Consider the following 57,671-nt stretch of genomic DNA (forward strand, 5'->3'; position numbering starts at 1 on the left):
GGGATGATCCTGTACAACCATCAAAAGCAAGCGCTGTTTTGTGGTGTTCCCCACATACGTAGGGATGATCCCCCCTCTTCGTAATCTTTAACTTATTGCATTTGGTGTTCCCCACATACGTAGGGATGATCCTAAAGCAGACTAAGCAAGAGTATCAGGACTTTCAGTGTTCCCCACATACGTAGGGATGATCCATGAAGAAACGATTGAGCTAACCCAGAAAATTGGTATTCCCCACATAATGTAGGGATGATTTTGAGACACTCACAATGTCACTACGACTATGTTCTGTATGTACTATGAATTTCTACTATAGAACAATGATCCTTGTCTTTTGGAGAAGGAAGTCTTGCCAGCAAAAATTAAAAACGCTTTGAACAAATTCTAAAAGTATCTAGAGAGACGTTTTTCTGGTTGAATTACGTAATTATTAAGGTAAAAGGTTTTCATTTTAAGGCTAGTATCAGTTTAAAAATAATCCTAAACAAAGGAGTAACATACAATACGTTTTTCCAGATTTTGATAATGGTTTGCTGAAAGGTTTCAATGAATCTTGAATTTCGAAAGCAAGCATCATACGTTAGGCCGCAAAGCTTATGGAAGGTTAGGTAAAAAAACAATGGCAATAACTTTATCCAAGCAGGCAATGTCTTTATGGGCAAAAAAACGTTCGGAAGATGGTCAGCAATATTGGCTACCACTAATCACCCACTTGATAGATACACAAAATACAATCAACTGGTTATTCAATCAGTGGCTATGTGACGGGCAGAAGCAGATTCTTATGGGGAAGTTATCGGAAGAAGAAACGCAAAAGTTAGTTAAATTTGTCGGTTTCGTCCATGATATTGGGAAGGCTACTCCAGCTTTCCAAGGCAAAGCGTCATATGATAATGATACGGAACTAGATGATCAGCTAAAAACACAACTAACCCGGAATGGATTTGTTAAATTTGATGAAGTGCACTTAGCATCTTCCAGTAAGTCACCACATGCACGTGCTGGTGAGGCAATTATTGAGGACTTAAAAGTGCCAGAGTCAATCGATGCCATTATTGGTGGTCACCATGGTAAACCAGAAAGCGAAAGTCCTGTAAGGCAAATTAAAAATTATACCGCTAATTATTACCAACATGATAAAAATATTGACGAACAAAGGCCGTGGAAACAAGTCCAAAAGGAGTTATTTCAATATGGACTGACTTTGTCTGGTTATCAAGCTGCTAGTGAAATACCTGATATCAATCAGCCCCAAGCGGTCATACTGGAAGGATTACTCATTATGGCTGACTGGTTAGCCTCTAGTGAGTATTTGAGCCAGAAGCAAGCCGTCCCGCTTTTTCCATTAATTAGTATAGAGCAGTCTGGGTGTGATAATACAACCAAGCGGTTTAAACAAGCCATTGGTGCCTGGAATTTAGGCGGGAAATGGAACCCACAAAAGGTGAACTTAGCTAATGCGTATTGGGACCGTTTTAAGCTTGAACCACGTCCAGTTCAAAAAATAATGACGCAAATGATTGGGGAAGCGACTGATCCAGGCATGGTGATTGTGGAAGCTCCCATGGGTTTGGGCAAAACCGAAATTGCCTTAGTTGCAGCAGAGCAACTCGCTTATACGACTGGTCGCGATGGCGTCTTTTTTGGCCTACCTACTCAAGCAACGACTAACGCGATGTTTACTCGGGTTGAGGCTTGGCTAAATGTTCTAGCACAAACGCAAGATGAAAATTTCCCAATCAAATTAATGCATAGTAAAGCGCAGTTTAATCAAGAATATCAATCACTACTGAATGCAATTGACATATCCAATGTTGATGATAAAAGTGATGGGTCCGTTGTCGTTAACGACTGGTTTTCTGGGAAAAAATCGATTCTAACAAAGTTTACGGTGGGAACTATCGATAACCTATTGTTAATGGGATTGAAACAGAAGCACTTGTTTTTACGGCATTTAGGTTTCAGTGGCAAAGTCGTGATTATCGATGAAGTCCATGCCTACGACGCCTACATGGATTCCTATCTTTGCAAAGCAATCGAGTGGTTGGGAGCTTATAAAGTACCAATTGTCATTTTATCGGCGACTTTGCCAAAGGCTACACGGAATATGCTAATGCGAGCTTATTTGAGGGGTAAATACGGGATTAAGTACAAGCGAGAACTACAGGCACCGAGTGATTGGGAAGAGACGCAAGCATATCCGTTACTCAGTATTGTGGATGGTAACCAGATCAAACAAATTACGGATTTTCCTGGTAAAAGTGACCAGCAGCCAATGCAAGTAAAAGTAACGCGTTTAGACGTTTCTGACGATGATCTGATAGCGAAAGTCGTGCAGCAGATTAGTGAGGGTGGTGTTGCAGGTATCATTGTTAACACGGTTAAGCGAGCTCAGAAATTAGCGCAGTTGGTACCCCAGGACATTAAATTAATGGTGCTGCACTCCGCGTTTTTAGCCACTGACCGAACTGCTCAAGAGACTGAATTACAGAAAGCAATTGGAAAAAATCAAAAACGTCCAGATAAGATGATTGTGATAGGAACACAAGTCTTGGAACAGTCGTTAGATATTGATTTTGACGTGTTGTATACGGACATTGCACCGATGGATCTGATCCTACAGAGGGCAGGTCGCTTGCACCGGCATAATATTGAACGACCCAAGGCCCTGCAACAGCCACAGGTGTTTGTGATGGGAATTAAAGGACCCGCTGAATATGAGGGCGGCAGCAAAGCGGTCTATGGACAGTACTTGCTGATGAAGACCGACAACTTCTTGAAGGATACGATTACGTTGCCAGATGATATTTCACCACTTGTTCAACAAGTTTACGATGCTAGAACGAATGAGAAGGTTCCAGGGATAGCCAAATATTGGACTGAGTTTGATGATGACCGCAATGGTGAGCGTCAAAAAGCCTGTGAATTCCAAATTAACCGGCCTAATTTGAAGGTAGGTGAGCCAATCCATGGTTGGTTAGATCATGGTCAAACTAATGTTAGTAACGATGAACAAAAAGCCAGCGCAGCGGTACGTGATATCAAAGAGACTTTGGAAGTTCTTCTTATTCAGCATACCGATGCCGGTAACTTCCTGTTGGATGGTCATAATTTGAATGAAGTCCATCCCCAAAAAATTGCGCAACAGCTTATTCGAATTCCGACAGCCATTACACCTTGTCCTGAAAAAATTGACAAAGCGATTAATGACTTGGAAACGCTAACTAGTCGTTACTTTGCTGGCTGGCAAAACAATGTCTGGCTGAAAGGGGCCCTAGCCTTACCGTTGGATCAGAACTTTTCGACCACTTTTGAAGGGTGGCAATTAACTTATTCTTCTAAGCTAGGTCTTAGTTACATAGAGGAGGAGGATCATGGATAAACAAGAATTTAACTTAGTTACGGATTCGTGGATCAAAGTTATTGAGATACAGTCGGCGCGCGAAAAAGCTGTTTCACTCAGTGAGCTATTTGAACATGCGCAAGATTATCGACAGCTTACTGGCGATATGCGTAGTCAAGATTTAGCCATTTTGCGTTTGTTATTGGCAATCTTAACGACCGTTTATTTACGAGTTGACGCGCAGGGGAAGCAGTATGACTGGCTAGAAGAGCCTACTCAGCCAAATACACCCCTAATTATCGACCAAGAAGATTTTGAAGATGAAGGCCAAGATACGTTATTGGCAACGTGGCAGGAGTTATATCAAGCGGGGCACTTCTCTAAAAGCGTTACGCAATATTTGACTCGCCATATGAACCGGTTTGATTTCTTTGGTGCTCAGCCATTTTATCAAGCTACGGCTGAGGATTACGATGCGCTAGTGCCGGCAAATAAGCGGGTAGAAGCGGGTAAGGGTCAAGTGTCAGTGAAACAAATCAACCGTCAAATTTCTGAAAGTGGAAACACGCCATCAATTTTTTCACCCAAGTCTGGAGCGGATAAGAATAAAGTTCAGATTGATGAATTAGTTCGGTGGATCATCACGTATCAGAATTTCACCGGTGTAACTGACAAGACCAAGGTTGTGACGGAGGAAAAGTTTTCAAATCCCGCTGGTTGGTTGTATCAAATTAATCCCGTTTTTGTGAAAGGTAAAAATCTTTTTGAAACGTTAATGTTGAATCTAGTTTTATTTGACCCTCGCAAAGAGGGTGCGGATTATTCACTACCAAAGCCAGTTTGGGAGTATCGAACGGTCGGTGCTTACGTTGAAAAACGTAAGCAACAAATTTTACCTGACAACTTGGCTGAATTGTATACTGCTTGGTCACGAATCTTACACATTGAGTGGAACGAACAAGGACAACCACTAATCTTTAGTGCGGGGCTCCCGATGTTTGAAAATAATAATGCGTCGATTGAACCCATGACGACTTGGCGATATGACAAAAAAACTAGTAATTATCGACCAGCAGTTAAGGGATTGCGTTCACTGGGAATCGCGATGTGGCGCAATTTTGGGCAGTATGTCAAAATTCGAGAAGCTGATGACGTTCATGAGCCGGGACTGGTTGTGTGGTTACGTGAATTGAAAAAGAAAAAATTGATTGCTTATAACATGCCGATAAACTTGAATTCGACCGCTTTAATCAGTGATGGTAACGCGACGTCGCAAGCACCAGCTATTGAAGTGATTGATGATATGCAAATACAAGCTGACGTCTTATTTGACCCAGAGGATTATTGGCCAACCCAAATTGAAAGGGCAATTGAGTTAACCCAGAAAATTGGAACGGATTACTATCACTTCGCAAGCGATATTGGTCGAATTCGTAATTTAGATGTGCGTCCCTTTGCTGCTTCCATGAGTGCTAAATTCTATGACCGGTTAAACGAGCCGTTCAAGGAGTGGTTAGAAGGGCTAACCGGAGACGATGACCGGGATGAAAAAATCAGTCAGTGGAAAGTGCAACTCAAATCAATTACTAATGAGGCTGTGTCTGACGTGTTGCGGACAAGCTCATCGCGTGATATCAAAGGAATCGTGACGGATAAGGGTCCCTTAAATATTTTTACGGCCAAAAGTCATTTGATGTATAACTTACGGATACATCTTGATCTGGAGAAAGGTGATGATCGTGGATGACATATGAAATTGAAGCGGCAACGGATCGAATTATTAGGACACTGAATCGTAATGGTGGGGACACCCGTGATAAGGCGGTGTTAAGCAGTTTAAATCATGCGTCTTCAATCACTAGTCAGCGTGCGCAAGCAGTGTGGCCGGTTTTGATGGCTAATTTAGACCGATCACAGCTTAGTCATAATGGGGTTCCAACTAGGGGAGAAGTCGCGGTTTACACTGCGGTCCGGCTCTATGCAAACTATCAACAAGGACAAGAAGCGTTTGTTTATGGCCCATCTGGCTCATCTAAGGGTAAGCAACCAGAAGGGGTGCAATTTTTTGTAGCCTTGGCAAAATTACGACAAAAAGAAGGGACCAGTAAATCATTTGGAGGTCGAGTACAAAACGTTTTAGAAACAACTAATGCGGCTAGTGTGATTAATGGTCTCTCACATTTGAATAAGATTTTAAAAGGGCGTAATGGTGCCCAGAAAATTGACTTTGCGAGGTTAGCGCAGGATTTGTACCGGTTGCAGGCGAACTATGAACAGGCGATGCAGGTACAGTTACTTTGGGGTCAGCAGTATTTCAGTGCGCAACCAGAAGCGGATAAAAAAGAAGGAGTGCAAACTAATGACTAAACAAAATTTATATGTTGATTTGAACGTGTTACAGACGGTACCTTCATCTAACATTAACCGGGATGACACGGGCGCTCCAAAAACGGCCTTATATGGTGGCGTAACGCGGTCCCGCGTTTCTTCTCAAAGTTGGAAGAAAGCAATTCGTGATTCGTTTAAGGATAATAATGTTGTGACTGGTCGTCGGACGAAAAAAGCTGCGGAGCTCTTAACAGAACAGTTTAAAGCCTTGGATAGTTCTTTAGATGATGATGCTATTCAAACAAAAGTCGATGAAATCTTTAAATTGGCGGGGATTAAGCTAAACAAGGATAACGAGACGGGGGCCTTGTTGTTTGTCAGTCGTGGCCAGATTGCCAAGTTAGCCCAATATGCTCTTGATAATGAAGAGTTAGATAAAAAGGAAGTCAAGAAGGTTTTAAAGGGTGATCAATCCCTGGATTTAGCTCTATTTGGCCGGATGGTGGCTGATAATCCGGAACTAAATGTCGATGCGTCATCGCAAGTTGCGCACGCGATTTCGACGCATGAAGTCGTTCCCGAATACGATTATTTTACTGCGTTAGATGACGAACAAAAAGAAGACACGACTGGTGCGGCCATGTTAGGGACAATTGACTTTAACTCGGCGACGCTATACCGCTACGCTAACCTAAATATGAACGAACTCATTCAGAACTTAGATGCAAGCGATGCAATTAGTGGTGCGGCAGCCTTTATCAAAGCATTTTTGCTTTCAATGCCTAACGGGAAACAGAATACATTTGCTAACAAGACGTTACCAAGTTACGTGATGATCACGGTTCGGACGGATACACCGGTTAACTTAGTGTCAGCTTTTGAAGATCCTATAAGTTCCAGAACCGGCTACGTTGAGCCTTCAATTAAACGACTTGAGGAAGAGTACCAAAATACATTGCAGTATGTGGATCAGCCGATTTTAAATTTGGTGTTGAGTCATGATAAGTCCAACGTTGGGCAACAAGTTGCCAACGTGACTGAACTGCTAGACCAAGTTACAGCGGCATTATCGAAGGTGGTTAAGGATGAAGACACTAACGATTAAGTTAACGGCACCACTGCAATCCTATGGTAATGAAGCAACTTTTAGCCGGCGGACAAGTAATAATTACCCAACTAAAAGTGCGGTGATTGGGATGGTTGCGGCGGCTTTGGGTTATCGACGGACGGACGAACGGATTTTAGCCTTGAATGACTTAGATTTCGCTGTCCGGATTGACCAAGTCGGTAAGATGCTGACTGACTATCAGACGGTTGAATGGAAAAAGGATACGCGGAAAGTGACGTATCGTGACTACCTACAAGATGCCGTTTTTGTGGTTGCGTTGGGAAGTTCGGATGAGCAATTTATTGATGAGATTAAAGTGGCACTTCGTCATCCCCGTTTTCCATTATTTTTAGGGCGACGGTCAAATGCACCTGCGGGGGTTCTGAAGATCCAAGAATTTTTGGACACCACCCCAGTTGCGGTACTTAGAAACCTAACCTGGCAAGCGGCGGATTGGTATCAACGTCGCTCTCAGTATCAGACCATTGAGATTATTGCCGATGCGGATTTAATCTCAGATGGGCGGAGGGCCATGGTCAAAGATCGCGTCGTTTCGTTTGATCAGCGGCATCGAAGTCACAGTTTTCGTGCTGTGGCCAAAACAAGAGTCGCACTCAGCGACCTTAAAGCGCAAGTTCATGATCCTGAGACACAGCATGATATTATGAACCGACTTTAGAAAGGAGGACACATGTACTATTTATCAAGAGTTCAAGTTGATGTTAATAATCGGTATAAGACAAAGGACTTAACCCACCTTGGTGCTTTCCATAATTGGGTCGAACAGAGTTTTCCAGATGAAATCGCAACGGGTGAACGGCATCGCCATTTATGGCGCCTGGATGTCCTTGCAGGTAAAACCTATTTATTGATACTAAGTGAGTCTAAGCCTGATTCAGATCTGTTAGAACGGTATGGTGTGCCTGGTACGGCTATTACGAAGTCGTATGACAAATTCTTAGACCGGATTCAAGATGGCCAACTGATGCAATTTAGATTGACGGCCAATCCGACGCATACCGTTACTCGTCCGGGTGAAAAGCAGGGACGAGTAATGCCCCATATCACTGTTGAACGGCAGTGTAAGTGGTTAATGGATCGTGCTGACAAGCTAGGATTTCAATTAATCAAGCAAGTGTCGGCGGATGAGCCAGAATTATCAGCAACGCCAGCCTTTGACATTGTGAATCGGGATTGGCCAACGCTGCATCGTAAGGTTGGTCGTGGTGTTCGGCTTAGTCGAGTAACTTTTGAAGGCCTGTTACGCGTGAGTGATGTAGTTGCTTTTCGTCAGACATTGGTCACTGGAATTGGCCGGGAAAAAGCTTTTGGAATGGGATTAATGACGGTTATTCCGGAGGACTGAAGCAATGGATAAGAAGATGGGTGCCAAGAAGCCTGACCGTTACGAGTTGGGGCGTGTAAGTGACCGCATTACATTTTTATACTTAGAACATGCTAAGTTAAATCGTCAGGACAGTGCTATTCAAGTCATGGACGATCGTGGCATCGTTTATGTACCGGCGGCAATCCTCAGCGTTTTGATGCTCGGGCCAGGTGTGGATGTTACTCACCGAGCGATGGAACTAATTGGAGAGTCGGGACTAGGTGTGGTTTGGGTCGGTGAACACGGGGTTCGGCAGTATGCTTATGGCCGACCGCTAAGTCATTCATCGCGGCTATTGGAAGCCCAAGCTAAATTGGTTTCAAACACGCAGTCACGAGTGAAAGTGGCACGGCAGATGTATCAGATGCGTTTCCCAGATGATGATGTGTCGGGATTGACGATGCAGGTCTTAAGAGGAAAAGAAGGGGCCCGGGTACGACAGGTCTATAAAAAACAATCTGAGGAGACCGGAATTCCGTGGAAGCGTCGTGAGTACTCGCCGGATAACTTTGATGCTGGAACGCCAATTAATAAGGCGCTAACTGCCGCTCATCAGGCGTTATATGGTCTTAGTTATAGTGTTATTTCGGCGCTGGGCGCTTCGCCAGGGCTCGGATTTGTGCATACGGGACATGACTTATCATTTGTGTATGATTTTGCTGACTTATACAAGGCGGAATTTTCTATTCCAGTCGCCTTTAAGGTAGTGGCTGAATACGGGGATGACCCGGATATTGGTAGCCGGACGCGGTTAGCAATGCGCGATGCTTTTAAGAATGGAAAGCTTTTAATCCGAATGGTCAAAGATTTAAAAAAATTATTAGGTGTGGCGGAGTCTGATGATGAAGTTGAAACCATTAATTTATGGGATGACCGATTAGGGTTGCAGAAGTTTGGTGTGCAATATCACGAGCTTTCAGAAGCTGACCGACGATGATTGTGATTACTTTGACAAAAGTGCCTAAATCATTGCGCGGTGATCTCACTAAATGGTATCAAGAAATCCAAACGGGAGTTTACGTTGGTAACGTTAGTGCACGTATTAGGGACTCATTGTGGGATCGAATTTTGAAAAATATAGGCCGTGGTGAAGCAACGATGGTCTATAACGCAAATAACGAGCTCGGCTACCAGTTTCGGACGACGCGTCATGACCGGGAAGTTGTTAGTTTTGATGGTATTCCATTAATGGTCCATTTAAAGGAGTCAAATGGTCCCGTTAAGCATGGATTCAGCAATGCGGCGAAGTTTCATAAGGCGAAAGTGATGACACAAAAGGTTGCTAAGCAAGTACCACCGGTTGTCCAGAAGCCAATCGTTGCCATCGATATCGAAACGACTGGGTTAGATTCAGCTAAAGACAAGATTATCTCAATTGGTGCGGTCAAGCAGCTAGAAAATAAGCAGATTGAAGATTTTTATCGGTTAATTCAGACGACCCAGGTAGTTCCTGAAAACATAACGAAATTGACAGGGATTACTGATGAGATACTGGCAATGCAAGGAGTTGAACTAAGTGTTGGGTTGCAGGAACTGAAGCATTTTCTGGGAGATTTGCCGGTTGTTGGGTACAATTTACGATTTGATGAAATGTTTTTGACTAACGGTTTTAAGAACGTTGGACAGGAAGACTTATCTAATCGGATGATCGATGTCATGCCCGTGGTTAAAAGGGTGAATGAGTTCTTGGATAACTATCGATTGAAGACCGTTTTAAGCGACTATGGTATAGCTAATGAGAAACCACATAATGCTTTAGCGGATGCCCGAGCAACTTTAGCTTTGGCTAGTAAGCTGATTGAAGCTCAAAAGTTAAAGATTTAAAAGCGGATGTTTATTTGGTGATGGGATTGGGATTTTAGAAACAAAAACTCATAAAAATTCGAGATTTTGTAAATCTAGAATGCTGTTATGGCGGTATTTGTTTAGTGTGTTCCCCACGTATGTAGGGATGATCCTAAGCGGCGAACATCATCGCCAATGCTACCAATGTGTTCCCCACGTATGTAGGGATGATCCTCATCTTGCTAAGACCATCACCACTATCCCAAGGTGTTCCCCACGTATGTAGGGATGATCCTCGTAAATCTGAAATTCAACACCCTCATAATTTAGTGTTCCCCACGTATGTAGGGATGATCCTTACAAAGCAAGTAAAACAGTGAGAAATCGCTGGTGTTCCCCACGTATGTAGGGATGATCCCGTTTCACAAGACGAGTTCGCTAAAGAATCTGGGTGTTCCCCACGTATGTAGGGATGATCCCATGCCTTTGGGATTAGCTACCCACGGACGTCAGTGTTCCCCACGTATGTAGGGATGATCCTATGACGGCCCACTATACGCAGTCGGCTTTACTGTGTTCCCCACGTATGTAGGGATGATCCCCAGCGCCGAATACCGGCAATGTAGTTTTCAATGTGTTCCCCACGTATGTAGGGATGATCCTATCCGTGGTACTCAGGGAATCAGCGGCAGTGCGTGTTCCCCACGTATGTAGGGATGATCCCGCTGCGCGATTAAACGTTATCAATTTAAACGGGTGTTCCCCACGTATGTAGGGATGATCCTACTATTCGTTCAAATTAATCGACGAAACCGAGGTGTTCCCCACGTATGTAGGGATGATCCTAAAACCGACGTTCTTACCAGTATCATTTGGGCGTGTTCCCCACGTATGTAGGGATGATCCTTGGCTTAAACATGCCTTTCTTAGGGCCGGCCGGGTGTTCCCCACGTATGTAGGGATGATCCCGCGAATAAAAAAAGAGCGTTGATACCGAGGCAGTGTTCCCCACGTATGTAGGGATGATCCTTTTGTCGACGGCTTGCTCCACAGCTTCGAGCCGTGTTCCCCACGTATGTAGGGATGATCCCATTCTGCATTCCTCCTATTCCGTGGTGGCTTCGTGTTCCCCACGTATGTAGGGATGATCCTAAGCGGCGCTGGCCGTCCGCAGATTGGTGGCTAGTGTTCCCCACGTATGTAGGGATGATCCCAACTGAATAAACAAATGATTACACTCGTCGCAAGTGTTCCCCACGTATGTAGGGATGATCCTTTCATTCGTGATATAATCATCGACCGCGCTCGGTGTTCCCCACGTATGTAGGGATGATCCTCGGGGTGAGAGAATTGACGGAACTAACGGATGGTGTTCCCCACGTATGTAGGGATGATCCTTGATAAAAACCGCTTCCAGAAGTCGTTACTAGGTGTTCCCCACGTATGTAGGGATGATCCCGATAGTAAATCTCACAGCGAAAACGACGCGAAGTGTTCCCCACGAATGTAGGGATGATCCCCTCACTTTGTAATTGAGAACTAAGCGTATTATGTGTTCCCCACGAATGTAGGGATGTTTTATCGATATGATTTTAGTTGTATTGCTTACAAAGTTCGTTGATGTGATAGTTTCACGTGAAACATTTTCCGCATCACAGAAATCAATTAAAAAGGCAGCCCACAAAATCCTCAATTACGAGAATTTGGGGCTGCCTTTGGCCGATTAGCCGTTATTTTTTATGATTTCGTTGTGGCCGGACCACCGTTAGAAAATCCTCTAACGGTTGAAGATCCGTTAATTGCCGGTTGCATTGTGAGCTATTCCGGCAAATATAATTTCCCTTTTTTGTGTAGGTTCCTAGTCCAGACGATTCAGTCGTTGATAAGAATAGGGCAACGTTGCCAATGGTCTGGCAAATCGCGCATACGCCCTTGACCGTCTGTGGCGCCAATTCACCCTGAATGCCAATCAAGCGGCCTTCGTAAGGTGCGACTAGGTACTTTTTTTGGTTACCACCATCATTCCAACCCAGATAGGTCATTTCGTGTAACCGCATCTCTGACCAATTAGGCTGTTTCAGTTTCTTCACTTTCCGGAAAAGCTTTTCCAGCTGCTTCGGCGTTAACTGTGGAAATGGCACCACCAACGGGATCAGTGGGTCCAGTAGTTTAGCTGCTTTAGCTCGGGTCAAACGTTCCGTCTGAAGTCCCTTGAGAAAAGTTGTGACTACCGGTTCGTCGGTCGGCAATAGTGGTGTAATACGATCGAGGATCTTAGCTAAGACCGCCGCACGAATTTGCGCGTCGTTAACGGATAGTTCCGCGCTGACGAGGCCGTCAACTTGTTGGGTAATATAACTGTATTGATAGGTGGTAATAGTTGGTTTCATAAATAAAGTTCCTTTCAGATTCAAACCAGACACTTCTCTGAAAGGTGTTCTAGAAAAGTGTCGCTAACAAGCAGCACTTTTCCGTACTAATAACGATGCCATCATCGTCGATCATCTCCTTATTTCGGCACTGGGCCGAATGGTTAGTAGTATACAAGAAATTAAATTAAATGGCAACGGACGGAAAAAAGAGTGGCAAATCTTTCATATGGGACCTGATTTTAGGCTTCTTGGTTTCGACTAAAATAACCCTATTGAGTATTTTGGAATGGCTGTCATACTTATAAGTAAAAGTAAGTTTACCAAAATAAAGCGTAATAAGTTTTTGGGGGGATTTGGGATGGCAAATAAACCAGTATTTGGACCCGCGGCGTTAAGGCCGGGGGAACTGAGTGAGTTGCCTACACAAAAGCAGGAATCTGATAGTTTGTCGGAAGTAAGTGGGCTACGAACACGGACACCAGCCGATGATCCGGCACAAGTGTTACCAACTCATCCAATACCTAAAATCAAAGCTAATAAGACGGAACCTAGTGAAAGTCCGTCGCTAAGTCAAGCTAAGATAGCGACAAAGCCAAAGCGTCATTTTCTACAAAAAATTTATCAACTACAGTCACCGTGGGCGTGGGGACTGTATTACATTATTGCAATCATTGGCTTTTTTATGAGTAAAGACGCCGGAGTCGGGGTCTCAGTGATGGCATCAGTGTTATTCCCGTTTGCCATTCTAATTGTTGAAAAGTTGATGGGACGCTTCCATCACACACCGTACCAATTACTCAAATTTTTATGGCAATCTGTACGAAAGGGGCATAGGTTAATGGCCCTACTACTGCTCCCGTACGGCCTAATCATGTTATTTTATTTTATGGCGATATACACCGTCAGCTGGGGCTTGGGGATTATCGGGATAATTTATGCGATAATTCGAGGGCTTAAAAATTAGGGGGGAAATTTCAATGCAACCATTTATTACTGTAGGACCTGAAGCTGGAAGCTTAGAAAAAGCCCTCCGTGAAAGTAAAAGCGGAACGATGTTGATTTTAAATCCGGGGAAATATCGAGTTTCAAACAGGATAATCAGCAAGCAGTTACTATTACGTGGGACTGGCCAAAATGCAACGGACGTCGTCGTTGAAGGAACTTTTCAAGTTAGCGGAAATTTACAACTTGAAAATTTAATGATTCAGCAGTCAACTATGCATAACAACTTAGTAAGTCTTTCAGAGGGGGCTAAGTTAACGGCCAAAGGTGTCGTCTTTCATAATTTGGGTGGCCCCGCAGCTAGTATTTATTTAAATCACGCCTCCCTGACACTAATTGCTTGTACGGTACGACAAACGGATGGTGAGCGGCGTGGAATTGTTGCCGATAAACATAGTGAAGTTTTGATAGATCGTAGCGAAGTTCAATTTGTTCAGGTATCTGAAACAACAATTACGGCGAAATCTTCCTTATTGCGATTAGCGTTATTTATCCGTGATAACAGTGTGCTTAATGCCGATACGCTGTACTTAGCCGACTATAATTCGAAGTACTATGCGATGAACGGAGAAAACCATGCTGAAATAAAAATCGATGATTTAGAGCTACCTGCTGGAGAAACTCGAACTGTTTTTGGTGAGAGTACGGTACAGATTGGTAACACTAATATTGATTCGACCCATCGTTTAATCGCTCATACGGATGAGGGTGCCACGGTAGGTATTCCGGGTGCGCAAATCAGATCAGTTAACGGCTCGGTGAATGAAACACCAACTACTAAACCAGCAACTGTTGTTAGTGCGACGGTAAACGTAGAACCACAACGTAAGTCGGCGGAGTTGCAGGCTGATGCGCCCAAACGAGCCATTGATCAGCTAAATGAAATGATTGGCTTAGCTAGCGTTAAGAAACAGGTTAACCAGTTTATTGAATTGGCTAAGTTCAATAAACGTCGAGAAGCGCTAGGAATCAGTCAAGTTTCACAATCATTGCATGCGACTTTTTGTGGTAACCCTGGGACTGGGAAAACTACGGTGGCACGATTAGTTGCGAAAGCGATGTATGAAGAGGACGTCATGCCCAACGATACTTATGTCGAGGTCACCCGCCAAGATTTAGTTTCCCAGTATGTCGGTGGTACGGCAGTGAAGACGCAGAAGATTTTGGAAAAGGCCTTGGGTGGCGTCTTATTAGTGGATGAAGCCTACTCACTATACCAGGCCGACGGTTCCTCCAACTGGGGCCAAGAAGCCGTCGATACGATTCTCAAGTTTATGGAAGATCACCGTAATGATTTGATGATTATTTTCGCGGGCTACCCTAAAGAAATGGCAGACTTTATTAGTATGAATCCGGGTTTAGAATCTCGGATTGCGAATCACTTTGAGTTTGCAGATTATACACCGGAAGAGGTTGCGGAAATTGGGGTGCGGGCATTAACCCAGCAAGAATTTAAATTTGATGAAGCGAATTACCGGCAAGCCGTAATTAAAGCTTATCAAGCCGATATTTCACATAGTAATGGACGATGGATACGCAACTTTAATGACAAATTGATCAGAATTATGGCTGAACATGCAATGAATACAAGTAATCGGGATACTGTGACAATTTTAAATAGTGATATTGCAGAATTAGTCGATGGTGGTCAAACGGACAAAGCGCAAGCCGTTAAAATGTTACTGGCACAGCTTGATGACATGGTGGGATTGGAGTCAGTCAAAAAGTTTGTTCATAATTTAGTCAGTCAAGTTGTTGTTAGCCAGCGGTTTGGGGACCAACTTGGTGAGGTTGAGCCGACTTATCACATGACGTTTACGGGTGATCCTGGGACTGGTAAGACGACGGTGGCGCGACTCATTGCACAATTGTTTTTTAATTTAGATATTCTTCCTAAGAATACGGTCAGTGAGGTTTCACGAACGGATCTCGTCGGCGCTTACGTGGGGCAAACTGAAGAAAAGACAAGTAAGGTGATTCGAAACGCACTCGGTGGCGTCTTATTTATCGATGAAGCCTATCAGCTGACGAGTGGTCAGGGGAGCAATGACTTTGGTCAACAGGCCGTTGAGACGATGATTACCGCGTTAGAAAATCAGCGGAATGAATTTGTGGCGATTTTTGCGGGTTATACCAAGGAAATGCAGCAATTTTTAAGCGCAAATCCAGGATTGCGGTCACGGATACCACTGAATATTGAGTTTGATCCTTATTCAGCGACAGAAGTCGGCCAAATTGTTGATCAGATTGTTAGTAAAAACTTTCAAGTTAATCACGACTTACTGATACAAGTTGTGACACAACACTATCAAGCCTTACCGAGTGATGAATGCTCAAATGGCCGGTGGGCACGAAATTTTGCTGATCAACTCATCGCACACCATAAGCTGTGGTTGAGTGACCGGTTAGATCAGGTGAAAAACGTTAAGCAAATTAATGACGACGTTGTGAGTGCTAGTCTCGATTGGAAGATTTAAATTAAAAACGTACCGTCTGCATACATATCACGCGTATGCAGACGGTACGTTTTTAATTATGATTGTAGGTTTAGTAGTAGGGATTGCTTAATGGGTGTAGGTTAGTTTTGACGGTGCTTTTGTGATTTAAAGGCACCAAGCGTGAATGTTCCTAGCAGTAAGCTTAAGAGGGCGATACCCCAAGCTGAGACTGCACCGGTCTGACGTTCACCAGTTTGTGGAAGTGAGTGCCCGTGTCCCGTCACAAGTGAGTCGTGTTTGATGAGGCTAGGTGCTTGTGTATGGTGGCTAGTAGCTGGTAGGGCGACTGCATGAGTGTTACCAGTAGTCCGTGAAGAATCGAATGGCACGTAAGAAGCAGCGGTTAGTCCTGGGACGTAAAACCCGTTGCTTTCAGGATTGTACACTGGTGAAGAAGTTTCGGTTGTCCCAGGGGTTACTTTTGGAGCTACCAAGTCGTATTCTTTTTGTGCTTGGTCTAGGTCTTGTTGGGCGGAATTTACGGATGCTCTTAGATTGCCTAAAGTTGTGTCGGAAACGTGGATACTAGAATATTCGGACTGAGCGGTATTACGTTCAGCATCACGTTGCTTGTAAATTTGATCAGCAGCGTTGAATGCGACTGTAGCCACAGTGAGTTTTTGTTTTGCATCGGCTAAGTCTGCTTTAGCAGTTTCTAACGTTTTATTGGCTTGATCCAACGCAGTCCCGGTAGCTTTTGCTTGTGTTGTAGCCGCATTGAGTTCTTTTAGCGCCTGTTCTACAGCATCGTCAGTTGACGGCGTACTTAATTGAGTGGGCGTTTCGGCTACGGCTTTAGTTGTTTTTTTAACCGTATCTTTAATCGCTTGGGTGTTAGTTTGAGTTTCATTTTTAATTGATGCTGTTGGTTGAACTTTGTTAGCATCTGCTTTTAGTTGATTGTAACGGGTTGTCTTGGCTGTAACATTCGCTTTTGCTGCAGTATCGGCAGTCTGAGCCTTGTCAACTTCTGCTTGAGCTTGATCAGTTTTGAGTTGTTGGGTCCTAACGGCATCAGCTGCTTTGTCAACGTCCTTTTTAGCCGCGGTTCTAGCATCGGCAGCCTTAACATAGTTCTGGTTGGCGGTGTCAAGCTTAGTCTTAGCTTTCTGGAGTTGTTCAGGCGTTGTCTTGTCCTTAATCGCTTGGACCTTGTTAAGGTGAGCTAAAGCATTTTCATGGGCCTTTTTAGCATCTGCTAATTTTTGGGCAGCCGCTGCCACGTCTGGTTTTTCCGTTGGCGTGGTCGTTTGGACGCGCGTACTTTCTGCCTGGGGCTGAGTGACAGCCGCGGCATCAGCATTAGTGTTGGTACTTACTACGGCACCTAAAGTTGCAAGGCTAACTAGGGTCGCTGCGGTTAATGATTGGGACTTGTTCATAATTGAAGGACTCCTTTAAAGGTTTTTTTAAAGCCGATTTGAGCCACAAACTTAGCTTAGAACGGAAAGTTTGTTCAGTGAAGTATCATGGCTCTGTATATAGTTTACGGCAACAAGGATTTAAATCGGTGAAAAGCAACCCGCTATTTTTCATGAAAATAGATGAATTCTTCAAAAGAAAATCTAATTATAAAATAGATTAATTACTGTTAATAAGGTGATTAATTCGAAATCAAAAATTGAAAAACCAATTAAAACAATGAAAGATTAGTAATCAAGATGGAAAGCAGATGGTTAATTTTATATTTTTGATTCTAAGCGGATACAAAAATGATTATGATGATTTTGTTCTAATCAAACTGCCATTTTTGTAGTGGAAAGCAATATCGAGGAAGCGGCTAGAAAATTTTGATCATTCTTTGATAGGTTGTGTACTCACAAGGGTATGGCAACATGTTGCGAAATGTATAGGGGTCTGAGTGTCCAACAATTGGAAAAAACCAGCAAATGTCAAACGACAAAAAATGATCCACCACAGGATGGTGAATCATTTTTATTTATATAAATATCATTATCGTGGAATGTATTTAGTCCAACTAGCACCAGGGTAATTTCCCTTGTATTTAATGATTTTATGGCCCTTGATTTTCTTAAAACTAATAGTCGTTTTAGCGTGTAAATACGTATATTCATAGCCACGTACTTTATATGAACGAGTGCCCGTTTTTTTGTACTTAATATTTTTTAGATGGAACGGTCCAGCTGAATATAAATAAACCCGTTTCTTAGTAACTTTTAAACGGTCAACTTTAGTAGAAACGTGTTTAACACGCCATTTTCCCCGTAAAACTTTCGGTATTCCTTTATGCCAAGCTGCTGCTTGAGCAGTTGTGTTGTTCAGGTTACTGATAGTTACAAAACCTATCATGGCAATAATAATTAACAACGCCGTTTTAAATTTTTTCATCAACAACATCCCCTTTTTCAATACTTAGTATATGCGAATGAAAAGGGATACACAAGATTGTCAAAAAGATTTGTAGATATGAATTGACTCAAATCCTATGGTCTAATCTATCGATAAATAAAATTATTATTTGAATGGGGATGTGCATTGCTTTCGTGATGATATATATTATTTTTAACAAGCCTATTTATGTAAAAAAAGTTTTCCAGCACTGTCCAACTAGTGTAAGCTTTACGAAGATAAGTAATTGCGGGATATTAATCGGAAAAATGAGGAGTGTTAACGCATGCAGAAAATTTACTTTATTTGTACGGGTAACTCGTGTCGGAGCCAAATGGCCGAGGGCTTTGCGAAGCAACTTTTCGGTCCTAATTGGGAAGTCGCCAGTGCGGGTATCGAAACTCACGGGGTCAATCCATTGGCCGTTAAGGTGATGCAAGAAGTCGACGTGGATATTTCCCAACAGACTTCTAAACTGATTGACCAGGACTATTTAAATGCGTGTGCCTTAGTGGTCACCCTCTGTGGTGATGCGCGTGACCGCTGCCCGATGACCCCGCTCAGTGTGCAAAAGATGCATTGGCCACTACCTGATCCTGCCCAAGCGACGGGGACTGAAGCGGAACGGCTCGTCGTTTTTCGGCAAGTGCGTGACCAGATTCAAAAAAACGTTGCCGAATTAGCGCAGACCCTGAATGCAGCTAGTCACTAAAGAAAGACGTGAGCATCGTGACCATTGAAGAAATGACGCAAGCGATTAAGACTGACCCTGAAAATGCGGCCTATACGGCACAAGGGTGGGAGCCACTCTTTCACGTCCCGGCGACGGCGACCATTTTGATTATTAGCCAGGCTCCGGGGCGGATTGCGCAGAATACGAAGACCTACTTTAATGATGCAAGTGGGGACCGGTTGCGTGACTGGATGGGCGTTTCCCGCGAAACCTTTTATGGGAGTGATAAGATTGCAGTGATGCCCCTTGATTTTTACTATCCTGGCAAGGGGAAGAGTGGGGATCTACCGCCCCGGAAAGATTTTGCGGGTAAATGGCACCCACAACTACTTAAAATGATGCCGAATGTCCAATTAACGTTGTTGGTGGGGCAGTACGCCATGCGAGTTTACCTGGGTAAGCAGCGACAAAAGAACTTAACGCTGACGGTACAAAATTACGCCGATTACTTACCGACCTATTTTCCGCTAGTACACCCGTCACCCCTGAACTACGGCTGGCAAAATCGCAATCCGTGGTTTCAAACACAGGTGGTTCCGGAGTTACAAAAACGGGTTGCCCAAACGTTGAAATAGAAGCCGCATAAGCATAGCCAAAAGCAATGTTTCACGTGGAACATTGTAAGATGCAAAATTAAAAGTGCCTCTCAAAAATTTGAGAAGCACTTTTGATTTTATTTAGTGAGCATTTCTTTTGCGAACTGTTTAACCAGATCAATCTGCTCTGGTTTTAGTTTGCCGCCATGGCTGCCTAAGAGTTTCATCCCTTTGCCACCCATGACTTGGTGGAAATGACCGACGATTTCGATGCCCTTCTGATCTGCAATCTTCGTCAGGGCCTTATCGGAAACCATTTCAGGACCGCCAGACGTGGTGAAGAGGGCGATTTTCTTAACTTTACTTGCGTCGAGTCCTTTCATGAACGCCGATGCTGATGAATCTGGCTTCATGAAGTAAGTCCCACCGCCAAAGAAAAGCAAGTCAGCCTCGGTGACGGGTGTCTCAACACTTTCAGCTGGGACGCCAGCTACCGTCGAGATTTGTTCAGCAAAAGCCTTAGTATTTCCATTACGAGTTTGATAACGAATAGCCACTGTCATAATAAATTCCTCCATTTTGAATCAATGGCCGGTGTAAGAACGCGCCGGTGTCGATATTATCTATTAGAACCATTAGTTTAAGTATAGAACAGTTTGAAATCGATTACAAAAATGACCCTTTAACGACGTTAACTGATTTTTGTTGGTTAGTCTAATAGCTGGATTTTAATAAAAACAACGTCCGCCAGTAAATGGAGGACGTTGTTTTTACTTTCGAGAATTAATTAGTTGCTGGTTGTTTAGCTTGCTTCAGAGCGTCATTAACAGCTTCTTTAATGGCCCGACTGGAAGCGGAAGCACCCGAAATCGCGTCAACTTCAGTTGAGTTAGCGGCCACGATTTCTTCTGGAATCTTGGAAACGGCGACTAAACCAACGTCTTCACTTTCATGGTGTTGGACGACTTCAACGTTTTGGATGGCTTGGTCTTTGTAGGTGACCCGAACGACCACCTTGCCACCTAAGCCACTGTTTGAACTCCCAAGGTATTGGTTAGGCGCGAGTGGCACGTTGGCGGCACTTTCACCGTCCGCAAGATCATTGATCCCGTTAGCCTTGGTTGCGTTGACTAGTTCGTCATCGGGTGTTGTTGTTGCGGCACTTTCGCCGGCTAACTTCCCAAAGATCAAGCATTCGGCTAAGTTCCCGCCACCTTGGTAGCAGTTGGCGATAATGCCACCGAGTTCACCAGCGCCGAACAAGTGTGGAATTGGTTGGTCATTAGTGTTCAAAATTTGCGCGTTTTCGTTCCGTTGTGGTCCACCTTGTGTGTTCAAAACGTCGTTTGTTGCGGCGATGGCGTAGTAAGGCCCGTCGTCAATGGCACGCATGGTCTTAGGGTCGCGTCCAAAGGCGTAATCCCGACCGGCTTCAGTGTAGTGATTAAAGTCAGTGACAGTTTGTTGTAAGTGGTCAGCGGGTACGCCAATCTTGTCTGCCAAGTCGGCAATCGTTTCAGCGTGAACGAGTTTGTCCAAGAATTGAGGATATGGTAAGCGCCCGCGGTCTGCCAACTGTTGCTTAAACTCAGCGTATTGGTGCTGATCAAACACGATGTATGGATGCTGGTTCATCATTGGAATCAACCATGAGCCGTGTGTTTGGATGTGACCGTGACGGTGCTTAGCGTCTTCAGGGAAGTAACGGGTCCCATCATCGGCTACGACGAAGATACTGCCGTGTCGTAGTAATGGCCATTGTTCAATCTGGCGACCACGTTCGTTAGGGCCTTCTTTAAAGGTAATCCCAGGTAAGATCCCGTGAGATTCGTAGTTTGTCATGTGCCACATTTTAGCGCCGACTTCTTGGGCCATCCGAATCCCGTCACCGCGGTTGTACAAGGTGCCTAATGGGGTTAAATGATGACTGTGTAAGTAAGTCTCAGTTAAAGCGGAATTATTTTCAAAACCACCCATTGCCATAACCACGCCATGGGTTGCGTGAATGTTCAATACTTGATGGTTGCGTTCAATCTGAACACCACGGATGACCTTTGAAACGGGATCTTGAATGAGGTGTTGCGCCCGTGAATCGAGCCAAACATCAATATTATCGGTCCGCTTGAGAACTTCCTGACGTAATACTTTCCATAAACCGGCGTCCTTATCACGTTTGTGAACAAGGGCGAAGTCGACCGTGTCGCTACCAGGAAGTTCAGGGTATTCAGCCATGGCCTTCTTAACGGCAACCGCATCGCCTGGTTTGATATCGTGTTTCCAGCTAACGGCCTTGATGCCTAAGTACTTCTGGAAGTATTCAGGAATACGACTCATCCCAGTTAAGTAGGCGTTCAACGTCTTTTCAGGGGTGTTGAACGGTGCGCTTAAGGCCCGGTAATAATCGGTCAGTTTTTCTAAACTTTCGCCAGTGACGACGTGTTGTGCCGAGTAGCGGGTATTCCCACCTTCGTGGCCGAATGGCGCAGTATCAACGAGTAAGACTTTAGCCCCGTGATCAGAGGCGAACCGAGCAGCGGTTGCCCCGGCGCCCCCAAAGCCTAATACGATAACGTCGTAGTTGCCTTGCCATTTAACGGTGCTGGCAGGGGTACCTTGTAACATTTTTACGAACTGAACAAAGTTTCCAAAGCAGGTTTCCAAAAACTTAATGGAGCCATCCTGGGTCAAGGTCCCCGTTTGGTCAAAGGCTTTTTGTGCGTAACTTAGCATGTATTCGTTACCTGGAAGCACGATCCCGTCAACGCCGGGTGCGTTCAAAATACTGCGGAGTTCTTCTTGTGCCCGACAAGTGCCTTGAACGCCAAGTGACGTTCCGACTAACATGATGGGTTTATGGGCAAAGGGGTGTAACTGGTAAGACAACCATTCGATCACATTTTTAAGTGCGGCCGTAACGGCGTGGTCGTATTCAGGAACGCCAATGATAACGCCATCCGCGTGGCTGATTTTATCATTAAGGGTCTGGACGGCAGCGGGCAGGTCGTCCGTAGCCGGTTCATTAAATAGTGGAATCTCTGTAATTTCGTTTACGTCAATGTCTGCTTGGGCGCTAAAATGCTTTTGCATATAGTGTAGAAGATCACGATTATATGATTTAGCGGCGGTCGTCCCGACAAGTGCGATTAATTTCATAAGTAACAGTCCTTTATTTAAGAATATTGGCTTCTTCAAAACGTTAATAATTGTTTACGCTTTCAATATAGAAATACCGCGATTAATTGCAAGCTTTGTTTTTGATTATTGGGAGGAATTGCCGGTGTGACGGGCGAAAAAAAGCAAAATTTAAGTCACAAAAAATCGAAATTAGTGAAATTTAGCGTAAATGTCAAAAATTATTTTTAGTTTTTTATCAATATTATTTATAAGAATGGCTCATTACTCAAACTGAGTGCACCAATTTACGGAAATGATTTAACTTATTAGATTGGCGGTAAATAAAGCGGTTACAGTAGTCTGGGATTTTATCGCCTAACTGGTTATCAAAATTAAATTGACAGACTAATAAATTAAGTTATGTTAAAAAGTGAAAAAACAAGTGAGCACCCAAGGCGAAACGGTCACGATATGTGAACGATTGAGCAGCAAGCTTGAATCTGGTTTAGTGAGGGGAAAATACGATGAGTAATAACGTAAAGTGGAAAGGTTTCATACTACCGTTAATTTTTGGGGTCGGGATTTGGTTGCTGACACCGTTAAAGCCAGTTGCCATTACCGTTGTCGCCTGGCACCTATTTGCCATCTTTGTTGCGACGATTATTGCCTGCATTACTAAGCCGCTACCAATGATGGCAACGACGTTGATTGGCGTGATTGTGGCAACGGTGGCCGGTATTTTCAAGATGGACGAAGTTGCAGCTGGTTTTGGTAACTCAACGGCTTGGATGGTTGCCATGTGTATGTTTATGGCGGCCGGCTTCATCAAATCGGGGCTCGGCAAACGCATTGCCTACCTATTTGTTAAGTTATTTGGTAAGAAGACGTTGAGCCTCGCATACGCGTTGTCCGTTGTTGACGGGGTCCTCGCCATTGGAATTCCTAGTAACAACGCCCGGGTCAATGGCATCATGTACCCCATCATTGATAACCTCTCCCGTGAAATGGGATCTGATCCGGATAAGGGGACACAACGTAAAATTGGTTCCTTCTTAGTTTTCAATGAATATGAAGTTAACAACATTACTTCGGGTCTGTTTTTAACCGGATTGGCCGGTAACATGATTGCCATCGGGTTAGCGAAGATTCAAGGCATCACGATCAGTTGGATGCAATGGTTTGCGGCCGCCAGTGTTCCCGGAATCTTAGCTTTGATCGTCGTTCCCTTTATTTTATACAAAGTTTATCCACCCGAAATTAAAGAAACCCCTAACGCCCATGCGTGGGCAGACAAGAAACTCCAAGCACTCGGTAAGATGGGGCGTAGCGAAAAAATTATGGCGGGCACGTTCGTTTTAGCAATTATTTTATGGCTCGTCGGCGCTAAGATTGGGATTGATGCCACGGAAGTTAGTTTCATCGCGGTCGTCATTTTACTATTGACCGGAGTATTAACGACCAAGGACATGTTAAACGAACACTTTGCTTGGAACATCTTAGTTTGGTTATCGATCATCATGTTGATGTCACAAAAATTGATGAAGTTAGGGTTCTTCCCGTGGTTCTCAAAGACGTTGGGCCTATTACTTCACGGAATGAATCCAATCGTCGTATTGGTCATCTTGTTCCTCTCTTACTTTTACCTACACTACATGTTTCCTAGTGTGGCAACGCAGATCTCCGCACTGTACGCTGGTTTCTTATCTGTTGCGGTCGGTGCCGGTGCGCCACCCGTATTGTCAGCGTTAATGCTAGCCTTCTGTGGGTCGATTTACTTATCAACGACGCCGTATTCAGCCGGACCAGCAGCCTTACTTTCCAGTACCGGCTACGTTTCTAACGCGGACTGGTGGAAATTAAGTGCCCTGATTGGGGTCGTATTAAACGTCATCTGGCTTGGTGGCGGGTTGCTTTGGACAAAAGTAATCGGGCTTTGGTAAGAAGAAGCCTAAATGAATGTAACAAAGAATAACCGTTCAGAAATGAATGGTTATTTTTCTGTCTAGATGTCTGAAACGTGCGCCAAAAGGCAATTTGCTCCGCTTAACGTGGCATCAGCGACTATTCCAAACCCAGGAATAATCGCTGATGCCACGTTAATGCTCACAAACTACCCGCCTTTTGGCCCATTCTTTCAGTCAAAATACCTTGGCGTTGCCCACCTAAACGGCTTATGATAGGGAGAAGAATACGATGACTGAGAAGGAAGTGATTGTGTGAATGAACGAGATCTGAGATATTTTTGTTATTTAGTCGAAACGGGCAATTATACCGAAACTGCCGAACAGTTTCACGTCACCCAGCCCGCAATTTCAGCGGCCTTAAAGCGGTTAGAAACGGAATATGGGACCACCTTACTGACGCAACGAAATCACCGGGCCAAGTTGGAAACCACGCCCGCGGGCCGGGTCCTGTACGTCAAGGCCACCCGACTGATCAAGGAACTAGCCCAAGTCGCGGTGGAAGTGAAACACGCCAACGACGCTCAGGTCCGGCTGGGTTTTTCCACGGTAGCTGGTGGAATCTGGTTACCACGGGTCGTTAAACGCTATTTAAAAATGCAACTATTAGATCAAGTGACCACCACGGTAGCCGATTCCGAGCAATTACTAGCCGAGTTACGTGAAGGTAAACTCGATGCGGCGGTCTTTTCGACGCTAGTCCCTGAACGTTCCAATGATTTGCGGGTGACGACCTTAGAAGAGCACCAACTCTGTTTGCTGGTCAATCGCCACAATCCCCTGAGTCAGTTAGAGACGGTGCAAGCCGCTGATTTGAAAGATATGCCCGTGATTGCCCGGCCGAAGCATTCCCTCCCACGGACGGCCCTGGAACAGTGGTGTCGCCAGGGGCGGGTGCGCCCCGACATCGTTTATGAAGCCGAAACGAACGCACTAGTTGAGGGCTTAGTTGCCCAAGACATCGGGGTCGGCATGGTGATTGATCGTTCGGTCGTTTTGAGTGAGTCCGTTGTTAGCATCCCATTAGCACCAAAGGAACGGGTGGACTGTTTCATGCAACTAGCAGTGCGGCGGTCATTTTTACCAAATTCCAAACAGCAACAGTGTATTAACGTGTTGAAAGACGTCAAGGACGATTAATTTTGAGAGAGTGGGCCAAAAGGCGATTGGCTTGTGAGCATTAACGTGAAATCAGCGATTATTCCTGGGCTTGGAATGGTCGCTGATTTCGGGTTAAGCGGAGCAAACTGCCTTTTGGCTCACGTTTCGGCCATAACAATAGGAAAAGCTAACCAGAAATTTTCTGATTGGATTTTTTTTAGTTACGAGGCCGTAAAGTGTGGTAATGAGCAGCTTTGTCCGCATTTTGAAGGCTTGTGACGGCTTGAAATAAGGGTTAGGCTGAGGCTAAAAGATTGATTTTGAGGTGAATAATGAATGATTCGTTTGTTTGAACAACACCATGTCCGGCCGGTTCAGGAATTAACGGGAACGTGGCAATTCCAACGTGAAAATGATGAACATGTCTACCATTTAGCTGTGCCCGGTTGTTGGGAACAGCAACCTGATTTAGCCGCCTATCGCGGTCGCGGTGAGTATCAGCGTACCTTGCAAGTTGAACGTGATCATACGAACCTGCGCTTAGAATTTCAGGGTGTGAGTCATACGGCTGACGTGTTTTTTGATGGTCAGCAGGTAGCGCATCACTACAACGCGTACACGCCGTTTGCGGCACTGATTAGGGATGTGGCGGCGGGCGACCATCTTCTAACGGTCGCGGTCGACAACCGGTTTGGTCCCGCGTCGGCGTTACATAAACCTAATGATTATTATACGTACGGTGGCATCATTCGCGGGGTGACCGCAGAAATTGTCCCGGATATGTTCATCCAACAAAGTCATTTTACGAGTACGATGACGGCGACTGGTTGGCAGGGTCGCTTACAAGTGACGGTCACAAACACGGCGGCAACGGCGCAAGCGGTCAGCGTGAGCGCTCGCTTAGCTGGTCAGGAGGTTCAACTTGAACCGCAAACCGTTGCGGGTCAGACGACCGCGACGTTTGAGTGGCAAACGGATTTTGACCAAGTGACCGCGTGGACGCCAGCGCAACCGCAACTGTATTTGGCCACGACGGAACTGATTCAGGATGGTCAGGTGATTGATGACTTAGTCGAGCGGGTCGGCTTTCGGCAGGTCAAAGTGGTTGGCAATCGCATCCAGTTAAACGGTCAGTCCGTCTTTTTACAAGGCTTTAACCGCCATGAAGACAGCGTTGCGTACGGCTGTGCGTTACCATTTCAGCAAATTGTCCAAGACCTTGATTTAATGGTCGACATGGGCGCGAATGCCGTGCGGACCTCGCACTATCCAAATGACCAACGGTTCTTAGACCTGTGTGACGAGCGCGGGTTACTCGTTTGGGAGGAGGCACACGCCCGGGGATTGACCTTAGCGCAGATGCAAAATCCAAACTTTGACCAGCAGTGTGCCGACTGCAACCAAGAGATGGTGGACGCGCACTTTAACCACCCCAGTATCGTGATTTGGGGCCTGCTCAACGAGTGCGCTAGCGACACGGCGGCTGGACGGAAAAAGTATCAGATGCAGTATCAGCAGATCCGCCAGTTGGATGCGACTCGTCCGGTGACGTCCGCAACGTGTCAACATTTCAAGGATCGGTGTCTCGATTTGCCAGACGTGGTCTCGTATAACCTTTATACGGGATGGTATGAAGATGGTTCCGTTGAAAAGGGGAATGATCGTGAAATCGAATGGATCGACCAGACGCCGGGTGCGGGTAAACCGATGATTGTCAGTGAGTTTGGGGCGGGGGCCATTTACGGCTACCGTAACCGGACGAGGTGCAAGTGGAGCGAGGAACGTCAAGCGGATATTTTAGGTGCGTGCTTGGACACGTATCTCAACGATTCCCGGTTGTCCGGCGCCTTTATCTGGCAGTTTTGTGACTGTCGGGTAACCGAGGAAGAATGGTTTGCGGTCCGGCCACGTTCGTATAACAATAAGGGCATCTTAGACGAATACCGCCGGCCTAAACTGGCTTACGACGTCGTTAAGGCTAAGTTTCAGGAACATTTAAAGCAATTAAACCAATAAGAAAAACGTCGCGGAATCTAAAAATTCTACGGCGTTTTTGTTACTAGTGAAGCTTAAATTTTACGGTAAGCGAGGCCACTATTTTAATTCAGAAGTTTCTTCCGTATTTAAAATATGGACGTGGGATTGATGGTTGAGCGGATATTCAACGGGATGCGTCACGTTGTTGAGCATGTCATCCGTCAAAGCAACTTGTTGTAAGTCACCCGGATTTTCGTATAGCTCCATGCTGTAAGTTAAGCCGTCAAGGTCCATGTAACTCCGATATTCCGTATAGTCACTTTCGCCATCGGAAACCTTTTTAACACCCTTAGGAATCGTGACCGAGTTTAAGATGTACTGTAATAGGTTTAACGTATCCGGAGTATCAGTTGGAACGTCAATGTAGTGCTTCAAGTAGTTGGTCCGAACGAAACGTGAAATTGAGGTGTAGTCGCCGGGGAGGCCAATGGCGCCAGTCCCGGGGCCTTGGGTCATAGGATGATAATCCCCGTATTGTTGGAGCGGCTGTTCCGTGTTGGTTAGCATCCCGTAAGTGCTGATGTTTTGCAGGTGCCAGTCTAAATCGGGCGAGTTCGTCATGACCCCGACCGGATCGGCGGTCAATTTGAGTTCTGGGCCGGTGGGTTCTAAGACGACCGTTTCACCAGTCGGATCGCTGATAATAAAGTGTAGCGGTGGGACCATTCCGACCACTTCCGCGGAATGACTGATCAGTTGGACGTGCTTGATGTGTTCCCGTAAATCATCGATGCTCTTCGCGTTGCCGAGTGCCCACGCCACAAAATCTTGGGGTGCTAGGGCGAGTTTGCCGGCAGCCGCCTTTTCCTGATAGACGGCGTGGTCGGGGAAGTACAGGGTCGCGACCCCGACGCCGTATTCATTAACGCCGTCGGTAAATAATTCGTGTTTTAATTGCCGACCAGCACCGATGAAGCCGTACTTGGTCAAAAATTCACCCGCGTCGCCTTTAACGGCACGGTGGCGGGGCATAAACATGATGCGGGCACCAAAGTCGATACTATAGTCCATGGTCCGGGCTAAAAAGTGGCCGCCATTTTGGTTCGTATACGTTAAACTTGTGCACATAAAATATCCCTCCTGGCTATGATGACGCCAATTTAGCACATTATTGGGAACGTGACGATTAATCGCGCTAGTAAGGTCAACCAAGAAAGTAACGGGAAAAATAAAAATGAGCCCGCCGTGACAGTCATTTTCAAGCTATAATTGAGCTAGTTAAGTTTAAAAGGATGAAAACAGTATGCTGTTCAGTTTTATGAACAACTGATTTAGCTTGATGACTATAATAACTTCATGATTAGGGAGGGATTGGATGCCTAATAAAAATCAACCGGAATTGTCGCAACGCCACCATATGACGATTCCTTGGAAGGATTTCATTCGTAACGAAGATGTGCCGGCTAAGAATGCGAGTTTGCAAGAACGGACCTCGATCGTTGGCCGGATTGGAATTTCGCTACTATCTTGCGGAACGGGGGCTTGGCGCGTCCGGGATGCGATGAATAAAGTTGCGCGGAGCCTTAATTTGACCTGTTCCGCGGACATCGGCTTGATTGCGTTGCACTACACTTGTTTTAACCACGATCGAAGCTATACGCAGGTGCTCGCGCTACCGAATACGGGTGTTAATACGGATAAATTGAATGTTTTGGAAAAGTTCGTGAGCGAATTCGACGACCGTTATGCTAATTTGACGATTCGGGAACTACACACGGCCATCGATAACGTCCAAAAGCGCCCTAAGCAATACACACCGGTGATGCTAGGATTAGCAGCCGCGCTAGCCTGCAGCGGATTTATTTTTTTGCTAGGTGGCGGCTTGCCAGAAATGTTGTGCTCCTTTTTAGGTGCCGGCTGCGGGAACTACGTGCGGGCGAAAATGGGGAAGCGTTCCATGACAACGATTGCGGGTATTGCGGTGAGTGTTGCTGTCGCCTGTCTCGTATACATGGCCAGTTTCAGATTACTCGAGCTGGGGTTTCACGTGTTGTCTGAGCACGAAGTCGGTTATATTGGAGCGATGTTGTTCGTCATTCCCGGTTTTCCGTTTATTACGAGTATGTTGGATATTTCTAAATTGGATATGCGTTCAGGGTTGGAACGCCTAGCTTACGCCATCATGGTAACGTTAATTGCGACGTTGGTCGGGTGGTTAGTGGCGACGCTATTCCATTTCAAACCGGGGAACTTTTTACCCCTCGGATTGTCACCTATGTTATTGATGCTATTACGGTTGCCAGCCAGTTTTTGCGGGGTCTACGGTTTCTCGATTATGTTCAATAGTTCGCAAAAAATGGCGATTACGGCGGGATTTATGGGGGCAATTGCAAACACGCTCCGGCTAGAACTCGTCGACTTAACAACGATGCCACCGGCTGCCGCTGCATTTTGCGGGGCGTTGGTCGCCGGACTGATGGCTTCCGTGATCAACCGGTACAATGGTTATCCGCGGATTTCACTGACGGTGCCATCGATCGTGATCATGGTTCCGGGACTCTATATTTATCGGGCCATTTACAATATGGGCAGTAATCAGATTGGCGTGGGTGCGCTGTGGCTCACTAAAGCGATGCTGATTATCATGTTCTTACCACTGGGACTGTTCGTTGCCCGGGCGTTAATGGATCGAGATTGGCGCCATTTTGATTAAATAGAGTGGGATCAAAGGCGATTAGTTTGTGAGCATTAACGTGAAATCAGTGATTATTCCTGGGTTTGGAATGGTCACTGATTTTGGGTTAAGCGGAGCAAACTGCCTTTTAGTCCACGTTTCGACCATAATAGTAGGAAAAAGCCGTTCAAAATTTTTGAACGGCTTTTTTAGATGATTTTTCAAAAAATAGAATGGGTAATCCAAGAAATAAAATTTTTTATGCTAAAAGCTTGTCTTAGAGTCAACTCTAAGTTTTATACTGATGATAATCAGTAACAGTGAAGGGAAGATTAATAATGAAGTATCGCAAATTTGGAAATACCGGTTATGAGATTAGTGAAGTTTCACTTGGCACGTGGCAATTAGGAGGTAAGTGGGGGTTACCATTTAGCGAAAAAGATGCGATGGACACCTTAGCGGAAGCCTATGATCGTGGCGTTAACTTTTTTGATACCGCGGACGGCTATCAAGGTGGGGCCAGTGAACGCGCCGTTGGTCAATTCTTAAAGACCCATCCCGACGTTCACTACACGACTAAGATTGGTCGGAAGGAAGAACCGCTGACGGTCGACCACTTCAGTCCTAAGAGTATCGACCGTTACGTGGACGAATCGTTGGCTAACTTGGGCGTCGACGCGTTAGACACCGTCTTGTTACACTGCCCACCAACGCAAGTATTGTATCAACCAGAGACGTTCTTTGAACTAGACCGTTTGAAAAAAGCGGGGAAGATTCGCCACTACGGTGTGAGTGTTGAAAAGGTTGAAGAAGCCATTAAAGCCATGGACTACGACATTTCAGCAATTGAAATTATTTTCAACATGTTCCGGCTACGGCCTGCCAACCTCTTCTTTGACTTAGCAAAGCAAAATAACGTTGGAATTTTGGCCCGGGTGCCGTTAGCAAGTGGGCTATTGAGCGGCAAGTATACCGCCGATACGACCTTTGCCCCGGATGATCACCGGACGAATAACCGGCAGGGTCAACATTTTGATCAGGGTGAAACGTTCTCTGGCGTCGACTTCTTAACGGGGGTCAAAGCGGCGGATGAGCTGAAGGAACGGCTCAAAACGGATAACTTGGCGGCCTTAGCCTTACGTTATATCTTAATGTACGACGCCGTTTCCGCCGTTATTCCGGGAGCTAGCAATCCGTCCCAAATTGAACGGAATACGGTCGCAGCTGACTTAGCCCCATTGACGGCTCAACAAATGGGTATCGTGCGCGCTGTTTATGATCAATACATCAAGAACCCGGTGGAATATCGCTGGTAAAAATTTGATTCCGATATAATAGCCGAAATCAAACGCAAACAACCATTCAGAAGTGGCTAACATTTCTGAATGGTTGTTTTTTCTATTATGATGCACGCTTACCGTTTGAGTAGTTTATCCAGCATGGCATTACCGGCACTTAGATCTTCATCATGATAGTGCATGGAGCGAATCCGCATCGGGTCGCCACCGTGGTAATATTCGTACATCAGTTGCCGTTGACCAAAACCGGCCGTCGTTAAGTCAAAGACTAAGTTGAGTAACTTGGAACGGTCTTTGGCTTCCGTCAAGTCAGTGGTTAGGGCCTGTTCCAAAATGGGGCCATTTTCACCGTCAAATTCGGCAAAACCAGGAACGCCAACCATGGAGCCCGCCGCAAAGTGTTGCGCGGCCTTCAAGGCAGTTTCGAAGTATTCTGGTAACGTCGACCGCACGGCTAATAAGGCTTGTTGGCTCGGCGTGTAAATCCCGAACTCGTCTAAGTGCCCCTCTTCTTCCGAACGAGTGATGGTGCCCTTGATGAGTTCCAAGTTAGCCGTCAACCGACCGAGCTTTTCTTGGACCCCTAAGAAGCCGTCCAAGCCTAAAACGTGGGCGGTACGAATGGCTAAACTAGTAGCAAATTCCAACTTAGTGATTCCGCGGACTTCGTCTTGGTGGGAGGTGTGAATAAACATACCGGATTCAATAAAAAACCGGTTACTCATTTCAACGTCATTTTCAACGAAGACTTTGTTCCACGGAATAAAGGCGTGGTCAAAGACGATGTAGGCGTCGATTTCATCCAGGGCGTTGCTAAGTGGATAGTCGTCTTCCGTATAGTCAGGGTGGTCGAGCAACTTCCGGCAAATCACTTTAACGCCGGGCGTGTTTAAAGGCGTAGCAAAGGCGACCGCGTAACTGGTGTCCCCCTTGTCGAGGAGTAGTTCTGGTGGATTAAAAACTAGGAGATCATCTGCAATTGGTGCCATCGTGTTAACCATTTTGGCGCCAGAAACGACGATTCCTTTGTCCGTTCGCTCGAGCACGTGGACACCGGCGTAGCCCGATGGAATGCCATTAATGGCTTTTTGTCGGTCTAACTGTGGATTTTGAAGCGCGTGACTGATGAAAAGGTCATTCTCTTTAATCCATTCGGCGTAGTGCTTGGCATTTTCACCGAAGTCGGTGTAGTCGTTGTGCCCTAAAAAGGCGCTCCGTTCAGCTAAGATCGCCATCCCCGTATCCAAAAAGTCGGGTGTACGGCCCAGCATACCGTTGTTACTTTGAGCAATTTCTTGATAAGCTTGGTGTTTTTGCCGCAGGTCTTCAATGGTTCGCGGGACCTTAAAGGCGATATCGTAAGTCCGACCATTCTCTTGGTAGGTGTGGACTTCGGGATGCGTCTTTTGTAGGTCGTAATACTGGTTGTTTAACGCCAGTGTTTTTCTGAAGATTGGAATCTCTGAAACTTTAACGCGTTGGCCGTTCAAATAAACGGCGCGGCCGTCGTCAAGTTGTTCGATCGTGTGCATGAATAATTCCTCCTTTGGTATCCCTTTCACTATAGCACTGTGAAAGCGGTGGCAATAGGGGCAATTACGGGTGCGTGTCGCACATGAAAAAGGTCAGTAATGCTTGGGCAAAAAAATGTTTCACGTGAAACATTTTAAAAGTTGAACCTGTTTGTGAAACATTACGGTGACATCGATGCGTTTCTAGCTGGGTTTCTGAGCCATGTTATAATGAGGCTACTTTGGGGACTTGCAGGCGATACCCACACCAAACATTGCCGTTGAGGAAAGGATTAACATGCGAATTAACGTTTTGCAACATACGCCCAACGAGGGACCCGGTATGATTCAGGACTGGGCCAATGCGCATGGGCATACGATGTTTGTTTATCACCCGTATCAGTTCGGCTATTTGCCAACGGCGGACGAAACGGATTTATTAGTGATTTTGGGTGGGCCAATGAGTCCTAACGACGATTTGCCATGGATCAAACAGGAACGGGTCCTGATTCAAACGTTGTTGGATCGGGACGTCCCCATGTTTGGGGCTTGCTACGGTGCCCAACAGATCAGTAAAACCCTCGGGTACCCAGTGACTAAGGCGCCGGCTAAGGAAGTGGGCTGGGCGCCCGTTTATCGGCAAAGTACGGTTATTCCTAAGTTGCCGGCAAAGTTAACGGTTTTACACTGGCATGAAGAAATGTTTGCCATTCCAGATGAGGCTGAGTGGTTATTTTCCAGTGACCGGGTCGCCAACCAGGGATTCGTGTTAAACCACCGCGTCGTTGGCTTGCAGTTTCATTTTGAACCGGCGGCTGATAATGTCCGTGAAATGGTCGTGAATGACTATCCGTATATTCAAGGGTCGGTCTTAAATCAAACGGCCGATGAAATTATAAATATGCCAATTCCAACTGAAAACCGGTTGGCATTGGATGCAATTCTAGATTATATTACGGCTGAAAAATAGATCGTTTAGAAAACTGAACAATTTTTCTGTTATTATGGTCGAAACGACCAAAAGGCAGCTTGTTCCGCTTAACCCGAAATCAGCGACTATTCCAAACCCAGGAATAGTCGCTGATTTTACGTTAATGCTCGCAAACTAATCGCCTTTTGGCCCAGGCTTTAGTCATACATAGCCTTGATTTTATCAATGGCCGCTAAGTAACCCGTTTGCAGGGACTTAGGTTCTAAAATTTGAACGTTGGTTCCGAGGGACAATAAGTATTGAATCATGTAGTCGTACTCGTCTTGGTTGTAACCACCATACAGGTAATCCTGCCCGTCAATGCGTTTGAGCTGCATGTTCGCGTAGTGGTTACGTTGAACGATTTCACGACCGCGCGGAGTGAGCTTGCACCGATACGCAATATTATGATGGTGTTGGTCATAGGTCGCTTGGCGCTGCTTAAGCGCGTCATAGCTGAGTTGGGCCGGTTGATCGGTGGTTGTGAGGTCAGTGACCGTATCACAGCGAATGATTTCCCAGCGCTGGGTCGTGAGGTTAACCCCGCTGACGAACCAGACGCCGTTACGGAAAAGTAAGTCGAATAACTGGAATGGTTGTGGCTGAGGGTTAGTCTTTAACTGCAACGCCACGACGGTTTCGTCCAAAATGGCGCTTAATAGTGGCCGTAAAAGTTTGGGCCCATCGAGGTTAGGAATTGTGTAGTAGTTGACGACTTCCTGTAGACGGGTCACCTTTTGCTGCTCAGCGAGGGGTAGGGTGGCCATGAGTTTTTGATAAATTGTGGTGTAGGATTTTTCAAACGGGGTCGCCGATAGTAGGCTCAATGCTTTGATGGCAAAAAAGAGCGCGTTAATTTCTTGAATGTTTAACAATACGGGAACCCATAGTTCGCGTTTCGTGAGTTTGTAACCACCGTAACGCCCGGGTTCAACGTAAAAAGTGAGCCCTAACTGCTCTAAGGATTGGATATCACGCAGGGCGGTGCGTTTAGAGATGTTAAAAGCGGCTACTAGGTCGTTAACGTGGAAGCCATTTTTATAGCTTAAGAAAATCAACTCTTGGTTTAAACGTTCAGAACGGTCCATTTAAATGCCTCCGCAAAAAGTTTTTTAATGGTGACGATGATTGTCACCTTTGACGCTTAGTATAGGCCTTGTTGAAAGATAAAAGAAATGAGGACTTACTAATGATGAAAACTTTATTGATTAATGCGCACCCTGATTTTCGTAACGCCGCACACTACTCCGTTCAAATGGAACAGGACTTCTTGGCTCAGTTTCAGGCTACCTTCCCAGACGAGTTGGTCGACGTTTTGAACCTCTATGACACTGAAATTCCTCAAGCCACGACGGAAGAATTGCTGGGAATATTGGAAAAGCAAATGGCACACGTCAGCCTAAGCGCCGCGGAACAGCACGTTTACGACGTTAATCAACGGCTACTGGCCCAGTTTAAATCCCATCACCGGATCGTCATTGCCACGCCATTGCATAACTTTAATGTGACGGCGAAACTAAAAGATTATATGGATAACATTTTAGTGGCTCGTGAAACGTTCCGGTACACGGCAGCCGGTTCAGTTGGCTTAATGACGGATAACTACAAAGTCATGTTGTTACAAGCCAGTGGTTCCATCTACACGCGCAATGACCGCTACACGCCAATGGAATTTTCACGGTTGTACTTGGATAAAATGTTCACTGAAATTATGGGTTTTGACGCCTTTTACATGGTTCGGGTCCAAGGCACCCAGACGCAGGGCGTTGATATTGATCAGGCCGTTAAAGCGGGGCACGATGAATTGACGGCGGCTTTTCCTAAGTTTTACCAACAATAATGGTTCGAATTGACACAGTACTTAAAATAGCTGTTCAGAAATTCTCAAATAATTTCTGAACAGCTATTTTCTCATCCAAGAAAGCCCAGATTGGTCATCCGCCCTAGATAACCGGTATACTACTTAATAGATAGTAAAAAGAATTCGAGGCAAACGACATGAAACACATCGTAACGGGCATCGTTGCCCACGTCGATGCTGGGAAGACCACCTTATCCGAAGCGTTGCTCTACCGGGCAGGAGCGCTGCGTAAATTAGGGCGGGTCGATAACGGCGACGCATTTTTAGATACCGACGCACTAGAAAAACAACGGGGGATCACGATCTTTTCCCACCAAGCAAATTTAGACTACCACGACGTTAGTTTAAATTTGCTCGATACACCGGGACACGTGGATTTTGCGAGCCAAACGGAACAAGTTTTGAGTGTCTTGGACTACGCCGTCTTAGTCGTTTCGGCGACCGATGGCATTCAGGGCTATACCCGAACTTTATGGCGGTTATTAGAACGCTATCACGTGCCAACCTTCATCTTTGTTAATAAAATGGATGCGGTGGTTGCGGATGGTGACGCGATGCTCTCACAGCTACAGGCGACCTTATCCGCCGGGTGCATTGCGTTTAACGCCCCTGACGGTGAAAATGAGGCGCCGAGTGACGCGGCCATTCCGGCATCGTCAATTGAGGACGTTGCCATGCAAAATGACGACGTGTTGACGGCTTATTTAGAGACCGGGACCCTTTCAGACGACGCGGTGCGGCGCATGATCAGTGACCGGGAGCTATTCCCGGTCTACTTTGGCGCGGCGCTCAAACTAACGGGCGTGGACGCCCTCATGGCCGGGATTGAACGCTGGACACAACCGGCACAACTGACGGACCAGTTTGGCGCTAAAGTCTTTAAAATCACCCATGATGAGCAGGGTGAACGCCTCACTTGGCTACGGCTGACTGGCGGGGAACTCCATCCAAAGGACAACTTGCTGGGTGAACAAAAAGTTAACCAGTTGCGCTACTACAACGGGACGCGCTACACTACCACGACGACCGTTTCAGCCGGAGAGATTTGTGTGGTTCCGGGGCTGACGGCGACTTATCCAGGACAGGGACTCGGTCAGGCCGCGGATGGCCGGCACCCGAGTTTACAGCCGGTGTTAACGTACGCGGTCGATCCTCAGTCCGAAGACCGTCACACTTGTTTAACGGCGTTGCGGCAGTTGGAAGATGAAGATCCCCAGTTGCACGTGGCGTGGTCGAGCCACCTACAAGAAATTCGGGTCCAAGTCATGGGAAAAATGCAGTTAGAAGTGTTGCAACAACTTTTAGCGGATCGGTTCCACTTAAACGTGGCGTTTGGTACGGGAAGTATCCTGTATCAAGAAACTGTCACGCAAGCGGTAGAAGGTGTAGGTCACTTTGAACCGTTGCGGCACTACGCTGAAGTCCACTTGTTGATACAGCCGGCGCCACGGGGAAGCGGGTTGAGTTTTGCCACGAACTGTTCCTTAGAAACGCTGGGTAAAAACTGGCAACACCAAGTCATGGCTAATTTACAAGCCAAGGAACAATTAGGCGTTTTAGTCGGCGCACCGTTAACGGACGTTAAAGTGACGTTAGTTAGCGGTCGGGCTAGCATCGTCCAACTCAGTCGGCGGTGACTTTCGCGAAGCCACTTGGCGGGCGTTGCGTCAGGGCCTAATGATGTTAAAAACGAAAGCGGCGTGCCAGTTGTTAGAACCTTGGTATCGATTCCGGTTAGAGGTCGGTCAGGACCAAGTTGGGCGCGCAATGACTGATATTCAGCGCATGCACGGCGAGTTTGAACCACCCGTTGCTGGGGGCGTTGCCACGGATGGCAGCGGACTTATGCTGATTACCGGTACGGCGCCCGTGGCCACGATGCAGGATTATAGTGAAGAAGTTCGGGCATACACCCACGGTCAGGGGCAGTTAGAGTGCGTGGTTGACGGGTATCAGCCGTGTCACGATTCTGAGGCCGTCGTTGCCGATAAGGCTTATCAACCGGTGAGTGCTTTAGAAAATACGCCGGATTCCGTTTTCTGCGCGCATGGTGCGGGTTATCCAGTTGCCTGGGATCAGGTTCCAGCGATGGCGCACGTGCCGTACGTTTATACGGCCGCGCAACTTGACCAATTAAAAGCATAGAAGGATCAAACTGACAGGTATTCTAGTTGGAATGTCTGTCAGTTTTTGTAGCAGTGTTAAAATTTATTACGAGTATAGGAATTATAACGGGGAGAGTTTACGGATAAAAGGAGAAATATTTTGAAAAAGTTAGCACCAATCTTTGTGGCGCTGGGTGCCATTAGTTTCGGGGTCCCGGCTTCACTGTTTAAAATTGCGCGGGCGCAAGGGGTCGTTAACGGCCCGTTATTGTTTTGGTCGTTTCTTAGCGCGGTCGTTATTTTAGGGCTTATTCAAGTTGTTCGGCGCCAATGGTTGCGTAATCAGCATACCAATTGGCGGCAAATCGGACTGGTGATTGCGGCGGGAACCGCGTCTGGGTTCACCAATACGTTTTACATTCAGGCGTTAAAATTAGTTCCGGTGGCTGTCGCGGCGGTCATGTTGATGCAAGCGGTCTGGCTGTCGACATTACTCGGGGCACTGATTCATCGGCGCTGGCCGTCCCGGTTACAAGTGCTGAGCATTATCTTAGTTTTGGCGGGGACGGTGCTCGCAGCGGGCCTATTTCCAATTACGCAGGCCTTATCACCGTTAGGAATGCTATTTAGTTTTCTTGCGGCCTGTTCGTACGCGTGCACGATGCAGTTTACGGCCAGTTTGGGTAATAATTTAGACCCGCTATCCAAAACGTGGCTATTATGTTTGGGTGCCTTTTTATTGATCAGTGTTTGGTGGGCGCCACAGATTATTGGCGCACCAACGACGGTCGCAACCATCAAGTGGGGCGTGTTGATTGCGCTATTCTCGATGGTGTTTCCGCTGGTGGTGTACTCCATTTACATGCCGTACTTGGATTTGGGGATTGGCCCCATCTTATCGTCACTAGAATTGCCAGCTTCAATCATTGTTGCCTTTGGGTTGCTTGGCGAAACGGTGAGTTGGTTACAGATGGTCGGCGTGGGGTTGATCATTGTGGCCGTGATGCTACCAAATATTTTGGGTATGCGGCAACCGCGACGGCAGCCATAATTGAGCTAGTAAGGACGTCTTCAAATTGAAGGCGTTTTTTTGTTTTTCATTTAATCAGCGTTCGGTGACCGTGAGTAAAATGTCTAGTGATTTACCGGAATAGAGTGGGTAAACGTTGTTAATCAGGTTAACGTTTATGCTATGATAAGACTGTTTTACAAGGGTAATGTCATTAAGGTTGTTAAAGGGAAGAAGGAAAAGGAATGAAGAATGCAAAGTTTTGTCCGCACTGTGGGGCTGAATTGGAAGCGGGGGTTAAGTTCTGCTCGAAGTGTGGTTACCAATTAACCGACGCAGCGGACACCAAAACGGCGCAAAAAGCGACCACGCAAACGACTGCTGAGCCAGTTAAACCAGCACAGCAAGCAGCGCCAACGACGGGTCAGGCGGCTAACAAGGGCAATGGGAACTTTTCAGAACGTTTGGACGCGATGGTCAACTGGGTAGCGAATAACTGGGCAACTGCAATTATTATTGTCGCCGCACTTTTGATCTTCACGTTGGTCACACGGGCCATGTTCTATAACGTTTGGTTAGGTGTCATTGGTTTAATCGCCATTTTAGTTTGGTTATACAGTTCAGCTTGGACGAACGGGAGTGGCGCAACTCAGTTTGAACAGAAACTACGTCACACCACGCAAGCGACGGCGAATACGGTCAACAAAACGGTGAACGCGCAACAGTCAAACACGACGGATGCGACTGCCGGGACCTCACAGTCGGCGCAACCTAAGATGCAACAGGCGACGACTAACGGTAACCAGGCTGAACAAAAGACGGCTGGTACCGGTACTCAAACGCAGCCAGCTGGACAAACGGTTGGTGGGAACACGGTCTACATCCAACAATCCGAACAACATAGTAACGGATTAGGAACGGCCGGGTTCGTACTTGCTTTGATTGCGTTATTTACGTCCTTTATCCCATTTGTGGATTGGGTCGTTTGGTTCTTAGGCGCACTCTTCTCATTTATCGGTTTATTCCGTCAACCACGTGGTTTAGCCATTGCAGGATTCATCATTTCGTTTATTGGAATTATTATTATTTTAACCATTGCAACGGCCATTGCGGGGATGCTCGGCATTGGATCGATGATGTAAAGTTAAACATCGAATATAAAAAAAGCTGTTACCCAGATAAAATGGGAACAGCTTTTTTTGTTCGGTTAGTGCTCAAATTGTGTAGATTTGAAAGTCCGGCGGTATAAGATCCAACCGATTAAACAAGTCAAAACATCGGCAACGGGCTGTGCCCAAATAATACCGTTTAAGCCAAAGAGGTAGCCTAAAATAACGATGGCTAAGCCTAGTAAGACGGCTTGCCGGGAAAGCGCCATGATGAGGGCGCTCGTCCCCGCACCTACCGACTGAAAGACGGTGGTGAAGACGAGGATAAACCCAACGAGTGGCGTTGTGATTAGCATAGCTCGTAACATGACGGTCCCCATTGAAACGATGGCGGTTTGCGTCATAAATAATTTGATCAGTTGTGGTGCAAAAGTTATTAAGATGATGGCACAAATGAGGGCGTAACCCCCCTCAATTTTCAAATCGTAACGCAATGTCGCGCGTAGTCGCTCCCAATTTTTAGCGCCGTAAGTATACCCAATCAGGGGCTGGGCACCAAATGCGAATCCGACCATCACCATCATGACGACCATGTAAATCTTTTGAACAATCCCCATTGCGGCGACAGCCTGGGCACCGTACGCGGCCAGATAACTATTGAGTAACATCATCCCGAAACTTTGGGTGAGGTTGGTGAGCGATGCGGGAATCCCAACGGCAATGACCGCTTTAAAAGCGGGACGTGAAATGTGGGCTTGCTTAGGTGCTAATGAAAGCGACTTAGCGCGCCGCATGAAGAGGACTAATAGCCCGGTGTTAACTGCGAAGCCCAGCACGTTTGCGAAGGCCACGCCGGATGCGCCCCAGTGGAAGACAAAGAGAAAAAGTGGGTCGAGAATAATCGTCAAAATGGTTCCACTAATGGTGGCAATCATTGAGAACTGGGCGAGGCCTTCCGTCCGAATAATGTTGCCGGGGACGAGGGACACGATGATAAACGTCGATCCAATCACGAGTACCCGGTAAAAGTCGGCGACGTAAGGTCGAGTTGCGGCGGTAGCTCCCAGTAAGTTCAGAATGGGGGCTTCAAAGATGAGTAAGAGCCCGGTTAATACGAGGCTTAGTGCGATTGCCACGTAAAAGCAGAAACTGCTGACCCGGGCACTTTGTTGGTAATCATGTTTGCCGAGGGCCCGGGAAATGACCGCGCTACCGCCTAGCCCAAAGATGTCCCCGACGGCTAACATAAACGTAAATAGGGGACTTCCTAAGGCAATCCCGGCAACTAAGTCGGCGTTACCCGTTTGGGCGACGAAAAAAGTGTCGGCAAGGTTGTAGATCATACTAGCCACCATCCCTAAAACCACGGGTAATGCTAGTTGCATATAGGCTTTAGGAATCGGGGCTTTTTCAAATAAATCGTTCATAAGATGTCACTCCTTATCTGAACGGCCAATCGTCAGATAGCGTGACTAGACGGAACAGAAATATAGTTTTTACCAATCCTATCTATGATACGCTTGAAAAAATTGGACTTCAAATGAGGCCAACAAAAAAGCCAGCCCAAATGGCCAGCTTTAAGATTCAACGATTATTAATAGGCGTTCTCGCGCATGGATTGAGGCCAATCCTTAATGGAATGGTGGCGGTCAAATTGGCGCAGACTGTCGATTTCAGCGGGGGTGAGGTTGAAAGTCGTGGCGTCAAAGTTTGACTGGATATGAGCGGGGTTCGTTGACTTAGGGATGGTGACGATCCCTTGTTGCGTCAACCAACGTAACAGCACTTGTGCGGGCGCGACGTGATATTTTTGTGCCAAGGCGGTCACGGCGGGCAAGCCCATCATTTCGCGACCAAAGTTTTCACCCAGGGGTGCCCAAGATTCATGAATTAAGCCGTGTTGCAGCAGGTAGGGATGCATCTTAGCTTGTTGCCAGAAAAGGTGCGTCTCAATCTGGTCGATGACGGGTTTCACGTGGCTGTTTGCTAGGAGTTGATCGATTTGGGTGCTGTTGAAATTGCTCAGCCCAATGGCCCGAACTTTGCCAGCCTGATAGGCGTCTTCTAAGGCCCGGTAAGTTTCTAAACTGTTGGTAGTTGGCCAGTGAATGATGACCAAATCAAAGTAGTCGCTACCGAAACGTTGCAGTGACGCGTCTAAGCCTTGAACCGTGTCCTGGTAGCCGTCGGTTTGGGTCTTAGTCGTTACAAAGAACTGGTCGCGGGATAAGTTACTGTTCGCGATAGCGGCACCGACCCCAGCTTCGGTCCCGTAGACTTGGGCAGTATCGATACTACGATAGCCAATTTTTATGGCTTGGGCCACGTTCTCCTCGGTAATTTCCGGGGGCGTTTGAAACGTCCCATAACCTAAGACGGGCATGGTGACGCCGTTATTAAATGTGACATTTTCCATTAGTAAGCACTCCTTTAATGACGAAAATTTTGATTGTTTCCTAGGTTACACGTCCTTTGATGATAGGTAAAATGCCTAGATTGAATTTTTATGATTCATAAAATGAATACTTCATGATCCATGATACTTTTATTTAAAACATCCATGCAAAAAGCCATTTAGAAATATCAAAATATTTCTGAATGGCTTTCCCTATTATTATGGTTGAGACGTGCGCCAAAAGGCAATTTGTTCCGCGCTCTTAATTTTTTATATGGGCATCTTTTTGATTTCAGCGGTCACGTCTTGGACGAACTCCTGGACAGTCGGGGGTAACTGATGGTTTTTGCGATAAATTAAAGTGTGCTGCGACTGGCTCAGCGGGCTGAACGGCACGAAGGTCATTTTGCTCGAATCATAGAAGTCTAACATACCGCTGATAGAAATATCATAGTAGCCAAACTGTGTAATCAGAGGAAGAATGTTATTTTCCAAGTTCCGTTCACCACAAAGGTTCAAGGTGTCCGGATCAATTTTGAGCCAACTGGAGACCTGATTGATAACGATGCTACGCCGAGCACCTAACAATGGGAGGCCCGCTAGATCTTCGCCGGTAATAGCAGTCCGGTGAGCTAGTTTAGCTTCGTTGGCCATCATGAGTCCCCACGTCTCAGTCACGGGAATGTGTTGAACTTGGTATTTCGCCGATTCCACGGGTTCCAGTAGAAAACCAATGTCTAAGTTACCTTGGTCGATTTGAGTTCTGATAGAGTTACCATCGGCGCTATAAATAGAGAAGGTGACGTTGGGATGGTGTTGTTGAAAGGTCGCCAGCCACTTAGCAACGTAGGCGGTCACGTGACTTTCAACGCAACCGATTCGGATTTTGCCGGCTAAACCGGATTTCTGATTTTGAAGGTCCCGTTTGGTTTGGTCGAGGTAGTCCAGCATGGTTTGCGCGCGTTGCGCAAAGATGATACCAGCGTCGGTCAGCGTGATGAGCCGTTTGCCGCGGATGAAGAGCTGGGCACCAACCTCATCTTCGAGCTCTTTTAGCTGGCGGGAGAGACTGGGCTGGCTCGTATGTAGGGCTTCAGCGGTATTTGTGATGTTGCCGATTTGTGTCAGTACAACGAAGGCATGTAATAAGCGCGTATTCATCGTTATCCTCCTAAGCATGCAAAAAACGAATAAAAATCAATCTAACATTAGTATTTTACATTATTATGTGTTGCTCGTATGCTAAAGTCAACGGGTTTAAAGTTTGCGACCCGATTTGCGTAGCCATTTTGGTTCGATTGGGAGAAACATAATTTGAATAGGAATGAAAAAATCCTTGTCACCTTTGCGCTAGTCTTATCGAATGCGATGGCGGGGCTAGACGGGACGATTGTGAATACGGCTTTGCCAGCAATTATTAGTGACTTTCACGCGATTCAGTATATGGGCTGGATCGTGGCTTGCTTTTTGTTAGGAATGGCCGTCACAACGCCGCTTTGGAGTAAATTTGGTGAGCGTTATGGCAATAAAGTTGCTTATATTTTAGCCATTCTTATTTTTATGGTGGGGGCGTTATTTCAAGGGCTCGCACCTAATATTATTTGGTTCATTGCGGCGCGGGGACTGATGGGAATCGGTGCCGGGGGCGTCAATACGATTCCCTTTATCATCTACGTCCAACTTTTTGCTAGTCTCAAACGGCGTGGCCAGGTCATTGGTATCGCCGCAGCCAGTTTCAGTGGCGCTTCCATCATTGGGCCGCTACTAGGTGGTTGGATCGTTGATCAGTTTAGTTGGCACTGGGTATTTTACGTCAATATTCCGATTGCGTTACTGTCAATTGCGATTATGCTCATCTGGTTTAAACTGCCACAGACCTTGAATAAGGCCAAAATTGATTATTTGGGGATTCTGTTAATGGTGGTCGGGTTGTCCGCCATTTTAGTCGGTGTGCAAGAGATTGGAGTTTTGCCGCTTCGTTTTACGTTAGTCTTTGTGGGGAGTGGCCTGCTCCTACTAGTTGGTATGTTTTTTGCGGAACGACGAGCGGCAGATCCAATCGTTCCCAGCCGGCTATTCAAAAATTCTCAGTTGGTGATTGATTTTACGCTGTTCGCCTTACTCTGGGGAGCCTTCGTGGCGTTCAACATCTACGTGCCGATGTGGGCGCAGGGACTTCTAGGATTGAGTGCTTTAGTTGGAGGGATGACGCAGATTCCAGGGGCGTTTGCCAACTTTGGTGGATCCGAATTGGGTGCCATCATTCAGCGGAAGCTCTGGCGATACGATATTATTTCAATTGGGACGGTGGCGTTTTTAGTGGCGTTTATTGGCTTGAGCGTTGCTAACCAACACACGAGTTACGGCTGGCTGTTAGTATTCGGTGCCTTTGAAGGTTTTACGATTGGGCTCAGTTTTAACATTTTGCAGGTGGCGGTTCAGTCCGATGCCGAGTCCCGTGATATGCCAATTGCGACTTCTTTCGCTTACCTAGTGAGAATTTTAGCTCAGACGTTCATGTCGGCAATTTACGGAGTTATTTTGAATCACACGTTACTAACGGGGGTCCAAGCTAGTCATGGAAAAATCACCATGGCCATGATGAACCGTCTGAGTAACTCGCAGACCGTGGGTAGTTTACCTAAAAACTTGGTACCAGCAATGCGACAGATTTTCTTTACCGGCCTCCATCACATTATGCTGACGGCGTTGTTGTTATTACTAGTTGTTGCTGGGATCCTCATTGTACTGTATATGAGGGGCGTTGCGCGTTCGGAGAAGAGCGTACTGCGTTGAGGTTAAAAACATAGCAATAAAAAAACTGGCTGACAAGTCTCGGGTAATGTACCGAAAACTGGTCAACCAGTTTTTTTAGATGCTGTATGCAACTTCAGAATTCGCTCTGGTTTCCGATAACGGATAGCCAAGTGAACTAAAGAAAGTCGATTTGGTGGAGATTTGCGGGCATCTTACCATAATGGTGGTCTACCGTCCCCGCTTGCATTGCTTTTGCGCCGTTCACAAAGTGAGCACCCGTAGCTGCGATCAAACCCATGCCTAAAATAGTAATAATACTCAATACCATCATCATTCACCCTTTTCTGATTACTTTACGGTTCCATTGTAGCGCTTACACTAGCGGTGTCATTTGAGAACCATTAAAGAAAGATTAGGGTTTTCTTTTTTTAGCATTTTATTCCAAAAACGTTAGATTCTTAATCTTTAAGCGTCAATAACTAATGATTTAGTGGTTTTGGGGCTTATAATATAAAGCGTTTTTGGACCGGTTGGCGTAGAATAAATGGGTTAAGTTGTTCACTTTACAAAAAATAAATTCAAATGATTAAACTCTTATCGGAAGGGGTATTCGTTCATGCAAATTAAGGAAGGCTACGTGCCGTTTCACGGCTATCAAACTTATTATCGGATCGTTGGGACCCAGCAAAATCGGCAAGTTCCGTTGTTATTACTACACGGTGGTCCAGGATCAACGCATAATTATTTTGAAGCGTTCGATGAATTGGCCCGGACAACGGGCCGCCAGATTATTATGTATGATCAGTTAGGATGCGGGCGTTCGTCGATGCCTGATGAGCCTAGACTTTGGCAACCAGAAACGTGGGTCGCTGAATTACAGATGGTTCGGCACGCTTTAGGTTTAAATAAGGTGCACTTATTGGGTCAGTCTTGGGGTGGCATGCTGGCGATTATGTATTTATGCGATCAGCAGCCAACGGGCATCCAAAGTCTGATTTTAGCTAGTACGTTGTCATCGGCTAAGCTATGGGCGCAAGAACAACACCGGCTAATAAAATTTATGTCGACCACGGATCAAGAGGCCATTGCGATGGCGGAACAAACGGGCGATTACACAACAGAAGCATACTTAACGGCCAACGCCCGTTTTATGACTGCGCACGCTGCGGGTCCGGTGACGTCGGCTTCACCAGCATTTTTGCGGCGTCCAAAACGTGCGGGCGTTACGGCGTATAACGTTGCTTGGGGCCCTAACGAGTATCACCCGACCGGTACGCTGGCTGATTATGATTATACCCAACAGTTAGGGCAGATTACGACGCCGACCCTAGTGACGAGCGGAACGAATGATTTATGCACGCCGTTGGTGGCGAAAACGATGGTCGATCAGTTACCGAATGCTGAATGGGCGTTATTTCCCCACAGTCGACACATGGCTTTCATTGATGAACCGGTGGCATATTTCAAACGGTTAGGAACTTGGTTGGCGGCCCACGACTGAATGTGAAGAAACCATCGTGGAAATAGTCATTTTATTTCCCGGGAAATTTTTGACGCGCTATAACTAAAAATAAGCAACAAAAATGACGACTGCCCTGAATTTAGGTGGCCGTCATTTTTAGTGACTTTTCTGATAAATAAAAACTAACCGGGTCGGGGTGGAACGCTGGGCGTCGAACTGATAATCCGGGTGATCAAAAGCTTTAATTCCGTCAAGGTCGTTGACTTGGTGCTCAGCCAAGAAACGAACCATGGCACCGCGTGCCATCTTTGCTAAGGTTGCTTTCGTTTTGAGTTGGCCAGCGACCCAACTGGCAAAGACGATGTCAATCATGGGCTGATGCGGTGCCAAGTAGGGCGTAATAGCCTTGGCGTACTCTAACGAGGCCAGGTTAACGATGGGCTCCGGAGTTGGGGTGAGTGCTTGGTATAAATGGTTACCCCAAAAAGTATATAAATTCGGCGTGGCCCCGATTCCTAAACGGGCCTGCATTTCTAGTCGGTAAGGCACAACGCCGTCAAAGGGGCGCAGAATCCCGTAAAACCCTGACAAGATTCGCAAGTTATTGCGGACATAGTCAAGGGCGGGCTGCGTGAAAATGTCCGGCGCCATGTAACGATACTGAATACCACTGTAGCTGAGTAAGGCGGGGGTTTGGTGCCGCGTTAAGTCGAGCTCTTGTAGCCACTTGAAGTTGGCTTGGGCCAGCTTGTCGCTACAGTGCCATAAGCTTTTGGCTTCGTTATAGTTAAGCTGGCGCATTTGGTGTAGAATTTGGGCCGTTTGCGCTAAGTATTGTGGTTGCGTCTCAACGGGAAAACTATCCTGATCAACGACCATCTTCTTAGCTGGTGCAATAATGATTTTCGTGGGACTCACTTCTTTCCATGGTGCCAATAAGATTAGGTTTAAAGCATACCACTTGCTAAGGGTGGTCGGGAGTTGGATTGTCAGAGAGTTCATCTAAGTTATGCTATGATTGGCTTTAAATAAGTGAACGGTGACTTTTAAAATCGGATCCACTAGCTGGGTGTTGTTTTAGTAGCTACTAGTAATGGGAGGAAATTAATATGCACGCAGTAGTTGTGACTCGGCCAGGTGGGCCAGAAGTCCTTAAGTATCAAGAAGTACCAACTCCAGTTGTCAAACCAGGTTGGACACGGATCAAAGTGGGTGGCTTTGGGATTAATCATTCGGAAGTATTTACGCGTGAGGGTAAGTCGCCGAGTGTTCAATTTCCCCGGATATTAGGAATTGAAGTAGTTGGGACGATTGATGAAACGAGTGCGCCTGAACAGTTTCAGGTGGGACAAACGGTTGTGTCACTGATGGGCGAAATGGGGCGGGCGTTTGACGGCAGTTATGCTGAGTACGTTTTATTACCTAATGCCCAGATTTATCCGGTCACGACTGACCTAGATTGGCCGCGACTGGCTGCCGTCCCGGAAACGTTCTACACGGCGTTTGGAATCTATCAAAGCTTACAGCTCCATGATGGTGACCGGGTTCTAATTCGCGCAGCTACTAGTGGGGTCGGTGTCGCAATTCTAAAGTTGATGAAGGCTTCCGGAATTGATCTTTCGGTGAGTGGAACGACGCGGTCTGATCGTAAAGACGCGGCGCTTACGGCACTTGGAATTGATCAAGTCATTCATACACCGAATGCCAATCAACTTCCACCGACTGTCGGGGAATTCGATAAGGTGGTCGACCTGATTGGTCCTTCGGCAGTCCGGGATTCGCTAGAGCATACGGCTGAATTTGGTATTGTTAGTTCAACTGGCGAACTTGGCGGTGTCTGGACACTGGACGGGTTTGATCCAATTATGGATATTCCTAACAATCGCTATCTCACGGGATTTTACTCCGGAGACGTGGATGCGGCGCACGTGCAGGCATTATTTGATTTTATTGCGAGTCATAATGTTGATGTTACGCCGGAAAAGGTCTTTAAATTGGCTGAAACCCGGTCAGCGCACGAATACCTGGCAACTAGTGTTGGGTTAGGCAAAGTTGTGGTTTTACCATAGTGGTGTGAAGTGGTTCTATTTTAAGCTAATCCGACCAGTGTCAAAAATAAAGGCCAATCATTATGAACGTATGTTCCTTTAGTAGTATAATTAACTTACTGATATGATTATAAAGGAGTTCATAAAAATGGATATTTCACTATTGAAGCAAGTTGTCAGCACGACCAATAAGATTGCTCTCAGTACGGCGGTCAACAATGAAGCTGAAGTTAAAATTGTTAACTTTGTCTGGTTTGAAGATCGTCCTAACACGTTGTACTTTTCGTCAGTTAAGACTAGTGCGGCGCTGAAGACGTATGATCAAAACCCAGACGTCGCGTTTATCACGGTGCCAAACGACGGGACTCCGGGCAACCCTTATTTACGGGCGCAACACGTGAAGTTACACCGTTCTGACAAGACGATGGCTGATTTATTGCCACGCTATTTAGAGACGGTTCCTAATTATCAAAAGGTTTGGGATGCGATTGGCTCATCATTAGTCGTGTTCGAACTCCAAGTAACCGACTTGTTTGTCGATGGTGGGATTGGCCAAGCCAAGGAAACGTTAACCTTTAAATAACTTGTAAAAAAACACAAAAGTAGCCCGGTAAAATCAAATTTTACCGGGCTACTTTGCGTCTGGATTAATAATTTTTTGCATGCGATAGTTGGTCAACTTAATGCCAGCACGTTCGACCTGTTGCACGCGAATCACTTGGTAGCCTTGCTGTTCAAAGAATGGTCGCGCAGTAATGGAAGCAGCCGTTTCGTAACGGTTTACGGGGACGGCTTGTTCCAAGGCAGTCGCTAATGCCCGTGCGATGCCTTGACGTTGGTACTCGGCATGCACATATAATCGGTCCAAATAGCCAGTGGCGGTCATGTCGGCGAAACCAACTAGCTGGTCAGCCTGACTAGCGACTAGTGTTGTATGGGCGGCGAGGGTGGTTTGCCAGCGCGCCCGGGTGGCTGCATCGTCCAGTCCAATCCAAGCGGCCAGCTGTGCCAATGTGTAATCTTTGGCGTTGACCTTTTGAACGGTTTGCTTAAATAATTGGCGCACGGTTTCGAAATCTGTACGTTGATAATAGCGGATAATCATTAGTGCTCACCTGCTTTCATCAGCTCATTGTAGCAAAAAAGCCGACTAATGCGTCGACCCTTCCCTATTTAAGCTTTAATTTTTAAGGTGGCGAGCTGGTTGCCTTGAGAAATTAACCCGGTCTGGCTAATTTCAAAGTCGGCTGCCTGTTTGCCAATTAATCCACAAGTGACCAGCGCGGACTGGTTTGCGGCGTGAATCGTCTCAATTGATACGTTGGCAAGGATGACATCCACTGAAACCGCATCACCCACCGCAACTTGCCAATTAACGGCTTGGTCATCCAAATTAGCGGTTAAATCACCAATCTGGACGAGATAGTCGCAACCAAAGTCCGCGGCAATCGTGACCGTTTGCGCCGTAACCGCCGTAATCTGACCAGCAATCGGGGCGTGGATTTCACCTTCCATTGGTTCGACGGCAAAGCCAGCGGTAATGGCCGTTTCACCCGCTTTTCTCAGATCCACATACATCCCATTAACTGGTGCAGCTAAAGTAACCGTGCGTTTGCGTTGGAATAATTTCATCATCATAAAGACCTCCATTAAGTCAGGTTCAATCACCGGTGGCCACCAGTTTCATCAATTTATTAAGTGCTTTCTTAATTCGCCTTTACTGTAACTTATCGAACGGGTTTCAAGTCAAGCGTCATTCGAGAAAAATTTCAAAATAAAAAGCCGACCGCTTAAAAGGGGCGACTTCTTATTTTGAAATTCTTTGAATCAGGCTACTTCAAGTACGCGGTCCGATAGCTCGGAACGCCGCTGAAGTTATTGTAAACGACACCTTTCAAGTTCGATTTGACGAGCATGTTGGTACTGCCTTCATAGAGGGAAACGCCGGCTTGGTCGCGGGTTGCTAGTTGGGCAGCTTGAACTAAGTCTTGGTAACGCTTCGTTGGGTTGAGGGCGTCAGCACCGTCTGCTTTGGTCATTAGTTGGTCAAATTGATGACTGTTATAGTGACCCATATTGGAATTACTGTTGGCCGTTAAAATTGTGAGTGCCCGTGATGGGTCCGCAAAATCCATGTTCCAGCCGGCAAGGTTTAGCTGGAACTCACCCTTGGAGACTTTTCCAAGCATGGCGTTAAATGGCATTGGTTTGACGTTAACTTTGATTCCGGGCAGGTTGCGGGTCAGTTGGCCTTGAATAAATTCCGCGACTTGGTGGGTCGTATCATTGTCGCCACAAGTTAAGGTCAGGGTGATCTGTTTGGTGCCTAATTGATGCTGGGCCTTTTTATACAACGACCGGGCCTGAGTAATATCGGTATCGACCGTTTGCTTGACGTAGGCGTCCTGCGTAAAGTCTTTGCCCGTTTTAGGATTCTTAGCCATGTTCTTAACGGCAAAGGTTTTAGCGGGACGGGCACCGTTTTGCAATACTTTATCAACTAATTGTTGCCGGTTGATAGCGAGTGAAACGGCGGTCCGTAAGTCGTGGTTCGCGGACGTTTTATCCTTTTCGTTAAATTGAATAAACTCGAGTGTCCCAGTCGGTAACGTTTTACGTTCGGCGTTGTTCTTGTTCTGAACGTTTTGTTCACCGCTCAGCGTGACCGTGTCCAGTTTATTGGATTGATACAAGTTGTAGGCGGTCGTGGTTGATTTAATCACTTGGTAGTTGATCTTCTTAAGCTTAACGACCTTACGAGCGTAGTAATCGGGGTTCTTAGTTAGCGTCCAAGTATCGTTAGTTCCAGTCCAGCCGTTCAGCACGAAGGCGCCGTTGTAGACCGCCTTTTTAGCGGTGGTACCGTAAGCGCGACCGTATTTTTGAACGGCACGTTGGTTCAAAGGATAGAAGGTTATGTTAGCCAGAACCTTTTTGAAATATGAGGCCGGTTTGCTCAAGGTAATGGTGAGTTGGTGGTCCCCGTTGGCTTTGACGCCAAGTGAAGTGGGGGCTTTCTTACCAGCCGCAATTGCATCGGCGTTTTTAATATTGCTAAATAAATACGTGAATTCTGATTTTGATTTGGGGTTGAGCGTTCGCTCCCATGAATAAACGAAGTCGTGGGCGGTCACCGATTGGCCGTTGCTCCACTTTGCGTTGTGGCGCAATTTGATGACGTAGGTTTTACCATCTTTTGAAATGGTTGTCTTAGTGGCTAAGGCGTTGACGGGGTGACTTTTGGCATCCAGCCGGTAAAGTCCTTCGTCAATTTGACTTAGTTGTTCTTGAGAAGTGCTATCGGTGATCTTAGCCGGATCGAGGCTCATGATTGCCGTTCCTTCAGAGAGGTTGAGGGTCTGATTTGGTGTGGTCTTAGTAGGCTTAGATTGGGCGTTAACCGTAAAGGCGATCCCGCCGACGAGCGCGACCCCGGCAACTGTTAATAATGTTTTTTGTGTAGTAGACAAGCTCATAATGATGAATTCCTCCAAAAATAATTTGATTGTTGGTGTTATGATTCATCGAGCGTTGCCATCGTTTGTTTACCATTTTGTTCACCCCGTTTTAAAGTCAAAAAAACCGTCCTTATACAGCCAATGCTGCGATAAGGACGGTTAATAAACCGCGGTGCCACCTTAATTGAGTACACTTCAATCATCATTGATCAAATATGCACTCCTTCTCTGTAGGGAACCAACATTCCCCTGACAACTGACGTATGTCGCACGTCTTTCCGTACTCTTAGCAAGCTAGTTTCGGAAAAGCCCTCGGTGGTCCATTTAATTACCTGCGTTCGGCCATACTCTCAGCAACGATGACTCTCTGTGCGGGCACGATAATCTTGATCTCCACCTCATTGGTTTATAAGGACGATATTTAAGTTGGCCTAAGTATAAGGCTTATGAAAATGGTTTGTCAACTCAATTTTTAATTTCACTGCTAATGAATAAAAATTCAAAACATCTGTATAATTCAAGACTGTTTCACGTGAAACAATCTTCTTGAAAGCGAGATGAGTAACCATAAATATTTAGAAAAATCGGAATGTTCGCTAGCAAAGAAATCCAACCTAATAACGACAAGACCCGAGATTACTTACGGGAATAGTCAGCTTGTTAGGGACTTGGAAGGACCCCTGAATTTAAACCGTTGGCTGACTAAGGATTCCTTTTGAGAGCAAATGTTTCGGAACTTCAGTCCGCGCACCCAATAATTTTACGAAGAACGTTAGAACAACTATGTGTATTTATATCCTGATTTTGCGAATAAAAAAGTCCCGCTGAATTTCAGCGAGACTTTTTTTGGTGATTAGAGACGGCTGTTATAAATCAAGAAACTGATGTAACAGGTGTCGCCATTCGGAAGATCATACCCGGTGGTTTCACGGGGGCCAGCACTTTCGTGTAAGACCGTAAATTCACCTGAACCATAATCTTGGTCATTAAGGTACTGAACGAGGCGTTCGTCACATTCAGCTAAGGTTTTACCCGTAACCACACGGCGGTTCCAGCCACGATGAATCGTACCATTGCTAGGATTAATCATATTCTCAACTCCTTATTATAATGTCATCAATTGCGCCTGACGCTCAGGCTGCCGTTGAAGGTCAGCCTGAGACATGTCGGCGTCGAGTTGGTGGAGACGGTTAAAAATAATGAAACGTTGGCCAACGGTTTGAACTTGTTGAAAATTGTGACTGGCCATGATAATGGTCTTGCCAGCCGCTTGCAACCGTTGCAGGAGGGTTAACATTTGTTGTTGCGCCGCGATGGTCAAACCATTGAGCGGCTCGTCCAACAACAAAATTTCAGGATTTAAGGCCAGGACGCTGGCTAACGCGACGCGTTTCTTTTCGCCACCAGATAACTGGTAGGGGACCCGATCACGTAAGTCTTCGCAGGCGGTTAATTGTAAACAATCATTGACCCGTTGCTCGATTGCTGATGCACTGAGCCCCAGCTGACGGGGGCCAAACGCCACCTCTTCGGCAACTGACGTGTTGAATAACTGCACGTCGGTGTTTTGAAAAACCATGCCGATTTTTTGGTGGAGCTGCTGCCGCTGCTGAGCATCGGCTAGGTACGCAGCCGTCACTGCTTGGCCGTGTAACTGGTACTCACCAGACTTAGGTGAGGCGAGTCCACTTAAAATCCGGAGCAACGTGGATTTTCCCGACCCGTTTGGACCCATCAAACAGACGAATTCGCCGACGTCAATGGTCAAACTGAGGTGGTCTAACCCACGCGTATTAGGATAATCATAGCAAAGATTTGCTAATTTAATCAATACCACGTTAATTCCCCCAAAAAATAAATAATATCAAGACCAAAATATCAGGACTGAGTGACAGGTAATCACGCCACCGATTATGTGGTGTGGTGGTACGAACGTAATGGCCGTTAAACCCGCGGGCTTCCATGGCTGCGTAGAGCTCTAGTGCGTAGGAATAACTCTTGAGGTAAAGGTTACCAAACATTGCGCCAATCAAACGATACGGGTGTTTAGCCGGTGCGACCGTTCGTAATTCTAAGGCTTCCATGGTCAGCAATAGGTGCTGGCCGAGCATTCGCAAGTAGGTGATGGCAATCGCACAAGTCATGATCAAGACGTCAGGACAATGCAGTGCTTTAAGCCCGCTTAACAAGTCTTGAAAGGGCGTCGTTAGGCGGTAGTACTGTGCATTAGCCAGCATCAAACTCGTTTTTAGACTGAAGAATACTAGCGTGCTTGGCCCAGTTAACCAGTAACTGGGAAGGACGAATATGAGGGCCACTAATGAGCTGACAAACCAGCTTTTAACGAAGCGGCGCAACTGGCTGGGTGACAGTAAGAGTAGCTGAAAACCTAGCAATATGGCGAGACACCATAACAACGTCACGTTGTTAATTAGGGCAATCAAGAAAACTAACAGTAATAAGCGAATTAAATTAATTTGCGGGGCAAGGTGCCACCGCCGTTTAGCCGTCACCGGCGCGGGCTGTGCTAACCGGGTTAGCAGGGCGCGCAAGTGGCGTTGGTTGCGTTGCAAAAAACTTGTTCTGGTCGCTTGGCCTTTTGTTGCAGTAGATTTTTTAATAAGCCAAGCTGGTAACTCAGTTCGTGGTTTCAGATCCATGTTGAAGGCCTCGAATCAAAAGTAGGAAGATTAAAATGGCAGATAATGCGGATAAAATGTAGCCCACGCTAACCGGTAAACCGGCAATGGCGTAGTTACTAAAGAGTGCTTGAAAATGGAAACCGTGAACCATCCCTTGTGGTGCTTGGGTACTGAGGTGCTGTTGGACAAGCATCTGTTTGAGTTCGGTTGGATCCCATTCGCCCCAGGCCGTGTTACTAGCTAGTAAGCCGAGTGGTGATAATGCGGCTAAGCCAATGAGCAAGGCGATCCAGGGACGCTGGTTAGAACGCGTTGGCGTCTGATATAAGTTAGTTGGTGCGACTTTTTTAACGAATTGGAAGACGAGTAGGGTGAAGACTAATTCGACCCAGCCGGCGACTAGTAAGTGGGCGGTCAACATTGCTGGAACGGCGATGTTTAAGCCGTATGGGCAATACAACGGCGCGCCGCTAGCCGTGTGGGCAATCAAGGGTTGTAACCCCAGTTCAATACCGGCAACGAGGGCGGCAACGTTGATTCCGAGATAAGCACCTATGGCGAGACCTAACTTTTCATGGTGCAACTTTTGACCGAGTCGATAACAGGCGTAACCGACAAATGGCATGATAAATGCCATATTGAAGGCGTTAGCGCCAAAGGCAAGGATACCGCCGTCACCGAATAGTAGGGCTTGGAGGGCTAATGTGACCGTTAACGCTAGAGAAGCCGCCCAGGGCCCAATTAGCACCGCTAACAAGGTCCCTCCGACTGCGTGTGCAGTTGTTCCACCAGGAATTGGTAAATTGAACATCATGATTAAAAAAGCCAATGAGGCGGCAATGCCTAGCATTGGTAAAGTTTCGTGGTGTTCTTTGACTTGGGCTTTAACTTTAATGACAGCCACGGTCCAAACGGGTGCCATGGCAGCGACTAACGTCCCACACGTGGCGGGACTTAGATAATTATCCGGAATATGCACGGATGAGCACCTCACTAGTTTGCAATTTGATCTAAGAGGTAGCTGATATCTTGAATGATAAATTTGTGATTCTTAACTGTAATAACCCCATCTGCCCGTAATTCCTTCAGCATTCGGTTAACACTACTACGAGAACTAATTCCGCAAAAGCCGGCGATATCATCGTTAGTGACGGTAAAATCAATTAAAATTCCCTCATTGATTTTACGGCCAAATAAGTCGACCAGACTATAGAGGAAGGAGCAAATCGCGCCCTTCTTCCCGTTCATCACCATGCGTTGTAAGCGTAAAATGTTTTCGGATAATTTCTTCCGGTAATAGTTTTTTACGTAGTTTTGTAATTCGGGCGTGCTGTTGACATACTTCCAGAAGGCCACGCGGTTAACTTGGTAAAACGTGGCGTATTCGGATTCAATCCGCACGTTAAACGGCTGGTCAGTTGAACGGGAAACTTCATCCCGTAGTAATGAGATCACATCGGGTTTTGCAATGTAGGACAAGTTAAATTCCCGACCGTCTTGCAAAATGATGCTATTTTTAATGATCCCGTCTTTTAAGACGTAAGTGTAATGTTCAGCTAAACCGTGATAAGTCAGATAGGTATGCCGTTTCTTCTTAATCGTCGGCACATGGTGGGCTTCCAGGTAACTTAATAAATATTCAATATCAGTTAATACCATCTTAGTTTCAGTTCTTTCGTGAAAGATTTTGAGGTCAAAAGTGAATGTATTAATGACTTTCAGCTTCAATCACGATAACTACTCTGCCTAGCATAGCGGTTTTCGTGATTGTAGCAATCGCATTTAAAGTATACATTTGTTAACTATCTTTGAAAACTTAAAATGTAACAGACAGTTTCGCAGACCTCTAGTATAACAAAACATGCACGTTAAAATTCATTTTACGAGAAAGAGGATGGCCAAAAGTCATGGTTGCGATTGATTTACCATACGACAAGAAGACGATTACCGCTGAAATTCCTGATGAAAATTTCGCTGGCAAGCTCGTCTCACAAGCTGCAACATATCATAACAAATTATCCGAAAGCGAAACGGTTGAAAAATCGTTGGATAACCCGATTGGGTCCGCAAAATTAGAAGAACTCGCTAAGGGCAAAAAGAACATTGTCATCATTAGTTCAGACCATACCCGGCCAGTACCATCACATATTATTACCCCAATTCTTTTACGGCGTTTGCGTTCCGTTGCACCAGATGCACGGATTCGTATTTTAGTAGCCACCGGTTTCCACCGGCCTTCAACCCACGAAGAATTAGTTAATAAATATGGCGAAGACATCGTGAACAATGAAGAAATCGTGATGCACGTTTCGACCGACGACAGTTCAATGGTCAAAATCGGTCAATTACCTTCAGGTGGGGATTGCATTATTAACAAAGTCGCTGCTGAAGCTGACTTACTCATTTCTGAAGGATTTATTGAATCCCACTTCTTCGCCGGTTTCTCCGGTGGTCGGAAGTCCGTATTGCCAGGGGTCGCTTCTTACAAGACAATCATGGCCAACCATTCTGGTGAATTCATCAACTCACCAAAGGCACGGACAGGGAACTTAATGCATAACCCAATTCATAAAGATATGGTTTACGCTGCGCGTACGGCTAACTTAGCTTTCATCCTCAACGTCGTTTTAGACGAAGATAAGAAGATTATTGGTTCGTTCGCCGGTGACATGGAAGCAGCTCATAAAGTTGGCTGTGACTTTGTTAAAGACCTTTCCAGTGTTCCTGGAATCGACTGTGATATTGCCATTTCAACCAATGGTGGTTACCCACTTGATC

47 protein-coding genes, 1 pseudogene and 2 CRISPR repeat arrays (2 of these 50 cut by a window edge) are annotated in these 57,671 nt (G+C 46.1%); of the genes and pseudogenes, 27 read left to right on the forward strand and 21 right to left on the reverse strand.

All coding sequences use genetic code 11. The features are described 5' to 3' along the window. Nucleotides 1-194: direct repeats of the CRISPR family, unit length 28 nt; unit sequence GTGTTCCCCACATACGTAGGGATGATCC (it extends 568 nt beyond the left edge of the window). A 425-nt stretch (nucleotides 195-619) separates the two neighbouring features. Genes cas3 through cas2e form a run of 8 tightly spaced genes read left to right on the forward strand, consistent with a single transcriptional unit; the run spans nucleotide 620 to nucleotide 9,990 of the window. Next, on the forward strand, nucleotides 620-3,382 hold the full coding sequence (cas3, locus tag AAA939_RS02930) for a CRISPR-associated helicase Cas3' (protein ID WP_338230461.1): 2,763 nt from the start codon (nucleotides 620-622) through the stop codon (nucleotides 3,380-3,382). Further along, nucleotides 3,375-5,090: a type I-E CRISPR-associated protein Cse1/CasA gene (locus tag AAA939_RS02935; RefSeq protein WP_338208593.1), complete on the forward strand. Its 1,716-nt coding sequence runs from the start codon at nucleotides 3,375-3,377 to the stop codon at nucleotides 5,088-5,090. The genes cas3 and AAA939_RS02935 overlap by 8 nt, the downstream gene beginning before the upstream one ends. Then, the gene (casB, locus tag AAA939_RS02940) at nucleotides 5,087-5,710 is read left to right on the forward strand and encodes a type I-E CRISPR-associated protein Cse2/CasB (protein WP_338208591.1); all 624 of its coding nucleotides are present in this window, start codon (nucleotides 5,087-5,089) and stop codon (nucleotides 5,708-5,710) included. The genes AAA939_RS02935 and casB overlap by 4 nt, the downstream gene beginning before the upstream one ends. Further along, nucleotides 5,703-6,776 (forward strand): type I-E CRISPR-associated protein Cas7/Cse4/CasC, encoded by a 1,074-nt coding sequence (gene cas7e / locus AAA939_RS02945; RefSeq protein ID WP_338208589.1) that lies wholly within the window; start codon nucleotides 5,703-5,705, stop codon nucleotides 6,774-6,776. Before casB ends, cas7e begins: the two co-directional genes overlap by 8 nt. Continuing rightward, nucleotides 6,757-7,458 (forward strand): type I-E CRISPR-associated protein Cas5/CasD, encoded by a 702-nt coding sequence (gene cas5e, locus AAA939_RS02950; RefSeq protein ID WP_338208587.1) that lies wholly within the window; start codon nucleotides 6,757-6,759, stop codon nucleotides 7,456-7,458. Before cas7e ends, cas5e begins: the two co-directional genes overlap by 20 nt. 12 nt (nucleotides 7,459-7,470) lie before the next feature. After that, nucleotides 7,471-8,145, forward strand: a complete 675-nt coding sequence (gene cas6e / locus AAA939_RS02955) for a type I-E CRISPR-associated protein Cas6/Cse3/CasE (RefSeq protein ID WP_338208585.1) — start codon at nucleotides 7,471-7,473, stop codon at nucleotides 8,143-8,145. Nucleotides 8,146-8,149: 4 nt separating this feature from the next. Beyond that, on the forward strand, nucleotides 8,150-9,103 hold the full coding sequence (cas1e, locus tag AAA939_RS02960) for a type I-E CRISPR-associated endonuclease Cas1e (RefSeq protein WP_338208582.1): 954 nt from the start codon (nucleotides 8,150-8,152) through the stop codon (nucleotides 9,101-9,103). Beyond that, complete coding sequence (gene cas2e / locus AAA939_RS02965; protein ID WP_338208580.1) at nucleotides 9,100-9,990, forward strand: type I-E CRISPR-associated endoribonuclease Cas2e; 891 nt, start codon at nucleotides 9,100-9,102, stop codon at nucleotides 9,988-9,990. The genes cas1e and cas2e overlap by 4 nt, the downstream gene beginning before the upstream one ends. A 106-nt stretch (nucleotides 9,991-10,096) precedes the next feature. After that, nucleotides 10,097-11,531: direct repeats of the CRISPR family, unit length 28 nt; unit sequence GTGTTCCCCACGTATGTAGGGATGATCC. 150 nt (nucleotides 11,532-11,681) lie between these two features. Here the strand turns inward: cas2e and AAA939_RS02970 are convergent. Next, nucleotides 11,682-12,341 (reverse strand): FusB/FusC family EF-G-binding protein, encoded by a 660-nt coding sequence (locus tag AAA939_RS02970; RefSeq protein ID WP_338208579.1) that lies wholly within the window; start codon nucleotides 12,339-12,341, stop codon nucleotides 11,682-11,684. Nucleotides 12,342-12,681: 340 nt separating this feature from the next. Here AAA939_RS02970 and AAA939_RS02975 point away from each other — a divergent pair, with 340 nt between their 5' ends. Then, nucleotides 12,682-13,287, forward strand: a complete 606-nt coding sequence (locus tag AAA939_RS02975; protein WP_338208577.1) for a hypothetical protein — start codon at nucleotides 12,682-12,684, stop codon at nucleotides 13,285-13,287. A gap of 13 nt (nucleotides 13,288-13,300) precedes the next feature. Beyond that, on the forward strand, nucleotides 13,301-15,802 hold the full coding sequence (locus AAA939_RS02980) for an AAA family ATPase (RefSeq protein WP_338230463.1): 2,502 nt from the start codon (nucleotides 13,301-13,303) through the stop codon (nucleotides 15,800-15,802). 101 nt (nucleotides 15,803-15,903) lie between these two features. Here the strand turns inward: AAA939_RS02980 and AAA939_RS02985 are convergent, their stop codons facing one another. Together AAA939_RS02985 and AAA939_RS02990 are read right to left on the reverse strand one after the other, a co-directional pair. Beyond that, a complete protein-coding gene (locus AAA939_RS02985) occupies nucleotides 15,904-17,205 on the reverse strand; it encodes an LPXTG cell wall anchor domain-containing protein (protein ID WP_338208573.1) in 1,302 nt (433 codons plus the stop codon). A 571-nt stretch (nucleotides 17,206-17,776) separates the two neighbouring features. After that, nucleotides 17,777-18,172 carry a hypothetical protein gene (locus AAA939_RS02990; RefSeq protein ID WP_338208571.1) on the reverse strand — a complete coding sequence of 132 codons (396 nt, stop codon included), beginning with the start codon at nucleotides 18,170-18,172 and terminating at the stop codon, nucleotides 17,777-17,779. A gap of 286 nt (nucleotides 18,173-18,458) precedes the next feature. Between AAA939_RS02990 and arsC the strand changes: the two genes are divergently transcribed. Continuing rightward, a complete protein-coding gene (gene arsC / locus AAA939_RS02995; protein WP_338208569.1) occupies nucleotides 18,459-18,884 on the forward strand; it encodes an arsenate reductase (thioredoxin) in 426 nt (141 codons plus the stop codon). Nucleotides 18,885-18,916: 32 nt separating this feature from the next. Beyond that, nucleotides 18,917-19,480, forward strand: a complete 564-nt coding sequence (locus AAA939_RS03000; protein WP_420914915.1) for a uracil-DNA glycosylase family protein — start codon at nucleotides 18,917-18,919, stop codon at nucleotides 19,478-19,480. A 98-nt stretch (nucleotides 19,481-19,578) separates the two neighbouring features. On the opposite strand, the gene AAA939_RS03005 is transcribed toward AAA939_RS03000, so the two are convergent. Together AAA939_RS03005 and AAA939_RS03010 are read right to left on the reverse strand one after the other, a co-directional pair. Then, nucleotides 19,579-20,004 carry a flavodoxin family protein gene (locus AAA939_RS03005; RefSeq protein WP_338208568.1) on the reverse strand — a complete coding sequence of 142 codons (426 nt, stop codon included), beginning with the start codon at nucleotides 20,002-20,004 and terminating at the stop codon, nucleotides 19,579-19,581. Between the two features lie 220 nt (nucleotides 20,005-20,224). Beyond that, the gene (locus tag AAA939_RS03010; protein WP_338208567.1) at nucleotides 20,225-22,594 is read right to left on the reverse strand and encodes an FAD-binding protein; all 2,370 of its coding nucleotides are present in this window, start codon (nucleotides 22,592-22,594) and stop codon (nucleotides 20,225-20,227) included. Between the two features lie 485 nt (nucleotides 22,595-23,079). Here AAA939_RS03010 and AAA939_RS03015 point away from each other — a divergent pair, with 485 nt between their 5' ends. From AAA939_RS03015 to AAA939_RS03025, 3 genes are all read left to right on the forward strand, one after another. Further along, nucleotides 23,080-24,495: a DASS family sodium-coupled anion symporter gene (locus tag AAA939_RS03015; RefSeq protein WP_338208566.1), complete on the forward strand. Its 1,416-nt coding sequence runs from the start codon at nucleotides 23,080-23,082 to the stop codon at nucleotides 24,493-24,495. A gap of 276 nt (nucleotides 24,496-24,771) precedes the next feature. Then, complete coding sequence (locus AAA939_RS03020) at nucleotides 24,772-25,656, forward strand: LysR family transcriptional regulator (protein WP_338208564.1); 885 nt, start codon at nucleotides 24,772-24,774, stop codon at nucleotides 25,654-25,656. Between the two features lie 297 nt (nucleotides 25,657-25,953). Beyond that, a complete protein-coding gene (locus tag AAA939_RS03025) occupies nucleotides 25,954-27,633 on the forward strand; it encodes a glycoside hydrolase family 2 protein (RefSeq protein WP_338208560.1) in 1,680 nt (559 codons plus the stop codon). A gap of 78 nt (nucleotides 27,634-27,711) precedes the next feature. On the opposite strand, the gene AAA939_RS03030 is transcribed toward AAA939_RS03025, so the two are convergent. Continuing rightward, entirely contained in the window at nucleotides 27,712-28,722 is a 1,011-nt protein-coding gene (locus tag AAA939_RS03030) for a choloylglycine hydrolase family protein (protein ID WP_338208558.1), read from the reverse strand. 247 nt (nucleotides 28,723-28,969) lie between these two features. Here AAA939_RS03030 and AAA939_RS03035 point away from each other — a divergent pair, with 247 nt between their 5' ends. Continuing rightward, a complete protein-coding gene (locus tag AAA939_RS03035; RefSeq protein WP_338208555.1) occupies nucleotides 28,970-30,307 on the forward strand; it encodes a threonine/serine exporter family protein in 1,338 nt (445 codons plus the stop codon). Between the two features lie 299 nt (nucleotides 30,308-30,606). After that, nucleotides 30,607-31,584 carry an aldo/keto reductase gene (locus AAA939_RS03040; RefSeq protein ID WP_338208553.1) on the forward strand — a complete coding sequence of 326 codons (978 nt, stop codon included), beginning with the start codon at nucleotides 30,607-30,609 and terminating at the stop codon, nucleotides 31,582-31,584. Nucleotides 31,585-31,682: 98 nt separating this feature from the next. Here AAA939_RS03040 and AAA939_RS03045 read toward each other — a convergent pair whose 3' ends face one another. Continuing rightward, nucleotides 31,683-33,098, reverse strand: coding sequence for a 4-hydroxyphenylacetate 3-hydroxylase N-terminal domain-containing protein (locus tag AAA939_RS03045; RefSeq protein WP_338208551.1), 1,416 nt, complete (start codon nucleotides 33,096-33,098; stop codon nucleotides 31,683-31,685). Nucleotides 33,099-33,375: 277 nt separating this feature from the next. Here AAA939_RS03045 and AAA939_RS03050 point away from each other — a divergent pair, with 277 nt between their 5' ends. Further along, on the forward strand, nucleotides 33,376-34,047 hold the full coding sequence (locus AAA939_RS03050; RefSeq protein WP_338208549.1) for a type 1 glutamine amidotransferase: 672 nt from the start codon (nucleotides 33,376-33,378) through the stop codon (nucleotides 34,045-34,047). 158 nt (nucleotides 34,048-34,205) lie between these two features. On the opposite strand, the gene AAA939_RS03055 is transcribed toward AAA939_RS03050, so the two are convergent. Next, complete coding sequence (locus AAA939_RS03055) at nucleotides 34,206-35,135, reverse strand: helix-turn-helix transcriptional regulator (protein WP_338208548.1); 930 nt, start codon at nucleotides 35,133-35,135, stop codon at nucleotides 34,206-34,208. Between the two features lie 101 nt (nucleotides 35,136-35,236). Between AAA939_RS03055 and AAA939_RS03060 the strand changes: the two genes are divergently transcribed. The 4 genes and pseudogenes from AAA939_RS03060 to AAA939_RS03075 all read left to right on the forward strand — a co-directional run bounded on the left by AAA939_RS03060 (nucleotide 35,237) and on the right by AAA939_RS03075 (nucleotide 40,164). Then, nucleotides 35,237-35,887 carry an FMN-dependent NADH-azoreductase gene (locus tag AAA939_RS03060; protein WP_338208547.1) on the forward strand — a complete coding sequence of 217 codons (651 nt, stop codon included), beginning with the start codon at nucleotides 35,237-35,239 and terminating at the stop codon, nucleotides 35,885-35,887. Between the two features lie 158 nt (nucleotides 35,888-36,045). Then, a pseudogene (locus tag AAA939_RS03065) lies at nucleotides 36,046-38,053 on the forward strand (GTP-binding protein). 120 nt (nucleotides 38,054-38,173) lie between these two features. Further along, nucleotides 38,174-39,064, forward strand: coding sequence for an EamA family transporter (locus AAA939_RS03070; protein ID WP_338208543.1), 891 nt, complete (start codon nucleotides 38,174-38,176; stop codon nucleotides 39,062-39,064). Nucleotides 39,065-39,267: 203 nt separating this feature from the next. Then, on the forward strand, nucleotides 39,268-40,164 hold the full coding sequence (locus tag AAA939_RS03075) for a zinc ribbon domain-containing protein (protein WP_338208541.1): 897 nt from the start codon (nucleotides 39,268-39,270) through the stop codon (nucleotides 40,162-40,164). A 65-nt stretch (nucleotides 40,165-40,229) separates the two neighbouring features. On the opposite strand, the gene AAA939_RS03080 is transcribed toward AAA939_RS03075, so the two are convergent. The 3 genes from AAA939_RS03080 to AAA939_RS03090 all read right to left on the reverse strand — a co-directional run bounded on the left by AAA939_RS03080 (nucleotide 40,230) and on the right by AAA939_RS03090 (nucleotide 43,687). Next, nucleotides 40,230-41,558 (reverse strand): MATE family efflux transporter, encoded by a 1,329-nt coding sequence (locus AAA939_RS03080; protein WP_338208539.1) that lies wholly within the window; start codon nucleotides 41,556-41,558, stop codon nucleotides 40,230-40,232. A gap of 167 nt (nucleotides 41,559-41,725) precedes the next feature. Beyond that, nucleotides 41,726-42,547: an aldo/keto reductase gene (locus AAA939_RS03085; RefSeq protein ID WP_338208537.1), complete on the reverse strand. Its 822-nt coding sequence runs from the start codon at nucleotides 42,545-42,547 to the stop codon at nucleotides 41,726-41,728. Between the two features lie 249 nt (nucleotides 42,548-42,796). After that, nucleotides 42,797-43,687: a LysR family transcriptional regulator gene (locus AAA939_RS03090; protein ID WP_338208536.1), complete on the reverse strand. Its 891-nt coding sequence runs from the start codon at nucleotides 43,685-43,687 to the stop codon at nucleotides 42,797-42,799. Between the two features lie 153 nt (nucleotides 43,688-43,840). On the opposite strand from AAA939_RS03090, the gene AAA939_RS03095 reads away from it, so the two are divergent. Then, complete coding sequence (locus tag AAA939_RS03095) at nucleotides 43,841-45,322, forward strand: MFS transporter (protein ID WP_338208534.1); 1,482 nt, start codon at nucleotides 43,841-43,843, stop codon at nucleotides 45,320-45,322. A gap of 136 nt (nucleotides 45,323-45,458) precedes the next feature. On the opposite strand, the gene AAA939_RS03100 is transcribed toward AAA939_RS03095, so the two are convergent. After that, a complete protein-coding gene (locus tag AAA939_RS03100; RefSeq protein ID WP_338230465.1) occupies nucleotides 45,459-45,611 on the reverse strand; it encodes a hypothetical protein in 153 nt (50 codons plus the stop codon). A gap of 288 nt (nucleotides 45,612-45,899) precedes the next feature. Here AAA939_RS03100 and pepI point away from each other — a divergent pair, with 288 nt between their 5' ends. Continuing rightward, a complete protein-coding gene (gene pepI, locus AAA939_RS03105) occupies nucleotides 45,900-46,784 on the forward strand; it encodes a proline iminopeptidase (RefSeq protein ID WP_338208532.1) in 885 nt (294 codons plus the stop codon). Nucleotides 46,785-46,901: 117 nt separating this feature from the next. Here the strand turns inward: pepI and yaaA are convergent, their stop codons facing one another. Next, nucleotides 46,902-47,663, reverse strand: a complete 762-nt coding sequence (yaaA, locus tag AAA939_RS03110; RefSeq protein ID WP_338230467.1) for a peroxide stress protein YaaA — start codon at nucleotides 47,661-47,663, stop codon at nucleotides 46,902-46,904. Between the two features lie 191 nt (nucleotides 47,664-47,854). On the opposite strand from yaaA, the gene AAA939_RS03115 reads away from it, so the two are divergent. Then, nucleotides 47,855-48,814, forward strand: a complete 960-nt coding sequence (locus AAA939_RS03115; protein ID WP_338208529.1) for an alcohol dehydrogenase catalytic domain-containing protein — start codon at nucleotides 47,855-47,857, stop codon at nucleotides 48,812-48,814. Between the two features lie 127 nt (nucleotides 48,815-48,941). Then, nucleotides 48,942-49,376 carry a pyridoxamine 5'-phosphate oxidase gene (locus AAA939_RS03120; protein WP_338208527.1) on the forward strand — a complete coding sequence of 145 codons (435 nt, stop codon included), beginning with the start codon at nucleotides 48,942-48,944 and terminating at the stop codon, nucleotides 49,374-49,376. Nucleotides 49,377-49,424: 48 nt separating this feature from the next. Here the strand turns inward: AAA939_RS03120 and AAA939_RS03125 are convergent, their stop codons facing one another. The 8 genes from AAA939_RS03125 to AAA939_RS03160 form a co-directional block, all read right to left on the reverse strand. Next, nucleotides 49,425-49,898, reverse strand: coding sequence for a GNAT family N-acetyltransferase (locus AAA939_RS03125; RefSeq protein ID WP_338208525.1), 474 nt, complete (start codon nucleotides 49,896-49,898; stop codon nucleotides 49,425-49,427). A 68-nt stretch (nucleotides 49,899-49,966) separates the two neighbouring features. Next, nucleotides 49,967-50,431, reverse strand: a complete 465-nt coding sequence (locus AAA939_RS03130; protein ID WP_338208523.1) for a PTS glucose transporter subunit IIA — start codon at nucleotides 50,429-50,431, stop codon at nucleotides 49,967-49,969. A 194-nt stretch (nucleotides 50,432-50,625) separates the two neighbouring features. Further along, nucleotides 50,626-52,269: a peptide ABC transporter substrate-binding protein gene (locus tag AAA939_RS03135; RefSeq protein WP_338208521.1), complete on the reverse strand. Its 1,644-nt coding sequence runs from the start codon at nucleotides 52,267-52,269 to the stop codon at nucleotides 50,626-50,628. Between the two features lie 835 nt (nucleotides 52,270-53,104). Beyond that, entirely contained in the window at nucleotides 53,105-53,341 is a 237-nt protein-coding gene (locus AAA939_RS03140) for a hypothetical protein (protein WP_338208520.1), read from the reverse strand. A 15-nt stretch (nucleotides 53,342-53,356) separates the two neighbouring features. Next, complete coding sequence (locus tag AAA939_RS15270) at nucleotides 53,357-54,088, reverse strand: ATP-binding cassette domain-containing protein (RefSeq protein WP_338208518.1); 732 nt, start codon at nucleotides 54,086-54,088, stop codon at nucleotides 53,357-53,359. A gap of 1 nt (nucleotide 54,089) precedes the next feature. After that, nucleotides 54,090-54,911 carry an energy-coupling factor transporter transmembrane component T gene (locus AAA939_RS03150; RefSeq protein WP_338208517.1) on the reverse strand — a complete coding sequence of 274 codons (822 nt, stop codon included), beginning with the start codon at nucleotides 54,909-54,911 and terminating at the stop codon, nucleotides 54,090-54,092. Beyond that, nucleotides 54,889-55,872 (reverse strand): cobalt transporter CbiM, encoded by a 984-nt coding sequence (gene cbiM / locus AAA939_RS03155; RefSeq protein ID WP_338208516.1) that lies wholly within the window; start codon nucleotides 55,870-55,872, stop codon nucleotides 54,889-54,891. Before cbiM ends, AAA939_RS03150 begins: the two co-directional genes overlap by 23 nt. Nucleotides 55,873-55,886: 14 nt before the next feature. Next, on the reverse strand, nucleotides 55,887-56,552 hold the full coding sequence (locus AAA939_RS03160; protein WP_057706592.1) for a Crp/Fnr family transcriptional regulator: 666 nt from the start codon (nucleotides 56,550-56,552) through the stop codon (nucleotides 55,887-55,889). A 248-nt stretch (nucleotides 56,553-56,800) separates the two neighbouring features. Between AAA939_RS03160 and larA the strand changes: the two genes are divergently transcribed. Continuing rightward, nucleotides 56,801-57,671: the 5' portion of a nickel-dependent lactate racemase gene (gene larA, locus AAA939_RS03165; protein WP_338208513.1), read on the forward strand. The gene runs 404 nt beyond the window's last position; only the first 871 of its 1,275 coding nucleotides appear in the window; it begins with the start codon at nucleotides 56,801-56,803; its stop codon lies off the right edge, out of view.

The sequence above is a fragment of the Lactiplantibacillus paraxiangfangensis genome, assembly GCF_036246185.1.
In the GTDB taxonomy this organism is placed as follows: domain Bacteria; phylum Bacillota; class Bacilli; order Lactobacillales; family Lactobacillaceae; genus Lactiplantibacillus; species Lactiplantibacillus paraxiangfangensis.

Coding starts and splice junctions, on each gene's coding strand:
- arsC (WP_338208569.1), top strand. CDS start 18,459: ATGCAGAAAATTTACTTTATTTGTACGGGTAACTCGTGTCGGAGCCAA.
- AAA939_RS03055 (WP_338208548.1), bottom strand. CDS start 35,135: ATGGACCGTTCTGAACGTTTAAACCAAGAGTTGATTTTCTTAAGCTAT.
- AAA939_RS03125 (WP_338208525.1), bottom strand. CDS start 49,898: ATGATTATCCGCTATTATCAACGTACAGATTTCGAAACCGTGCGCCAA.
- AAA939_RS03045 (WP_338208551.1), bottom strand. CDS start 33,098: ATGCACACGATCGAACAACTTGACGACGGCCGCGCCGTTTATTTGAAC.
- AAA939_RS03135 (WP_338208521.1), bottom strand. CDS start 52,269: ATGAGCTTGTCTACTACACAAAAAACATTATTAACAGTTGCCGGGGTC.
- AAA939_RS02990 (WP_338208571.1), bottom strand. CDS start 18,172: ATGAAAAAATTTAAAACGGCGTTGTTAATTATTATTGCCATGATAGGT.
- AAA939_RS03050 (WP_338208549.1), top strand. CDS start 33,376: ATGCGAATTAACGTTTTGCAACATACGCCCAACGAGGGACCCGGTATG.
- cas2e (WP_338208580.1), top strand. CDS start 9,100: ATGATTGTGATTACTTTGACAAAAGTGCCTAAATCATTGCGCGGTGAT.
- cas1e (WP_338208582.1), top strand. CDS start 8,150: ATGGATAAGAAGATGGGTGCCAAGAAGCCTGACCGTTACGAGTTGGGG.
- AAA939_RS02980 (WP_338230463.1), top strand. CDS start 13,301: ATGCAACCATTTATTACTGTAGGACCTGAAGCTGGAAGCTTAGAAAAA.
- cas5e (WP_338208587.1), top strand. CDS start 6,757: ATGAAGACACTAACGATTAAGTTAACGGCACCACTGCAATCCTATGGT.
- AAA939_RS03030 (WP_338208558.1), bottom strand. CDS start 28,722: ATGTGCACAAGTTTAACGTATACGAACCAAAATGGCGGCCACTTTTTA.
- AAA939_RS03150 (WP_338208517.1), bottom strand. CDS start 54,911: ATGGATCTGAAACCACGAACTGAGTTACCAGCTTGGCTTATTAAAAAA.
- AAA939_RS03160 (WP_057706592.1), bottom strand. CDS start 56,552: ATGGTATTAACTGATATTGAATATTTATTAAGTTACCTGGAAGCCCAC.
- AAA939_RS03060 (WP_338208547.1), top strand. CDS start 35,237: ATGATGAAAACTTTATTGATTAATGCGCACCCTGATTTTCGTAACGCC.
- AAA939_RS03140 (WP_338208520.1), bottom strand. CDS start 53,341: ATGATTAATCCTAGCAATGGTACGATTCATCGTGGCTGGAACCGCCGT.
- AAA939_RS03085 (WP_338208537.1), bottom strand. CDS start 42,547: ATGGAAAATGTCACATTTAATAACGGCGTCACCATGCCCGTCTTAGGT.
- AAA939_RS02935 (WP_338208593.1), top strand. CDS start 3,375: ATGGATAAACAAGAATTTAACTTAGTTACGGATTCGTGGATCAAAGTT.
- cas6e (WP_338208585.1), top strand. CDS start 7,471: ATGTACTATTTATCAAGAGTTCAAGTTGATGTTAATAATCGGTATAAG.
- AAA939_RS03120 (WP_338208527.1), top strand. CDS start 48,942: ATGGATATTTCACTATTGAAGCAAGTTGTCAGCACGACCAATAAGATT.
- AAA939_RS03090 (WP_338208536.1), bottom strand. CDS start 43,687: ATGAATACGCGCTTATTACATGCCTTCGTTGTACTGACACAAATCGGC.
- AAA939_RS03100 (WP_338230465.1), bottom strand. CDS start 45,611: ATGGTATTGAGTATTATTACTATTTTAGGCATGGGTTTGATCGCAGCT.
- AAA939_RS03005 (WP_338208568.1), bottom strand. CDS start 20,004: ATGACAGTGGCTATTCGTTATCAAACTCGTAATGGAAATACTAAGGCT.
- AAA939_RS02985 (WP_338208573.1), bottom strand. CDS start 17,205: ATGAACAAGTCCCAATCATTAACCGCAGCGACCCTAGTTAGCCTTGCA.
- AAA939_RS03035 (WP_338208555.1), top strand. CDS start 28,970: ATGCCTAATAAAAATCAACCGGAATTGTCGCAACGCCACCATATGACG.
- cas7e (WP_338208589.1), top strand. CDS start 5,703: ATGACTAAACAAAATTTATATGTTGATTTGAACGTGTTACAGACGGTA.
- AAA939_RS03025 (WP_338208560.1), top strand. CDS start 25,954: ATGATTCGTTTGTTTGAACAACACCATGTCCGGCCGGTTCAGGAATTA.
- AAA939_RS02975 (WP_338208577.1), top strand. CDS start 12,682: ATGGCAAATAAACCAGTATTTGGACCCGCGGCGTTAAGGCCGGGGGAA.
- casB (WP_338208591.1), top strand. CDS start 5,087: ATGACATATGAAATTGAAGCGGCAACGGATCGAATTATTAGGACACTG.
- AAA939_RS03000 (WP_420914915.1), top strand. CDS start 18,917: ATGACGCAAGCGATTAAGACTGACCCTGAAAATGCGGCCTATACGGCA.
- AAA939_RS03040 (WP_338208553.1), top strand. CDS start 30,607: ATGAAGTATCGCAAATTTGGAAATACCGGTTATGAGATTAGTGAAGTT.
- AAA939_RS03115 (WP_338208529.1), top strand. CDS start 47,855: ATGCACGCAGTAGTTGTGACTCGGCCAGGTGGGCCAGAAGTCCTTAAG.
- pepI (WP_338208532.1), top strand. CDS start 45,900: ATGCAAATTAAGGAAGGCTACGTGCCGTTTCACGGCTATCAAACTTAT.
- AAA939_RS03080 (WP_338208539.1), bottom strand. CDS start 41,558: ATGAACGATTTATTTGAAAAAGCCCCGATTCCTAAAGCCTATATGCAA.
- AAA939_RS03010 (WP_338208567.1), bottom strand. CDS start 22,594: ATGAAATTAATCGCACTTGTCGGGACGACCGCCGCTAAATCATATAAT.
- AAA939_RS03130 (WP_338208523.1), bottom strand. CDS start 50,431: ATGATGATGAAATTATTCCAACGCAAACGCACGGTTACTTTAGCTGCA.
- AAA939_RS03015 (WP_338208566.1), top strand. CDS start 23,080: ATGAGTAATAACGTAAAGTGGAAAGGTTTCATACTACCGTTAATTTTT.
- cas3 (WP_338230461.1), top strand. CDS start 620: ATGGCAATAACTTTATCCAAGCAGGCAATGTCTTTATGGGCAAAAAAA.
- AAA939_RS02970 (WP_338208579.1), bottom strand. CDS start 12,341: ATGAAACCAACTATTACCACCTATCAATACAGTTATATTACCCAACAA.
- AAA939_RS03075 (WP_338208541.1), top strand. CDS start 39,268: ATGAAGAATGCAAAGTTTTGTCCGCACTGTGGGGCTGAATTGGAAGCG.